We start from the raw sequence: 57,671 nt of genomic DNA, 5'->3' as shown, positions 1-57,671 counted from the left end.
ACCACGCACCTCACTGCGCTATTCTGGGTTGAACTGCGGATTCGCCAGCATAAAGCCGCCATCCACTATCAACGACTGCCCAGTGGTGTAATTTGCGCCCTCCGAACAAAGCCACACCACCAGGCTGGCAATCTCATGCGTTGCGCCAAAACGCCGCAAGGGAATCGAAGGCTCCGCGCCGGGCTTCACGTCGCCATCATCCATGCCGTTCATTGGCGTGGCGATCGCCCCAGGTGCAACCGCATTCACCAAAATCTTATGCCTGACCAGCTCCAGCGCCATCGCTTTGGTTAACCCGCCGAGCGCATGTTTAGCGGCTGTGTAGGCGCTGGCATCCGGCAACGGCGTATGTTCATGCACCGACGTAATGTTGATGATGCGACCACCCTGCCCTTGTTTCACCATCTGGCGGGCAGCAATTTGCGAGCATAAAAATGCACCATCGACATCAACGGTAAAAATCTTGCGCCACTCATCGAAAGCCATATCAAGAAACGGCGCTTTGGTCATTGCGCCCGCATTATTCACCAGCACATCAATACGCCCCAGCCGTTGAATGAGTTTCTCCAGCGCCAGTGCCCCTTCTGGTAGATTGCCGAGATCCAGCTGCACGATCTCCGCACGTACGCCGTGGCTAACTACCTCACGCGCGGTATCTTTTGCCCCTTCTTCATCTGAGTGCCAGGTAATGCCAATATCAAACCCCTGCTGCGCCAGTAATAACGCGCACTCTTTGCCGATCCCCGAATCGGAGGCGGTAATAATCGCGACCTGTGCCATCGAGTTCTCCACTTAACGCTGAATAAACGTTAAGTATAGAAGGCGCATATCATCAGCGTTTGTAACCCCCGCCCAACGCACCAGTGAGTTGAATGGAGGCATCCAGCCACTGCCCTTGCAATAACAGGCCATTGGCCCGCTCACGCAGCGCGGGGATTCTGGCTTCGCTGACGCGGGAACCCGCAATGATGCCCGCGTTAAAGCGCGCCTGCGCAAGACCTACTACACGCAAGGCATCGCGCTCAATTTGCGCCTGATGCTGGTTTTTCTCCGCCAGTGTCTGAACCTGACTGGCTGCCCGCGCCACGTCATTCACCGCTTCAACCACCGCTTTGTTGTAGCTGGCGATAGACAAGTTGCTTTCGGCTTTTGCGATATCGAGGTTGGCGTTAAGACGACCACTATCGAAAATGGGTAGCGTCAGGCCTGCCGTAACGCCCATTTGCTGCGCGGAATGACGGAACAGATCGCTTAAGTGCAACGCATCCTGTTGCAGGAAGGCCATCAGGTTGATGTCAGGATAAAATGCCGCTTTTGCCGCATCAATAGTGCTTAACGATGACTCAACGTACCAGTGCGCCGCCTGCAAATCTGCCCGCCGGGCCAGTAAGGAGTACCCCAGTTCATCAGGAAGCTGACTTGCCACTTTCGGCAACGCGACCGGATTAAGCTTCAATGCCTTTGTCTGGTGATTTGTAAGTGCGCTTAACCGTGCCTCAATAATTTTCATTTTCCCCGCGACATCGTTGAGCTGCTGCCGGGTTTTGCTGGCATTAATATCGGTTTCCACACCTTCAACTGAAGAAGTAATCCCGTTCTGATATAGCTGGCGATCGGTGGCGATAATGGTGTTCTGCTCTTTTTCGATTTGCTGTAAGACAGTGTTTAACGCCGCCTGGGTTTGCCACTCCCAGTACAGGCGGGCTACGCTGCCAGCCAGCAATTGGCGGGTTTGCTCGCGTTCCGCCGCTCGTGCTTTAACCGTACCCAGGCGAGCAGTTACCTCTGCCCGATTCTTTCCCCAGATATCGAGATGCCAGCCCGCCGTTAAGCCAAAAGTACCGTTGGTGTACCACGGACCGGTCGTACCTGCGGCAGGATCGTTCAGAGCAAACGGCCCCATTAACCCTTCTGCAGACATTTTTTGCCGCTCCATATCCGCAGAAAAGTCGATCTGCGGACCATCCTGAGTAGCAACTGCCTTCGCCTGGGCTTCAGCCAGTTGAATGCGCTGTTCAGCCACCTGCATATCCGGTGCGTTCTGTAGTGCATTGTTAATTAAGGAAGTGAGTTGATTATCGTGATACTCCAGCCACCATTGGCTGTCTGGCCAACCATTTTTCAGCGCCGTGGGTAATGCGGTGTCAACTTGTGCAGCGGGCGTTTGCTGGCTTAACGCCTGGCGGGTTTCATGCATAGGTGCACACCCGGCCAGCATCAGTAACAGCGGAAAACAGGCGATGGCGGGATAAAAGGAATCACGATTCATGGGGGAATAATCAGGTAAGAAAAGGTGCGCGGAGATTACCGTGTGTTGCGATATATTTTTTAGTTTCGCGTGGCAATACATCAGTAGCAATAAAACGACATATCCAGAAAAATATACACTAAGTGAATGATATCTTCCGATTTATCTTAATCGTTTATGGATAGCGGCAAAGGGCTTCGTTTTTTCCTATACTTATTCAGCACTCACAAATAAAGGAACGCCAATGAAAATTATACTCTGGGCTGTATTGATTATTTTCCTGATTGGGCTACTGGTGGTGACTGGCGTATTTAAGATGATATTTTAAAAATCAGATATGGCATATAAGTTGTCAGGTCAGGAACTAGATATTTTGTGTACTTGATTTGCAAACAGCTCCGGTGTTGGTGGCGTCAAAATCGCTGAAGCGTTCCCCGAAGGCCGGGGCAGCCCACATGGATGTGGGCTGAGGGCGCGTCTTACAAGGACGTTACCTCGCGCCCGACCCGGTAGCCGAAGGGGATAAGCTGAAGGTACCGCGCAGCGGCGATTTTGTTCGCCAGAGCCCGGGGGTGCAGGGGGAGGAGGCGATTGTCCTCCCCCTGCGCGCTCCTTGCGCCAGTGGCAATATGTGGCTTAGCTCATGAAAGGAGCGCAACAAGATGATGAAGCTGAATAAGCGATTCATTGTCTCAGATAAGCTGCGATTCCACTATTATCGCAGCTTATCGATATCAATGGCCTGAATAGCCCTTGCAATATCAGGGGAATTATTCAACACCCGAACATGCTGAAATAATTCCGTTGCTTCATCGTATTCTTTACGCAAATAACTCAACCACTGTTTAATCCGCGCAACGTGATATAACCCGGTATCGCCCTGCTTTTCCAGACGGGTATATTTTTGCAGCAAAGCAACCACCTCCGGCCACGGCATTCGCGGTTCGTTATATTTCACCACACGGCTCAGGTTGGGAATATTGAGCGCCCCGCGACCAATCATCACTGCGTCGCAGCCGCTGATCGCCATGCATTGTTGCGCACTCTGCCAGTCCCAGATTTCACCGTTGGCAATCACCGGAATATTAAGCCGCTGGCGAATCTCGCCAATCGCCTGCCAGTCAATATGTTCCGCGCGGTAACCCTGCTCTTTTGTCCGCCCATGTACTACCAGCTCCGTAGCACCAGCCTGTTGAACCGCATCGGCGATTTCAAATTTCTTCTCACCGCTGTCCCAGCCCAGACGCACTTTTACGCTGACAGGCAAATGCGCCGGTACAGCTTCGCGCATCGCTTTTGCACCCTGGTAGATGAGTTCAGGATCTTTCAGTAACGTTGCCCCACCACCGCTACCGTTAACCGTTTTCGACGGGCAGCCGCAGTTAAGATCCACGCCCCAGGAACCTAACTCCACCGCACGGGCGGCGTTCTCTGCCAGCCACTGTGGGAACTGCCCTAACAACTGCACGCGAACCAGCGTACCGGATGGTGTCCGGCTGGCATTTTGTAGCTCAGGGCAAATGCGATGAAAGACTTTTACTGGCAGCAGTTGATCCACCACGCGGACAAACTCGGTGATGCACAGATCGTAGTCGTTAACTTCGGTCAGTAATTCCCGCACCAGAGAGTCAAGTACACCCTCCATCGGAGCCAGTAACACACGCATATCATCACCCGCAAAAAAATGAGGCGCTATGTTAGCGCCTCCGGTCAACGGATTAAAGGTCTGCAAAGAGGGATTGCTGCAAACTGCAATCCCTCTCTATGCTTGATGTATGCCTGAGTTCGCTGCGCATTGCGTAATACCGGGGAGCGAAAAAATAAGCGCTGATTTCTTAATGTGATCGGTAGCACGTTTTACGAATTAATTGTATGATGAATCCATCTCATCTGGGGTGTTGATTATGAGTAAGACACTGAACATTATCTGGCAATATTTACGTGCTTTTGTCCTGATTTATGCCTGCCTGTATGCAGGCATTTTCATTGCTTCCCTGCTACCGGTAACCATTCCGGGCAGCATCATCGGGATGCTGATCCTGTTTGTCCTGCTGGCCTTGCAAATTCTTCCGGCGAAATGGGTCAATCCGGGGTGCTACGTACTGATTCGCTATATGGCGCTATTGTTTGTGCCGATTGGTGTAGGCGTCATGCAATATTTTGATTTGCTCCGCGCACAGTTTGGTCCGGTAGTGGTTTCCTGTGCAGTCAGTACGCTGGTGGTTTTTCTGGTGGTGAGCTGGAGTTCACAACTGGTGCATGGTGAACGTAAAGTCGTAGGTCAGAAAGGATCAGAAGAATGATGGCGAATATCTGGTGGTCATTACCGCTGACGTTGATTGTCTTTTTTGCCGCCCGCAAACTGGCGGCACGGTATAAGTTTCCCCTGCTTAACCCGTTGCTGGTAGCAATGGTGGTGATCATTCCTTTTTTAATGCTGACCGGCATCTCTTACGACAGCTACTTTAAAGGTAGCGAAGTGCTAAACGATCTGCTGCAACCGGCGGTCGTCGCACTGGCCTATCCTTTATATGAGCAGCTACACCAGATCCGCGCGCGCTGGAAATCGATCATCACCATCTGTTTTATCGGCAGCGTGGTTGCGATGGTGACGGGGACTTCTGTGGCATTGTTGATGGGCGCTTCACCGGAAATCGCCGCGTCAATCCTGCCGAAATCAGTCACCACGCCTATTGCAATGGCAGTTGGCGGCAGTATTGGCGGTATTCCGGCAATCAGCGCAGTTTGCGTGATTTTCGTCGGCATCCTCGGCGCTGTGTTTGGTCATACATTGCTTAATGCGATGCGTATTCGTACCAAAGCTGCGCGCGGTCTGGCAATGGGGACAGCCTCGCACGCCCTCGGTACGGCGCGCTGCGCCGAGCTGGATTATCAGGAAGGTGCATTTAGTTCGCTGGCGCTGGTGTTATGCGGGATTATTACTTCGCTGATCGCACCGTTCCTTTTCCCGATTATTCTGGCAGTAATGGGCTAAAATTTGCGATGCGTCGCGCATTTTTGATGTAAGTTTCACGCGTTGCATAATTAATGAGATTCAGATCACATATAAAGCCATAGCGGGTTCGTAAACTGTTATCCCATTACATGATTATGAGGCAACGCCATGCATCCACGTTTTCAAACCGCTTTTGCCCAACTTGCGGATAACTTGCAATCTGCACTGGAACCTATTCTGGCAGACAAGTACTTCCCCGCTTTGTTGACCGGGGAGCAAGTCTCATCGCTGAAGAGCGCAACGGGGCTGGACGAAGACGCGCTGGCATTCGCACTACTTCCGCTGGCGGCGGCCTGTGCGCGTACGCCATTGTCGAATTTTAATGTTGGCGCAATTGCGCGCGGTGTGAGCGGAACCTGGTATTTCGGTGCCAATATGGAATTTATTGGTGCGACAATGCAGCAAACCGTTCATGCCGAACAAAGCGCGATCAGCCACGCCTGGCTGAGTGGTGAAAAAGCGCTTGCAGCCATCACCGTTAACTACACGCCTTGTGGTCACTGCCGTCAGTTTATGAATGAACTGAACAGCGGTCTGGATCTGCGTATTCATCTTCCGGGACGCGAGGCACACGCGCTGCGTGACTATCTACCGGATGCCTTTGGGCCGAAAGATCTGGAGATTAAAACGCTGCTGATGGACGAGCAGGATCACGGCTATGCGCTGACTGGTGATGCGCTTTCTCAGGCGGCGATTGCGGCGGCAAACCGTTCGCACATGCCTTACAGTAAGTCGCCAAGCGGTGTCGCGCTGGAATGTAAAGACGGTCGTATTTTCAGCGGCAGCTACGCTGAAAACGCCGCATTCAACCCGACTCTGCCGCCGTTGCAGGGGGCGTTAATTCTGTTGAATCTCAAGGGTTATGATTACCCGGATATCCAGCGCGCGGTTCTGGCAGAAAAAGCCGATGCGCCGTTGATTCAGTGGGATGCCACCTCCGCAACGCTGAAAGCTCTCGGCTGTCACAATATCGACCGCGTGCTTCTCGCTTAAGCCTGGTGCCGGATGCGGCGTGAACGCCTTGTCCGGCTTGCCAGCCCTTTCCTGGTGTCGAAAATCCCGGCAAACAGTTTGCCGTTTCTTGCGCAAAACCAGCGGGTAAAGTAGCCTGATGGAAATTTTCCTTAGATCGAGTCTCCTGCATGTTAAAGCGCGTGTTCCTCAGCCTGTTAGTCCTGATCGGCTTGCTGCTGTTGACTGTGCTCGGCCTCGATCGCTGGATGAGCTGGAAAACCGCGCCTTATATCTACGACGAATTGCAGGATCTCCCCTACCGCCAGGTCGGTGTGGTGCTCGGCACAGCAAAATATTATCGGACTGGCGTAATTAATCAGTATTATCGCTACCGCATTCAAGGAGCGATTAATGCCTATAACAGCGGTAAGGTAAATTATCTATTACTGAGCGGCGATAACGCATTGCAAAGTTATAATGAGCCGATGACCATGCGCAAAGATTTAATCGCAGCCGGTGTCGACCCATCAGATATTGTTCTCGATTACGCAGGCTTTCGTACGCTGGATTCCATCGTACGTACACGCAAAGTTTTCGATACTAATGATTTCATTATTATCACCCAACGTTTCCACTGTGAGCGGGCATTATTTATTGCGCTGCATATGGGGATTCAGGCTCAGTGTTATGCCGTACCGTCACCGAAAGATATGCTGTCAGTACGTATTCGCGAATTTGCCGCCCGTTTCGGTGCGCTGGCTGACCTTTATATTTTTAAACGTGAACCGCGTTTTTTAGGGCCGCTGGTCCCTATTCCGGCAATGCATCAAGTGCCGGAAGATGCGCAGGGGTATCCCGCTGTCACACCCGAACAGTTACTTGAATTACAAAAGAAACAAGGAAAGTAGTTATGGATGTACAGCAGTTTTTTGTCGTTGCCGTTTTTTTCCTTATCCCGATATTTTGTTTCCGCGAAGCATGGAAAGGCTGGCGCACAGGCGCGATTGATAAACGGGTTAAAAATGCACCGGAACCGGTGTATGTCTGGCGAGCGAAAAATCCCGGACTCTTCTTCGCTTATATGGTGGCATATATCGGCTTCGGAATTTTATCTATCGGCATGATTGTTTATCTTATTTTCTATCGTTAATATTTTCTCTTTTCTGTTAATTATTGAGAATAATTATTACTTCACTCAATAAGCTGCGGATATAACATTCTGAACCGCAGCTATTTGTGAATCCTTTCACAGTTTAAATTTCCCCACGCGCATAGCCTTAATATCAGCACGCAATATTTATTTAGCGTTCGCCTTAATTACTCATAGCATTAAGGAAGATCACATGCCGCAACAAAATTATCTGGATGAACTCACTCCGGCTTTTACGCCTTTACTGGCGATTAAAGAAGCCTCTCGCTGTTTATTATGTCATGACGCTCCCTGTAGTCAGGCTTGCCCGGCACAGACCGATCCGGGGAAATTTATTCGCTCAATCTACTTTCGTAATTTTAAAGGCGCTGCCGAGACAATTCGCGAAAATAATGCCCTCGGTGCCGTTTGTGCCAGAGTGTGCCCGACGGAGAAATTATGCCAAAGCGGTTGTACACGTGCCGGTGTTGATGCTCCCATTGATATCGGTCGCTTACAGCGTTTTGTTACTGATTTTGAACAACAAACTGGGATGGAAATTTATCAGCCCGGTACTAAAACGCTCGGCAAAGTCGCCATTATTGGCGCAGGTCCTGCCGGATTGCAGGCCAGTGTGACGCTGACAAACCAGGGTTATGACGTCACGATCTATGAGAAAGAAGCACAACCCGGTGGCTGGTTGCGTAACGGCATTCCGCAATTCCGGTTACCGCAATCGGTGCTGGATGCAGAAATCGCCCGTATAGAAAAAATGGGCGTGACCATTAAGTGCAATAACGAAATCGGTAAAACACTCACCCTGGAGCAGCTGAAAGCGGAAAACCGCGCGGTACTGGTCACCGTAGGGTTATCGAGCGGTTCCGGGTTATCGCTGTTTGAGCATAGCGACGTTGAGATTGCCGTTGACTTCCTGCAACGTGCACGACAGGCGCAAGGCGATATCAGCATTCAACAAAGCGCATTAATTATCGGCGGCGGTGATGTCGCGATGGACGTAGCCAGCACGCTGAAAGTTCTCGGCTGTCAGGCGGTAACCTGCGTAGCGCGTGAAGAGTTAGATGAGTTTCCGGCAAGCGAAAAAGAGTTTACCAGCGCCAGAGAGCTGGGCGTTTCGATCATCGATGGATTTACACCAGTAGCCGTGGAAGGCAATAAAGTCACCTTTAAGCATGTTCGTTTACCGGGTGAACTAACGATAGCGGCGGACAAAATTATTCTCGCTGTAGGTCAACATGCCGAACTTGCTGCTTTTTCCGCACTGGAACCGCAACGTAACACCATCGAAACGCAACATTACCAGACCCGCGACCCGCAAGTCTTTGCTGCTGGCGATATTGTTGAGGGTGACAAAACCGTGGTCTATGCAGTGAAAACCGGGAAAGAAGCCGCCGGGGCGATTCATCACTATTTAGAGGGAGCTTGCTCATGTTAACGAAAGATCTTTCGATTACTTTTTGCGGCGTGAAGTTTCCCAACCCGTTCTGCCTTTCTTCTTCGCCGGTAGGCAACTGCTATGAGATGTGCGCCAAAGCCTACGACACAGGTTGGGGCGGCGTGGTGTTTAAAACGATCGGTTTTTTTATCGCCAACGAAGTCTCGCCGCGTTTTGATCATCTGGTGAAAGAAGATACCGGTTTTATCGGCTTCAAAAATATGGAGCAGATTGCTGAACATCCGTTGGAAGAGAATCTGGCCGCCCTGCGTCGGCTGAAAGAAGATTACCCGGACAAAGTATTGATCGCTTCAATCATGGGCGAAAATGAGCAGCAATGGGAAGAGCTGGCGCGTCTGGTGCAAGAAGCTGGCGCGGATATGATCGAGTGTAACTTCTCCTGTCCGCAAATGACTTCTCATGCGATGGGTAGCGATGTCGGGCAAAGCCCGGAGCTGGTAGAAAAATATTGTCGGGCAGTAAAACGTGGTTCCACGCTGCCAATGCTGGCGAAGATGACGCCGAATATTGGTGATATGTGCGAAGTGGCGCTGGCGGCGAAGCGCGGCGGCGCAGATGGCATTGCGGCGATTAACACCGTTAAATCCATCACCAATATCGATCTTAATCAGAAAATTGGTATGCCGATCGTTAACGGTAAATCGAGTATTTCCGGATATTCCGGTAAAGCGGTAAAACCGATCGCCCTACGCTTTATTCAGCAAATGCGCACCCATCCAGAACTGCGCGATTTCCCGATCAGCGGTATCGGCGGCATTGAAACCTGGGAAGATGCGGCGGAGTTTTTATTGCTCGGTTCAGCGACGTTGCAGGTGACCACCGGCATTATGCAGTACGGGTATCGGATAGTGGAAGATATGGCAAGCGGGTTGTCGCATTATCTCGCCGATCAAGGGTTTGATTCGTTGCAGGAGATGGTAGGTCTGGCGAATCACAATATTGTCCCGGCGGAAGATTTAGACCGCAGTTATATTGTCTATCCCCATATCAATCTTGATAAATGTGTTGGCTGTGGACGCTGTTATATTTCCTGTTACGACGGCGGTCACCAGGCGATGGAATGGAGCGAGAAAACCCGCACACCGCATTGTAATACCGAGAAATGCGTGGGTTGTCTGCTTTGTGGTCACGTCTGCCCGGTAGGTTGTATTGATCTTGGGGAAGTGAAGTTTAAGAAAGGCGAGAAAGAACACCCGGTAACGTTGTAAAACCAGCGACGCATCCGGCATTTAGTTCCTGTCGCCAGATGCGGCGTGAATGCCTTACCCGGCATACAAAACAATATAAATCAGTATGTTGTGCTCATTGTAGGCCGGATAAAACGCGCCAGCGTTGCATCCGGCATTTGGCTCCTGTCGCCGGATGCGGCGTAAACGCCTTATCCGGCCTACAAAACCACACAGATCATGATGTTATGTGCGTTTATGAACGAATGCGGACCACATTCACATCATTTCTTACGCGCGTATTTCAGTGAATCCAGCGCCACGGCAAAGATAATAATTGCCCCTTTGATGATGTACTGCCAGTACGGGTTTACGCCGATGTACGTCAGGCCATAGTTGATGACGGTAAAAATAATCACCCCGGTCACCACGCCAATCACCGTCCCTACACCGCCGCTGAACGATACGCCGCCTACCACGCACGCTGCGATAGCATCCAGCTCATACATGAAGCCGAGGTTGTTGGTGGCAGAGCCGATACGTCCGGCTTCTAACATCCCGCCGAAGGCATAGAACACACCAGACAACGCGTAGATCATCAGCAGGTTCAGGCCGACGTTGACACCAGATACTTTCGCCGCTTCCGGGTTACCGCCAATGGCAAAAATGTTCTTGCCGAAGCGGGTTTTGTTCCATAACACCCAGACAAACACCACCGCAATCAACGCATAGAAGGTGATGTAAGAGAGACGGAAACTCCCCAGCGCAATAAAGCCTTGGGCAAAAGTGGAGAAACCACTGTCAAAACCGGAAATTGGCGACGCCCCGACAAAGTCGTAATAGAGCGAGTTAATGCCGTAGACGATAATCATCGTACCGAGCGTGGTAATGAACGGCGTCACGTTGAGATAGGCGATAATCAAGCCGTTGATCAAACCGATCACCGCACCAATGGCACAGACAATCAGAATAACCAGCGCAATCGGCATCGTCGCCATTTCCGGGAACACTTTGTTGGCGTTATCCATGGACTGCAATAACGTCGCTGCTACTACTGCCGCCAGCCCCACCTGGCGACCTGCGGAAAGGTCAGTCCCCTGGGTGACAATTAACCCTGCCACACCAAGCGCGATAATAATACGCACCGATGACTGGGTGAGAATATTACTTAAGTTCAACAGACTTAAAAATGTTGGGTCCTGGAAAATAATAATCGCCAGCAAAACTAAAAGAACGACGTAAATACCGCCCTCTTTCAGGTAAGTAAGAAAACTTTTCTTATTTAACGCACTCATGGGAAGCCCCTAATCTTAAAGGTGCAAAGACGCAAGACGCAGAATTTCGCTTTGCGTTGTTGTTTTTGTATCGACAATTCCGGAAACGAGACCATTGCTCATGACCAGAATACGGTCTGTTATCCCTAACAACTCTGGCATTTCGGAGGAGATAATAATAATCCCCTTGCCTTTCTTCGCCAGTTCGGCAATTAACTGATAAATCTCAAACTTAGCCCCAACATCAATACCGCGCGTCGGTTCATCGAGCATTAATATTTCTGGTTGCGTTAACAGCCAGCGACCAATAATCACTTTTTGCTGATTACCACCGGAGAGCGAACCAATTTGCGTCCGATGCCCCGGTGTTTTTACCCGCATCGAATCAATCACCCACTGGGTATCGCTTTTCATCCGCGAGTTATCCAGTAAACCAACTTTATTTTTATAGTTGCGGATATTGGAAATTAACGAGTTAAAGCCAATATCCAGATAGGCATAAATTCCCGTTGAGCGGCGCTCTTCAGTTACCAGTGCAAATCCGTGGTTTATGGCTTCGTTGGCATTATGGTTATTGATCTTTTTGCCGTGCAACGTAATGGTGCCAGCCGATTTCTCGCGAATACCAAATAACGTCTCAACAATATCGGTACGTTTCGCTCCCACCAGACCGGCAATACCGAGGATCTCCCCTTTATGCAGATCAAACGAGACATCGCGAATCGACGGCTGGCGCAGCGACGTCAGGTTACGCACTTCCAGAATCACTTCGCCCGGCTTGTTTTCTTTGTCAGGGAAACGCTGGTTAAGAGAACGCCCAACCATCATGGCGATGATTTTGTCCATCGTCAGTCCTGCCAGCGGTTCGGTAGCGATCCACTGACCGTCGCGCAATACGGTAACTTCATCACATAACTGGAAGATTTCTTCCATTTTATGCGAGATATAAACAATACCGCAGCCGCGCTCTTTTAATTTACGAATAATAGTGAACAGATGATTGACCTCTTTTTCGGTTAACGAAGAAGTCGGTTCATCCATAATCACAATTTTCGCGTTATAGGAAAACGCTTTGGCGATTTCGATCATCTGCATTTGCGAAACAGATAATGTACCGACGCGCGCACGCGGATCGATATCAATATCCAGTTCATCAAAAATCGCTTTGGTTTCGCGGTACATTTTGTCCTGATCGACAAACATGCCTTTGGTGGGATATCGCCCCAGCCACATGTTGTCCATCACCGAACGTTGTAATACCAGGTTTAACTCCTGATGTACCATCGAAATACCATTTTCCAGTGCTTCTTTGGCGGAATGGAAATCGATCTCTTTACCCTGGAATAAAATGGTGCCGGAGTCTTTTTGATAAATACCAAACAGGCATTTTAATAATGTCGATTTTCCTGCACCGTTTTCCCCCATTAATGCATGGATAGAATGTGGCCGGACTTTTAAGTTAACGTTATCAAGTGCCTTAACACCAGGAAAAGACTTGTTGATACCGCTCATTTCCAACAAGTATTCACCTGATGACGGAGTCGTTGAGCTGACCATATAATTTTACCTTGTTGGTCATACAATAAGGGCGCAGTAAACGACTGCGCCCAATCAGTCTTATTTCTTGCTGAATTCAGCCAGGTTGTCTTTATCTACGCCAACATAAGGTACGCGGACCACTTTGTTGTCGATTTTCCAGTTGGTGCCATCAGCCGCACCTTTGCCATCGGCCAGGTTTTTCGCCAGATCAAAGGTCGCTTTCGCCTGGTTGTTAGCATCGTTCAGTACGGTGCCCGCCAGTGCACCGGATTTCACCAGCGCCAGCGCTTCTGGCAGCGCATCGACGCCAAACACCGGAATGCTGGACTTGTTGTGTGCTTTCAGTGCTTCTACCGCGCCCATTGCCATCGCGTCGTTGTTGGCGATAACCACCTCGATTTTGTTGGCGTTCGGGCCAGACAGCCAGGCGTCCATCTTATCTTTCGCCTGAGCGGTATCCCACATAGCGGTATCTAACTGTAACTGTTCAGTTTTAATGCCTTTGTCGTTCAATTCTTTAATCACGTAAGTGGTACGTGCTTCTGCATCCGGATGCCCCGGCTCACCTTTCAGCAGTACGAATTGAATCTGACCGTCTTTGTTCAGATCCCAACCCTGATTCGCCGCCCAGTGTTTAGCAATCAAATCGCCCTGAATAATGCCGGACTCTTTGGAGTCAGTGCCAACGTAGTAGGCTTTGTCGTAGCTATCCAGCGCCTTACGAGACGGTTCTTTGTTGAAGAAAACCACCGGCACGTTTTGCCCACGCGCTTTCTCAATCACCGTACCCGCAGCTGCCGGGTCAACCAGGTTGATTGCCAGTGCCTTCACCCCTTTCGCCAGCAATACGTCGATCTGATCGTTCTGCTTGGACTGGTCATTCTGAGAATCATTCATCAGCAGCTGAACATCTGGCGCGGCTTTCGCATCTTGCTCAATAGCCTTGCGCACTACAGACATAAAGTTATCGTCGTACTTATAGATTGTTACACCAATGCGAGTATCAGCAGCGTGTGCAGCGGCACCGAATAACATGCTGGCCATCACAGCAGACAGGGTTAACACCTTCTTATTCATGGTATCTCCGGTTTTTCTTATGCAGGGTAGTGCTTGAGATAAATGCTCGGCGGGGCAGTAGAGTTAATGAAGTGTTACTGAACGCCGAAGCTCACTTTTTAAAATTCGTTCTTCCATGCCCGGTAACGCTCCAGAAAACGGCTTTAATTGTTGTTATGACGCTATTACCTCGGTGAAAGTGATTATTCACTGTTACATATGGGTTACAACGTTAAAACGGTGCAATCATAGCCATCACATTGTTAAGATACTGTGAAATCACTCACAGATTGAAAGCGGTTACATCGCCTGATTTGTTGAGTTAGTGATCGCCGCCGCATTCTGGCGTGTTGCGACAGAATGGCGACGCACTAACGTCGGCATAAAACAGTGGCTGGCACGAGGATCAATATTGTCTGCTGCCCCCTGCAAGGCCAGTTCGGTAGCTAATTTAGCCATTGAAGCAATGGGATAACGCACGGTCGTTAATTGCGGGTCGGTGTAACGGGCGATGGGAATATCATCGAAACCGATGATTGAGAGATGTAGCGGAATCGCAATGCCATTATCTTTTAATGCTGTCAGTGCGCCAGCAGCCATATTGTCGTTATAAGCAAATACAGCGGTTAGTTGTAGATTGCGCCCCAGCAGTTCAACCATCGCCGCCTCACCGCCCGGCATGTCCGGCGTACCAGTGCCAATCCAGCTTTCCGGCGGAATAATATCCTGCTCTTTCAACGCACTCATCCAGCCTGCTTTACGCATGGCGTCATCTTCAATGCCGTGGCTGGAAGAAAGATAACCAATACGTTGATGACCGTTATTCAGCAACATGCGCGTCGCCATTCGGGCACCGCTGAGATTATCCAGGCAAACGCAACGATGGGCGTACCCCGGCACAACGCGGTTGATTAACACCATACCAGGAATGTTATCCATAAATTGTGCCAGTTCATCGTCACTCAATGCTTTTGAGTGAACAATCAACGCATTACAACGCTGGCGAATTAACACCTCAATGGCGTGACGCTCTTTTTCCGCTTCATGATAGCTATTGCCGATTAGCACGTATTTCTGATGCTGCTGGGCGACCAGATCCACCGCTTTTACCAGCGCGCCGAAAAAAGCATCAGAAACGTCCATCACCACCACGCCAATGGTGTCGCTAACCTGAGTTGCCAGCGCCTGGGCATTGGCGTTTGGCCGATAATCCAGCTCACTCACAGCTTTCATTACTGCTTCACGCGTGTCGGCACTGACCAGCGTGCTGTTATTGAGCACCCGGGAAACCGTTGCCACAGAGACGCCAGCCTGACGCGCTACATCACGAATGGTGATCATATTCACTACCTGTTATGAGATTGCAGTAAATGACTGCTTGCTGGCGGCTATTTTGTCAGCACTGAATACAGGACTTCGTGAATCGAGTCACAGCAATGGAAACGGTTACAGCCGTTTTGTTAACGAATGTGATCCAGATCGTTATCTTGATGTTTTAGATATTGTCGGTCCGGCAGCACGCAAAGTTAACTGACGCCAGAGCCATTCCACCGGCCCCTGGCGGAAGTAACGCAGCCAGATAACAGAGAAGAAGATATTCGCCAGCCATACCGGAATAACAAACGCCAGCAGCTCCAGACGGTCAAACTGCATAAACAAACTGAGGTGGTAAAAAAGCGTAGTACAAATCAGCGTTTGCAATAGATAGTTGGTCAGTGCCATCCGTCCGACACAGGCGATTGCCAGCACCAGCTTAAAGCGGCTTAATTGCGGCCAGAAGCCATAAAACAGCGACGCATAGCCAATCGCCTGAAACGGCGCACTCAGTTCCCGCGGCATTTGAAGTAAGAAGGCACACCAGCGATACGCCCAGTCCAGCTGCCATTGCAGGGCGATGGCAGGAAGGTTAATGATCACCCCAATCGCCACCAGCACAAAACCAGTACGACGATAGTGACGTAAGCTGAACTGCCCTTTCAGCCAGCCGCTGCGCATCAGCGCCGCACCAATGAGCATCATCCCTGCCAGTTGCCAGCCATACTGTGCGCCCAGTGCCAGTAAACTGTTGCCAACACCATCGGCACGATTATTGATCGCTTCAACACCACCGTGAAGCTTCCAGTATTTTTCATACAAAATAGCCGATGCATCCGGCGTCCAGGCGCGGCTGGTCTGGCTGTCGGAAATCAGCCCCAATAACAGCAAAACGCCAAGCCCCACCAGATAAAGCATGACGCCTGTATTAAACAGGCTTTTTACCGATGGCGCATCGCGCACCAGCCGCCAGCAGATTAAGCCCACCAGTCCGTAAGCCAGCAGAATATCGCCGTCCCAGAACAATAAACCGTGAATAAAGCCCAGCAAGACTAACAGCGTTAACCGCGACTGGATCCAGCGTCTGCCACGGGGCAGCAACATTTGCAGGCCCGCACCAAACAGCAGCGCAAAAAGCGTGAGGAATTTCACCTGGCCGATGAGATCGAGAAATGCCCAGGTCCATGCATCCTGCGGCGTAATAGCGCCGTACCAGGCGGGATTGAGATAAGCCGCCTTTGGTAGCCCAAAGGCGCTGATGTTTAATAGCAGGATCCCCAGAATGGCGACGCCGCGAACAAAATCGAGCGTGACGTTGCGCTCCATGGCTCCTGCCTTTTAATCAGTTGTGATGACGCACAGCGCGCAGAAACTCGTGGCGCGTATTCTGACTGGATTTGAACAATCCACCAAGAGAGGTCGTTGTTGTGGCACTGGTTGCGTCGCGGATGCCACGCGCTTTCACGCAGTAATGCACCGCGTCGATAGAGACAGCCACGTTATTGGTGCCCAGCAGCGTTTGTAGCGCAATGAGAATTTGCTGCGTCAGACGTTCCTGCACCTGCGGACGCTGGGCAAAGAACTGCACGATGCGGTTAATTTTTGACAGACCGATCACCGAATCTTTCGGGATATAAGCCACCGTCGCTTTGCCATCTATGGTAACAAAATGGTGTTCACAGGTGCTGGTCAGGGTGATATCGCGCACGGTGACCATTTCATCGACCTTCATTTTGTTTTCAATGAGGGTGATTTTCGGGAAATTGGCGTAATCCAGACCGGAGAAAATTTCATCGACATACATTTTAGCGATGCGATGCGGCGTTTCCATCAAACTGTCATCAGCCAGGTCGAGATTCAGCAGCTGCATGATTTCGGTCATATGACCAGCAATAAGGCTTTTGCGCGTTTCGTTATCCATTTCATGCACGGGCGGGCGCAGCGGTGTTTCCAGTCCTCGCGCAACTAACGCTTCATGAACCAGGGCCGCTTCTTTACTGAGTGATGGCATTTATGATTTCTCCTGCAGGTGTGACGCCTCCGCCCTGCGTGGGGGCAAAGTTATTAAGCTGATTTACAGCCTGATTATTGTGCGTGAGGCGGCGCACATAATCCAGTATTCACAGCGATAATTATTGTAATTGCCGCTGCCTTTCATCAGCAGATGTTAAAACATCGTTATGCAAATACGGAAGTGAAAGTTACTCACAGCACATTGAATAAACGGTATGATGAAGAAATTGCAAACAACACAACAAGGAGCCACGCATGGAAATGCTCGAAGAGCACCGCTGTTTTGAAGGCTGGCAGCAACGCTGGCGACACGACTCCAGTACCTTAAACTGCCCGATGACGTTCAGTATCTTTCTCCCACCACCTCGTGATCACACCCCGCCACCAGTGCTGTACTGGCTTTCCGGATTAACCTGCAATGACGAGAACTTCACCACCAAGGCGGGTGCCCAGCGCGTGGCGGCGGAACTGGGGATTGTACTGGTAATGCCAGACACCAGCCCGCGCGGCGAACAGGTTGCCAACGACGATGGCTACGATTTAGGCCAGGGCGCGGGGTTTTATCTTAACGCCACGCAACCACCGTGGGCGACGCATTACCAGATGTATGATTATCTGCGCGATGAATTACCGGCACTGATTCAGTCGCAATTTAATGTCAGCGACCGCTGCGCTATTAGCGGTCATTCCATGGGTGGTCACGGCGCGCTGATTATGGCGCTGAAAAATCCGGGTAAATACACCAGCGTTTCCGCCTTTGCGCCAATTGTGAATCCGTGCAGCGTCCCGTGGGGAATCAAAGCGTTTAGCACTTATTTAGGTGAGGACAAAAATGCATGGCTGGAATGGGACAGTTGCGCGTTGATGTATGCCAGTAACGCGCAGGATGCAATCCCGACGCTTATTGATCAGGGTGATAATGATCAGTTTCTTGCTGACCAACTGCAACCTGCAGTACTGGCAGAAGCCGCGCGCCAGAAAGCGTGGCCGATGACGCTGCGTATTCAGCCGGGATATGATCACAGTTACTACTTCATCGCCTCTTTTATAGAGGATCACCTGCGCTTCCATGCGCAGTATTTACTGAAGTGAAAGTCCGCCCGGTTCGCCGGGCATCTTCTCATCAGAAGCGATAATCCACTGCCATAAAGTAACGACGTCCGTCTTCGTTATAGCTGTAGTCGTCACGACTGAGATCCTTGTCGCCAAGGTTCAGCACGCCTGCACGCAGTTTGACGTCTTTAGTCACCTGCCAGGCCGCGCCGGTATTCCAGATGGTATAACCGCCCGGTGTTTTAGCCGTCGCGCTGTCGGCGCGTTTCTGCCCGGTATAGTGACCAGAAACATAGAATGACCAGTCTTCCAGCGCCAGCGGTTTCCAGTCCAGCGTACCGTTAGCAGTATGGAACGGCAGATCGGATAGCGGTTTGTTTTCGCCGTTGCTGACATCACGACCATCGTTGTAGGTGTAGTTGATCGACAGTTTCCATTCATCGTTGAACGGAATTTTCAGTTCGGTTTCCACGCCCTGAATACGTGCTTTGTTAACGTTGTAGTAGCTAAATACCGGTATGCGCCGTCCGTTAGCGCCCGTCTCAAAACCGACAAAGTTTTGGTAGCCCGGTGCAGCGTTGACGTCAGACGTACGGCTAATGCTGATACGATCTTTCACATCGTTACGGAAAACGGTAACGCTGGATTCAACCCCTTCCAGCCAGCCTTCTTCGCCCATGTAGTAAAGCCCCAGTTCCCAACTTTCGCTGGTTTCTGGTTTCAGATCCGGGCTACCCACAATCTTACATGCGCCACGGCAGGAATTGCTCGTCCAGTCAGGGCTAAGTTGCAACAGAGAAGGTGCTTTAAATGCCGTCGCCCAGCCCCCTTTCACCGTTACGGTGTCGGTGGCGTTATAAACCAGGTAGGCACGCGGACTCCAGTGTTCACCGTAGGTTTCGTGATCGTCCATACGCACGCCGGTCGTCAGCGCCAGCGGCTCGAAGATCCGCCATTCATCTTCCACAAACAGCGCGTACTGGCTGGCAGACGTTTTGGAGCTGGTTCCCCCGGTCAGGTTCACCGCATCGCTAAGTTTGTCGTGACGCCATTCACCGCCAACCGTGAGAAACTGATTAATCGCCGTCAGCGGCAACGTGTATTTGCCGTCGACCGTATTGCTTTCGGAAGTTATCGGGCTGCTGTTGCCAGGGTTTTTGTTCTCGACTTTCTCACCGTAGTATTTCAGTTCGCTGGTGCCGTAATCCCAACGCCCATTATGGCTGACGGAGTAGTTCTGGCGTTCCAGGCGGTTTTTGTCCAGCGAGTCGGAATCACGATCCTGACGGTCGAAACCGTATCCGGCAGTAAAATCGTGATTTTGATTCGGTGTCCAGGCAAATTCGACATTGCCGTCGCGGCTGGAGAATCCTTCAATACGCGGCGTTTCTCCGGTATCGGTGGTCGTTGAGTTTTGCGGGTCATCCTTTTCACGTTTTGCCAGGCTGCCGTAAGCTTTCATTCCCAGCACGCCGTCAATTAATGGTCCGCTGGTAAAGAACTGACCGTTATAGGTATCACCGCGATCGCGATGTTCCTGAACGGTGGTATCGACGGTAACGGTGCCCGACCATTTCTGACCGATTTTTTTGGTGATGATATTCACTACACCGCCGAGCGCATCGGAACCGTACAGCGACGACATCGGGCCACGGACCACTTCAATACGTTCGATGGAATCGACCGGGATCCAGTTCAGATCGAAATCATTGTGGCGGAAGACGGCATTGCGGGAGTTAACGCGTTTACCGTCGACAAGAATCAGGGTGTAGCTGCTGTCCAGACCACGAATACTTACGCCCTTACGGTTATCCCCTTCGTTCGTCAGTTGTACGCCAGGCACTTCTTTGAGGACATCCTTCAGATTCTGTACCGGTTTTCGCTGCAGGTCTTCCTGGGTAATGACGCTGATACTGGCGGGAGCATCTTTAAGGTTTTGTTCAACGGAAGATGCAGTGACAACCATCGTTTCGCCATCATCATCGACCGCTAACACAGGCCATGCACAAGAAATAGCGGACAAACACAGCCCGACCCGTACGAAAGGGTTCAACCTAAACATTCCATATCTCCATGAGGTAACTACGAAAATAAAATGGGTATCGCTCACATCTTCTTTACGTCCCCTTGCGTACGGCAGCATCGCGGTGGACTTATTTGTATGCAGGTGATCATCCCAGAAAGCCGGAACAGCCTCTGATTTGTCAGCCTTTTTTGATTGCGGCGTAACGATAATGCAAACGATAACAATTATCAATCCAAATGTTAAATTTTATATCCGCATGATTTGTCAGGGAAATGGAATTGAAAAAGCCCTCTCGGTTGAGAGGGCTTAGCAAGGAAGGGAGGAAACTTATTTCTTATCGTTCTGCGGGAACTTCATTTCGCTGTAGCGTACGAAGTGAGTTCCTTTAATCAGCTTATAGCCGAACCAAATAATCAGGAACAGCGGGATACCAATATACGTTGCCGCTACGCCGCCCCAGTCAATGGTATCTTTCAGGAACGCTTCGTAGTTCTGGCCCAAAGTGATAATCAGACACAGAATGAATGCGAAGATCGGCCCCAGTGGGAAGAAACCTGAACGGTACGGCAGATCGTTAATGTCGTGTCCCTGCAATACGTACCCGCGACGGAAACGATAGTGGCTAATGGCAATCCCCAGCCAGGCGATAAAACCCGTCATCCCGGAGGTGTTCAGCAGCCACAGGTATACCGTCTGGTTGCCAAACATGGAGGTCAGGAAGCACAAACCGGCAATCACCGTCGTCGCATACAGCGCATTACGCGGCACGCCACCACGCGACAGTTTAGCGAAAATGCGCGGCGCTTTACCGTCACACGCCAGGGTGTACAGCATACGAGTAGACGCATACATACCGGAGTTACCCGCTGACAGCACCGCCGTCAGAATAACTGCGTTCATCACCGCCGCCGCAGAGAGCAGACCCGCGTGCTGGAACACCAGGGTGAACGGACTGACGCTGATGTCTTTAACATCGTTACGCAGCAGGCTCGGATCGGTGTACGGAATAATCAGGCTGATAATCAGGATCGCGAACACATAGAACAACAGGATTCGCCAGAATACCTGACGTACCGCGCGTGGAATGTTTTTCGCCGGATCTTCGGACTCGCCTGCAGCAATACCGATCAGCTCGGTTCCCTGGAAAGAGAAGCCGACAATCATAGCTACGCCGATCATCGCCGCAAAACCACCAGCAAACGGCGCTTCGCCGATTGTCCAGTTGCTCCAGCCCGCAGGCTGCGCGCCTTTGAAGATACCGATAATCATCAGCACGCCAACGATGATAAAGACAATAACTGTCGTGACTTTGATCAGTGAGAACCAGTATTCCGCTTCACCAAAGCCGCGAACAGAGATGTAGTTCAACAGGAAGATAACGCCGAGGAACAACGCACTCCAGATCCAGCCCGGTGTATCCGGGAACCACCAGCTCATGACCAGCTGTGCTGCAACCAGGTCAACGGCAATAGTCACCGCCCAGTTGTACCAGTAGTTCCAGCCCAGCGCGAAGCCAAAGCCTTCTTCAACATAGTTCTGACCGTACGTGGCAAACGAACCGGAAACCGGCATATATGCAGCCAGTTCACCGAGACTGGTCATCAGGAAGTAAACCATCAGGCCAATCAGCATATACGAGAGCAATGCCCCGCCCGGACCTGCCTGAGAAATCGTTGCGCCAGAGGCAACAAAAAGACCTGTACCGATGGAACCGCCAATGGCAATCATCGTCAGGTGACGCGCCTTCAATTCACGGCGTAAGCCCGGCGCTTCTGTAGTTTTAGTTTCGGAACCCATACAAAAATGCTATCCATCTTAAAAATGAGGCGCGATTGTAGCAGACGATTGGCAATCCTTCCGGCAGAAATACACGGTTATAAGACACCTTCATGATCGCCCAGGGATTATAAGTAAAGCAGCCAATCTCTTTTCTGGCGAATGCATGCTGAGGGCGCTGCGTCACGAAATCGACACAGCACCAGCATGTTCTTGTACAGCACCTTAACGCGGTACATTCGCGGGATCGCAATAGTCCAGAAAGCGCCGTAGCGCGTTGGAAAGGTGTTTTTGCCGATGATGTATACGCCACAACGTACGCATCAGGCGCGGCAGAGGGACCGCAACTTCACTTAATGTGCCTGCCTGCAATTGATCTTCAATCACCCGTCGCGACAGGCAACTAATTCCCAACCCATGACGCACCGCATGTTTGATTGCCTCGGAGTTACCTAATTCCATCGCCATCTCAAACTTCGGTAAATGTGACAGCAACAGATAATCGACAATCTCCCGCGTGCCGGAACCGCGTTCACGCAGGATCCACGGCGCAGCGGCCAGCTGTTCTAAGGTGACCGGACCACGAGCCAACGGCGAAGTCGGCGCGGCGAAAACCACCAGCTCGTCTTCCAGCCACGGTTCAGAAATGATTTCAGTGCTGTGGCACGGTCCTTCAATAAAGCCAATATCAACGCGGAAATCCAGCACCGCTTGCATCACGTCCTGGCTATTCCCAACGCTAAGTTCAATCGGCAACTGCGGATAATCATGGCGATAACGGGCGATAACTGCAGGTAGAATGTAGTTACCGATGGTACTACTGGCATAGATACGAATCGCGCCGTTGTCTTCGCGAAACAGTTGTTCGATTTCAACCGCCTGTTCAAGCAGTGCCAACGCTCGCGGATAGAGCAGCCGCCCGTGTTCATTAACAACCAGTCTTTTCCCCACGCGATCAAACAGTTGAACGCCAAGCTGCCCTTCCAGGTCGGTCAAGGCTGCGCTCACTGCTGATTGCGACAACGCCAGCATCACCGACGCCTGGGTGGTTGATCCACTTTTCAATACTTCTGCAAAAACTTCCAACTGCCGGAGGGTGATGTGCATAGTCGCTTACCACTTATAAAGATTAATTATAAATATATAATCAATTTTATTTTTAAACCAGTTAGTCGTAACCTTATGCCCGGTTAAAGGAGAGGGTTATGACGAATATCACCTTACAGAAACAACATCGTACACTGTGGCATTTTATTCCGGGGTTAGCCCTGAGTGCAGTTATCACCGGGGTCGCCCTGTGGGGTGGTTCCATTCCCGCGGTTGCGGGTGCCGGGTTTAGTGCCCTCACCCTCGCAATCTTGTTGGGGATGGTTTTAGGCAACACCATTTACCCGCACATCTGGAAAAGCTGTGACGGTGGTGTGCTGTTTGCCAAGCAATATTTATTACGTCTGGGTATCATTCTTTATGGCTTCCGTCTGACGTTCTCGCAAATTGCCGATGTCGGTATCAGTGGGATCATCATTGACGTGTTGACGCTGTCCAGTACCTTCCTGCTGGCTTGCTTCCTGGGGCAGAAAGTGTTTGGTCTGGATAAGCACACCAGCTGGTTGATCGGTGCCGGTAGCAGTATCTGTGGTGCTGCCGCGGTACTGGCGACTGAGCCGGTAGTGAAAGCAGAAGCCAGTAAAGTAACCGTGGCTGTTGCAACCGTTGTTATCTTCGGGACCGTCGCGATTTTCCTCTACCCGGCGATATATCCGCTGATGTCTCAATGGTTTAGTCCGGAAACTTTCGGTATCTACATTGGTTCTACTGTGCACGAAGTGGCGCAGGTGGTGGCGGCAGGTCATGCCATCAGCCCGGATGCAGAAAACGCAGCAGTTATTTCCAAAATGCTGCGCGTGATGATGCTGGCTCCGTTCCTCATCCTGCTGGCGGCGCGTGTTAAACAGCTGTCTGGGACGAACAGCGGCGAGAAAAGCAAAATCACTATTCCGTGGTTTGCCATCTTGTTCATCGTCGTTGCCATCTTTAACTCGTTCCACCTGTTACCGCAGAGCGTGGTGAACATGCTGGTAACGCTGGATACCTTCCTGCTGGCAATGGCGATGGCGGCGCTGGGTCTGACCACTCACGTCAGCGCGCTGAAAAAAGCCGGGGCGAAACCTCTGCTGATGGCACTGGTACTGTTTGCCTGGCTGATTGTTGGTGGTGGTGCGATTAACTATGTGATTCAAAGCGTCATCGCATAAACCACTACATCTTGCTCCTGTTAACCCGCTATCATTACCGTTTTCCTCCAGCGGGTTTAACAGGAGTCCTCGCATGAAATACATTGGAGCGCACGTTAGTGCTGCTGGCGGTCTGGCAAATGCCGCAATTCGCGCCGCCGAAATCGACGCAACCGCGTTTGCCTTGTTCACCAAAAACCAACGTCAGTGGCGTGCCGCACCGCTCACGACGCAAACCATCGATGAATTCAAAGCCGCCTGTGAAAAATATCACTACACATCGGCGCAAATTCTTCCCCACGACAGTTATCTGATTAACCTCGGACATCCGGTTGCTGAAGCTCTGGAAAAATCGCGCGATGCCTTTATAGATGAAATGCAGCGTTGCGAACAGCTGGGGCTTTCTTTGCTCAACTTCCACCCTGGCAGCCATCTGATGCAGATTTCAGAAGAGGATTGCCTTGCGCGTATTGCCGAATCCATCAACATTGCGCTGGATAAAACTCAAGGTGTCACCGCGGTGATTGAAAACACCGCCGGTCAGGGCAGTAACTTAGGGTTTAAATTCGAACATCTCGCGGCGATTATCGACGGCGTGGAAGATAAATCCCGCGTCGGCGTCTGCATTGATACCTGCCATGCTTTCGCTGCCGGGTATGATTTGCGTACTCCTGCCGAATGCGAGAAAACGTTCGCTGATTTTGCCCGTATTGTAGGCTTTAAGTATCTGCGCGGGATGCACCTCAACGATGCGAAAAGCACCTTTGGCAGCCGCGTTGACCGTCATCATAGCCTCGGCGAAGGCAATATCGGTCATGATGCGTTCCGCTGGATCATGCAGGACGACCGTTTCGACGGCATTCCGCTGATCCTTGAAACCATCAACCCGGATATCTGGGCAGAAGAGATCGCCTGGCTGAAAGCGCAACAAACTGAAAAAGCGGTGGCCTGATCGATGAACGACAGGGAAAAACAGATTCTTAAAATTTTACGGCGTAACCCGCTGATTCAACAGAATGAAATCGCCGATATTCTGCAAATCAGCCGCTCACGTGTTGCCGCTCATATTATGGATTTGATGCGCAAGGGTTTGATTAAAGGCAAAGGATATATCCTTACCGAGCAGGATTACTGTGTGGTTGTGGGTGCAATCAATATGGATATTCGCGGAATGGCGGATATCCGTTACCCGCAAGCAGCCTCTCATCCAGGTTCTGTTCACTGTTCCGCAGGCGGCGTCGGACGTAATATCGCGCATAACCTGGCTCTGCTTGGTCGGGATGTGCATTTAATTTCAGCTATTGGCAACGATTTTTACGGCGAGACATTACTGGAAGAAACGCGCCGCGCGGGCGTGAACGTTTCAAACTGCATTCGTCTGCATGGACACAGCACTGCAACTTATCTCGCTATCGCTAATAAGCAGGAAGAAACTATCCTGGCAATCAATGACACACACATTCTGCAACAGCTAACGCCTCAACTGCTCAATACTTCACGGGACTTGATTCGCCATGCTGGTGTGGTGCTGGCTGATTGTAATCTCACACCTGAAGCCCTGGAGTGGGTCTTTACCATTGCTGATGAAATTCCGATGTTTGTCGATACCGTTTCCGAATTTAAAGCGAACAAAGTAAAAAACTGGTACAGCCGGATCCACACTCTGAAACCAACACAAAATGAACTGGAAATTTTGTGGGGGCAACCGATTAAAGACGACAACGATCGCATCAGAGCTGTAAATTCGCTGCATCAACAAGGTGTTAAACGCATTTTTGTTTATCTGAAAGATGAATCTGTATTTTGCAGCGATAAGGATGGAGAACAATTTTTGCTGACCGCACCAGCGCATACGACAGTAGACAGTTTTGGTGCTGACGATGGTTTTATGGCGGGCCTGGTATATAGCTTTCTTGAAGGATACAGTTTCCGCGACAGCGCCCGTTTTGCGATAGCCTGCGCGGCAATTTCGCGTGCCAGCGGCAGCTTAAACAACCCTACCCTGTCTGCCGATAACGCGCTTTCATTAGTGCCAATGGTGTAACAATGTTGCCGGATTCGACGCTTGACCGCATCTTATCCGGCTCATAAATTGCGCACTACGCTAAACCAATAAAGAATCCTGCAATAGTAGCACTCATCAGGTTACTGACAGCAAAAACGCAATAGCCAGCAATACCACCATTCCCAGAACACTTCTCATGACATCCATAGTTATTATCTCTTCATGTCATTTTGGGCGACGGCTCTCTGCCCATCATAAATAGCCGGGCCTGCATCTTGCGATACTGACCCGGCTTGTTATCAACACTTAATGGGTTTTGATGTAGCCGCGTACGCACTCTTCGACTAATCCCCAGAACCAGTCTGTATCAATAGTGATGCCGACTTTGGTATTGGCGGGCTTGCCAAGAACGCCCAACTCGTCGCAGACGGTACGCCCATAGCAAGGGCCACTGTTAACGTCCACTTCGACGTACATCTCCTGGGTTTTAATGCCATCAGGGTTAATCAAATAACCGATGCAGGTGGCGTCGTGCACCGGGCCGCCAGCCAGGCCGTAGTTTTCGAACTGCGTTTTGAGAGTGAAGTTCATGATGTCGCTGAACAGCTCTCCCGCAGGGCCGCCAGCCCTTTCCATCCGAGCAATCACGTCCGGGGTGCAAACGGTCTGGTTGGTAAGATCGAGGCCCATCATCACTAATGGAACGCCGGAGGTGAACACCACGCGTGCGGCTTCCGGGTCAGCAAAGATATTGAACTCAGCAGATGGGGTGAAGTTGCCAGTACCATAAGCGCCGCCCATCAGAACAATTTCACGGATTTTCGGCAGGATCGCGGGTTGCATACGCATTGCCACCGCGATGTTTGACAACGGACCAACCGGCACCAGAGTGATATCGCCATCGCTTGCCATAAGGGTATCGATGATATATTTCACCGCATGAGTGTTTTCTGCCTGGCGGGTCAGCGGCTCGAATACCGGGCCATCCAGTCCGGTTTCACCGTGAATATTATCGGCAACAATTTGTTGACGCATAATGGGCTGCGGCATCCCCGCATAAACCGGAACATTAATCTCCAGTTTCTGGCAAACATTCAGGCCATTAATTAATGTTTTATCGAGGGTTTGATTACCCGCTACAATGGTGATACCTAATAAATCAATCGCAGGATGTTTCGCCGCCATCATTATAGCAATAGCATCATCATGACCCGGATCACAATCCAGAATAATTTTTCTCTTTTCCATTGTTTATTTCCTCTGTTTCCAGTTGCGTTATTGTTTCTACAGCAAAGAAAATTCGACCTGGCCGATGATTGAATCTTAACAACAGCGTACGTATGCTAAATATGAGAAATCTCATAGCGGATAAACATCGTGAAAGAAATCCACAATAATGATCTTAAGCAGCAATTGATGAGTGAATCTGCGTTTAAGGATTGCTTTTCAACGGATGTTTCAGCCGATACGCGGCTGTTTCATTTTTTAGCGCGTGACTACATTGTGCAGGAAGGGCAACAGCCGTCCTGGCTGTTTTACCTGACGCGAGGCCGCGCCAGGCTTTACGTCACGCTTGCTAATAGTCGCGTGTCGCTGATCGATTTCTTTGCCGCGCCCTGTTTTATTGGCGAGATTGAGTTAATCGACAAAGACCATGAACCGCGTGCAGTGCAGGCTATTGAAGAGTGTTGGTGCCTTGCGCTCCCTATGAAGCATTACCGCCCGCTGTTATTAAACGACACGCTATTTTTACGAAAACTCTGCGTCACCTTAAGTCATAAAAATTATCGTAATATTGTTTCTTTAACTCAGAATCAATCATTTCCGTTAGTGAATCGCCTGGCAGCTTTTATATTACTCTCGCAGGAAGGTGATCTTTATCACGAAAAGCATACGCAAGCGGCAGAGTATTTAGGCGTTTCTTATCGACATCTTTTATATGTTCTCGCGCAATTCATTAATGACGGTTTATTAATTAAAAGCAAGAAAGGGTATCTCATTAAAAACAGAAAGCAGTTGTCAGGACTGGCGCTGGAGATGGACCCGGAGAATAAATTCTCCGGGATGATGCAGTAAAAATTATTGGCAATAGTGCGATTGCCGGATGCAACGCTTAATAAGGCGTACATCCGGCAATGAAACTCAAGCTAAACCAATAAAGAACCCGGCAATGGTCGCGCTCATCAGGTTGGAAAGCGTCGCCGCCGCCAGCGCCCGTAAACCAAGCTGGGCGATTTCCGGCGCGCGTTTTGGCGAAATAGCCGAAAACGCTCCAACGACAACACCGATAGAACCAAAGTTAGCAAACCCACAGAGGGCGAACGAGATAATGGCAATGGTCTTGACATCCAGCGTGCCGCTCGTTTGCAGATAGGGCGAGAAATTGAGATAAGCAACAAACTCATTAATCGCCAATTTCTGCCCAATCAAACTTCCGGCAAGATTTGCATCACTCCAGTCCACCCCCATAATCCATGCCAACGGGGCCAGCACATAGCCGAAAATGCTTTCCAGAGAGACATTGGCAAAACCAAACCAGCCGCCAACTCCACCAATAATGCCGTTGATCAGCGCAATGATCGCCACAAATGCCATTACCACCGTCGCCACACCGGCGGCGATTTTCAGCCCGGTCATTGCACCGTTCGCCGCAGCTTCAATAATGCTTTTTGGCGGTGTTTCGCTAAACGACAGATTTTCAAACGTAACTTGCGAAGGTTCCGTCGCCGGACTAAGAATACGTGCAAACAGGATACCGCCAGGAATAGCCATCAGCGAAGCGGCTAACAAATAGTCAATCGGCACGCCCATTCCGGCATAGCCAATCATCATCGAACCCGCAATAGACGCCATGCCGCTACAAATAGCCGTAAATAGCTCGTTGCGATTCATGCGATCAATAAAAGGTTTAACGATCGCCGGGATCTCATTTTGCCCGAGGAAGATAGTGGTGACTGCGACAAAAGATTCGATTTTGCTGATGTTGAGGGCTTTCTGAAAAATACTGCCAAGAATACGAATCAGCAGCCCCATTACGCCAATGTAGTACAGCAAGCTGATAAGCGCGGTAACGAAAATAATCGCCGGGAGTACGCGAAAGGCGAAGATAAAGCCCGCACCGTCAAACAGAACATCCATTTTGGGACCGACCAGCGAACCAAAAATAAAGGCACTTCCTGCGTCACTGTAGGACATCACTTTATGGACGCCTAATGCCGCCTGCTCTACTGCCCATTTTCCCGGGGGAAAATAGAGCATGATGCCACCAATGGCAATTTGCAGCAGCAGCGCAGCCCCAACCGTGCGCAAGCTGATGCTCTTTTTATTTACCGACAACACAAAGGCAATTGCCAGCAATACCACCATCCCCACAACACTTCTCATTATATCCATAATGATTTTCCCTTCATGCCAGTAAACCCGGCGTCAGCGCCAGGTTTTGGTATGTTTGATGAGTACGGGCGACGGCTTTCTGCCCACCAGAAATTAACCCACGAGACGCTGATATTCTTTGGCAATTTCGCTCGCCAGAATGGCGTTATTAAAGACCAGTTGAATATTGGATTTCAGGCTATCACCGCCGGTTAGCTCCGCAACACGCGCCAGCAGGAACGGTGTACTCTCTTTCCCAATAACACCCTGTTCTTCGGCTTCAGCAACGGCTTGATCAATTGCTGCATTGATGGTTTCTTCTGGCATCGCAAACTGTTCCGGGATCGGGTTCGCTACCACCAGGCCGCCGTTCAAACCGGTTTGCCACTTCACTGCCATCGCGCGAGCAATTTCGCGGGCACTGTCGAGACGAATGCTGACATCAAATGGGCTGGTTCGGCAGAAAAACGCAGGCAGCGCTTTTGTCTGATAACCAATTAACGGTACACCGAAGGTTTCTAAATATTCTGTTGTTAATCCTAAATCGAGAATAGATTTTGCCCCCGCACAAACAACAGTGACATTGGTATTTGCCAGTTCCTGTAAATCGGCAGAAATATCGAAGGTATGTTCCGCTCCGCGATGCACACCACCAATACCTCCGGTTGCAAAAACTTTAATCCCAGCCAGTGCTGCAATAATCATGGTTGATGCAACGGTAGTCGCGCCATTTTTCCCTGCAGCAACGACAAAAGGTAAATCACGACGACTAACTTTCGTCACGTTATGTCCTTCACGGCCCAGCAATTCGATTTCTTCTTTACTTAAGCCCACTTTCATCACACCGCCAATAATGGCGATAGTGGCTGGTACTGCGCCCTGTTTACGAATTGTTTCTTCTACTTCAATTGCGGTTTGGGCATTTTGTGGGAATGGCATTCCGTGAGAAATTATGGTCGATTCCAGCGCAACAACCGGTTTTTTATTTTTTAAAGCATCCTGTACTTCAGCGGATATTTGTAATAATTCAGGGGACAGAGTTAATTCAGACATTCTGTGTTCTCCACTAACGATGTAACATTGGCAATTGATAATTCAGGGTTGTTGGTATATTCACAGGCAAGTGCCATTGACGAACATCCCTGCGCAAATCGAACAGAATCGATAAACGGCATACCGTCTACCCAACAGGAGGCCAGCCCCGCCATCATGGCGTCGCCTGCCCCAGTAACATTGATGACATTCGTTTTAATAGGGGCCGACCACCCACTTTCACCGTTGATATCACTGTAGTAAACGCCATCCCCTCCCATGCTCAGCACCAGGCGGTTCAGGCCGTGTTGATGAAACCAGGCGGCGACCTTTGCGACATCTTCACGTCCGGAAAGTGCAATTCCGCTCAACGTTTCGGCTTCAAGACGGTTAGGTTTTAACGTATGGATTTTGCTCAGATGATCGCGGATTTTGACGCATTTCCATGCCGATACCGGATCAATAAATACAGGCGTTTCCCCGCTATTTTCCAGAACCCAGACCAGCGCCTCTTCACTAAGGTTGCAATCCGCGACAATAACCTTTGCACCGCGAATAAACTCCTGATGCTGGGCAAGAAATTCTGCAGAAATACAGTCACTAATACTCATATCATTTATCGCGACAAGCATTTCTCCTGTATTATCGAGCAGTGATAAATAGCTGGATGTATTCTCACCCGGAACAATTAAGCATTTATCGACATAAACACCGGATTGATTAGTTTGCGCCAGTAATGATTGCCCATAAAAATCACCACCTACTGCACTTAAAAGCCAGGCATTTTTCCCCAGTAACGCCAGATTATGAGCGATATTCCTTCCCACGCCACCTGGGGTAAATTTAATTTTTCCGGGATTCGAATCCGCATAATTCAATGGATGATGTGAATACCCAGCCACATCAATATTCGCCGAGCCAATAATTACTATGTAGTCCTTTTCGCGCATAGCACGCCCCCTGGCAATAAATTGCCAACGAAGAAATTGGGTAAAATAGTCATTACAGTCAATAAGACTATTAGAGCATGTGTTCAGATTTAAACACATGTTCATAATAAGCATGTTTAACGTAATGTAAATCGATCAGAAAAAACGAAATCGGCCAGATATGAAGGCGGTCACAAAATTTGTCTATTTATGCAGCAACAAAAGAGAAAGTTGTGATGTGTAACACACAATATGGCAGGCAAGAAAAAGGGCAGAGATGTTTCTGCCCTCAGATTGTTGACAATGCGCGCTTTGTTCATGCTGGATGTGGCGTAAACGCCTTATCCGACCTACAAAAGCGCAAAAATTCAATATATTGCAGGGTTCATGTAGGTCTGATAAGCATAGCGCATCAGGCAATTTTGCGTTTGTCATCATCGGGGCAGAGATGTCTCATCCCCGATGATGAAGAGAAATTATGCGTTTTTTTCTACTATTTGTGTTTCCGGGCGTTTGAGGAAGGCATAGGCCAAACCCGCCACCAGCGTACCGGCAATAATTGCTACCAGGTAACCCAATACCGGCGTAATAGCGCCAGGGATCAGCAGAACAAACAGACCACCGTGCGGAGCCATCAGTTTCGCACCAATCGCCATTGAGATTGCGCCAGTCAGCGCCCCACCAACGATACAGCACGGTAGCACACGCATCGGATCACGAGCAGCAAACGGAATTGCACCTTCCGAAATAAAGCACAGACCAAGTACCAGAGCGGCTTTGCCACCTTCCTGCTGCGCTTTATCGAATTTACGACGCGCCACCATTGTTGCCAGACCCATTGCCAGCGGTGGCACCATACCTGCCGCCATAATCGCCGCCATCGGGCCATAGGTTTGAGTACTCAGCAGACCCACACCGAATGCGTACGCTGCTTTGTTTACCGGACCGCCCATGTCAGTACACATCATGCCACCGAGGATCGCCCCCAGCAGAACCGCATTCGCAGTCCCCATGGTCTGCAGCCAGTGAGTCAACCCATCGAGAATGCCAGCAACCGGTTTACCGATTAGGTAGATCATCGCCAGACCGACCACCAGACTGGAAATTAGCGGAATGATCAGGATCGGTTTCAGTGCCTCCATACTCTGTGGCAGTTTCAGTTGCGTACTGATTAACTTCGCAATGTAACCCGCCAGGAAGCCCGCAATAATACCGCCAATGAAGCCAGAACCGGTGCTAACCGCCAGCATACCGCCAATCAGACCCGGCGTGAGACCCGGACGATCGGCAATGGAGAAGGCAATATAACCTGCCAGTACCGGCACCATCAGCGCAAAGGCTGAACCACCACCAATCTGCATCAGCGCCGCTGCCAACGTACCCGGCTCTTTAAACGCTTCGATACCAAAAGCAAAAGAAAGCGCGATACACAGACCACCTGCAACAACCATCGGCAGCATGTAAGAGACGCCCGTCAGCAAGTGACGGTAAGCGCCTGCACTCTCTTTCTTACCTTCAGTGGTCGCTGTTTGAGCTTTGCCCGCTGGTTCATACGGCGTTGCTTCAGCAACCGCTTTATCCAGTTCCTGCGCAGTTTTCTTCAGCGCCAGACCGGTAGAGGTGCGATACATCGGTTTACCAGCAAATTTCGCCAGATCCACTTCGATATCTGCCGCCACAATCACCAGATCCGCTGCTGCGACTTCTTCAGGTGTGATTGCATTACCCGCGCCAACAGAACCACGGGTTTCAACTTTCACCCACCAGCCACGTTTTTTCGCTTCGGTTTCAATGGCTTCAGCCGCCATAAAGGTGTGTGCTACACCAGTCGGGCAAGCAGTCACCGCAACTACGCGTTTCGGACCGCTAGCAGCAACCGGTGCTGTCGCAGCGACCGGCGCAGTGTAAGGTTTCGCATGGCCTTTGGCTTCACTCAGGAACAGCTCAGGGTGCGCAACTGCCCGGGAAATATCGCCCAGCCAGACATTTTTACCGTTCAGCGCGCTGTCATTCGGGATGAAATCACCGAGAACAATCGCCATTTCTGCGTCGTTCGGATTGTCGATGATTTCCAGTTTTGCTTTTCGCGCCGCCGCGCCCAGCAGGGTCTTCGCCATATAGGCGCGTGCCTGACCGAGATTAGCGTCAATAATCAGCAGCGTTTTCATTATGCCTCTCCTGCTGTCAGTTAAAAGGTTGTAAGTCGACGCGCGCCATCATTGCGGCCAACTGCGGACGATCGGTAATACCCACATTGCTTTGACTTACCGCCAGGGCTGCAACAGCTGTCGCCAGACGCAGTGTGTGTTCACTGGATTCACGCATCAGCAAGCCATAAATCAGGCCACCAACCATAGAATCCCCTGCGCCAACGGTGCTTACGACATCGACTGACGGTGGTTTGGCGATCCATTCGCCGGAGGCATTAACCCAAAGCGCGCCTTCGGCACCCAGTGAAATAACAACATGCGCAATACCTTGTTCACGTAGCGCATGTGCAGCTTCAATCACATCTTTCATTTCAGGCAGTTTACGGCCTGCCCAGATTTCCAGCTCGCGGCGGTTAGGTTTCACCAGCCACGGTGCCGCTTTCAAACCTGCTACTAACGCTTCACGGCTACTATCAAAGATAATGCAAGGACACTGACTACGCAGGCGAGTCATCCAGTCGGTGAACGCTTCCGGGCTGACGCCTGACGGTAAGCTTCCGCTGACACAGACCATATCGAACTGACCGAGCCAGCTCAGAGAATCAGTCACAAAGCGTTCCCAGTCGGCGGGGGTAACTTCAAAACCCGAGAAGTTGAAGTCGGTCACTTCGCCGTCTTTTTCCGTCAGCTTAACGTTAATTCGGGTGCGCCCCTGTACAACCTGGAAACGGTTGGCAATGCCCAGCTCGCTGAACAGTTGCTGAAAACCATCCTGATTGTCTTTACCCAGGAAGCCGCCAACGGTGACATCAATTCCCAGGTCTTTTAATACTTTGGCCACGTTGATGCCTTTACCCGCCGCATGCAGACCGGTGGTTTTCACCAGGTTCACTTCGCCGCGTTCAATTTCCGGGCAGAAACCAACAAGGTCATAAGCCGGATTAAGGGTGATCGTAGCAACACGTCTGCTCATTATGCGCCCTCCCCAAGACCAGCAGCGATAGCGTCGCCAATGGCTTTCAGCGCCTGTTCAGCATCTGCACCCTGGGCGGTAAAGCGTAGGCGATGACCTTTCTTAACGCCAAGTGCCACAACTTTCATCAGACTACGTCCGTTTGCCGGTTTGCCGGTGCCATCAAGGTTTGTCACGGTAATATCACTGTTAAATTGTTTAATGGTATTGACCAGCATGGTACCTGGACGAGCATGCAGGCCGTGTTCATTGCGCACCACAAACTCCGCGCTTAACACGTCGTCGGTCGGCGCATCATCGCTGGTCAGCAGCGCCAGCAACGTTGCCGCATCCGCTTTCAGCAAGCGGTCAGCTTTATTATCGAGCAACAAATCAGCGAGACGCTTAAGAACCGCGATGGGCTGATCGTCATTCATTGCCACACTCACCAGCATGGCTGCCGTTTCGCCGTCCACATCAAAAGCATTTGCCGCACGGCTTACCGCAATCGCGCTACGCAGATTGCCTTCGGCGCTATCGCTCAGCCAGATACCCTGTCCGAGGTTCAGCGGTTGTTCATTGATGGCTTTGGTGACGAAAGTGGCGTCAACTGCCCCCGCTTCTTTCAGACGCGCAGCGTTCAGCGCCTGAAGAGTCAGCAGATCGCTGGCGACGATATCCAGCGTCAGCATTTCGTTGTCGAGCTTCAGCTGCTCACTCTGCTTTTCGCCCATCAGCAATGCGCGAAGTTCTTCTGCTGTTGTTGCTGACTTCAGTTGTTCAGCAACGGAATCATCGCTCAGTACGTGGGTCAGCTGGCGTAGCAGGCCCAGATGTTCATCCGAGCTGGCAGCAATACCGATCGCCACGTACGCTACCTGGCCGTCCCCCCAGGTGACGCCTTCCGGGAACTGAAATACCTGAACGCCGGTTTTCAGCACCTGATCGCGGGTGTCGGTAGTGCCGTGTGGAATAGCAATACCATTGCCGAGGAACGTTGAGGTTTGCTGTTCGCGCGCCAGCATGCCATTGACGTAGCCTTCAGCTACATTACCGGCCTGCACCAGCGCCGCAGCGACCTGGCGAATCGCCTCTTCTTTGTCTCCGGCCTTTTCGCCCGGATGGATGTCCTGTACAGATAACTGGAACATAGTTCTCCTCTCTTGCTGAATTGAAACGATTCAGCTTCTATGAGAAAAAAAGCGCCAACCTGGCTTAGGGTTAAAGACAAGATCGCGCTGAAACGTTTCAAGGAAGCATAATACTTCTGTTTCAGCGCGCAAGGAAAGCCGTAAAGTTATGAGCAAAAGTTTGATGTGCTGCACAATTTTTTGTCATTTTTCCTAATTGCTGATGGGAAAATCCGTTATCAGCAATTTCATTTCAGCAGTGTCAGCAGCCAATCAGCAACAGTGAAATGGCATTTTGATTATTCGTGGCGCTTTTGATTTCGCTGTCTGTTTATTTTCTGACAAGCAGCGTAAACTCCGCGTCTTCCTCTTCCAGTGATCGACCAGCATGCATAACTCCCCCACAGTCACCAGCGCGAAATCGTTTGACCTGACCTCGACGGCGTTTTTAATCGTTGCCTTTCTCACCGGTATTGCGGGCGCTCTGCAAACCCCGACACTCAGTATTTTTCTTACTGATGAAGTACATGCCCGTCCGGCGATGGTGGGATTCTTCTTTACCGGCAGCGCTGTCATTGGGATTCTGGTGAGTCAGTTTCTCGCCGGGCGCTCTGATAAGCGCGGCGATCGCAAATCGCTGATTGTCTTTTGCTGCCTGTTAGGCGTGCTGGCCTGCACCCTTTTTGCCTGGAATCGCAACTACTTTGTTTTGCTATTCGTTGGCGTCTTTCTTAGCAGCTTTGGCTCGACCGCTAACCCGCAAATGTTTGCCCTTGCCCGTGAACATGCTGACAAAACCGGACGTGAGGCGGTGATGTTCAGCTCTTTTTTACGCGCTCAGGTTTCACTGGCATGGGTCATTGGCCCACCGCTGGCTTATGCCTTAGCGATGGGTTTCAGCTTTACGGTAATGTATCTGAGCGCAGCGGTAGCGTTTATTGTTTGCGGCGTGATGGTGTGGCTGTTTTTGCCGTCGATGCAAAAAGAGCTTCCGCTGGCGACCGGCACGGTTGAAGCGCCGCGCCGTAACCGTCGCGATACGTTGCTGCTGTTTGTCATTTGTACATTGATGTGGGGCTCGAACAGCCTGTACATCATCAACATGCCGCTATTTATTATCAACGAACTGCATCTTCCCGAGAAACTGGCCGGTGTGATGATGGGGACCGCCGCCGGGCTGGAAATCCCGACCATGTTGATCGCCGGATATTTTGCCAAACGTCTGGGTAAGCGCTTCTTAATGCGCGTTGCTGCCGTGGGTGGCGTCTGTTTTTACGCAGGAATGCTGATGGCGCATTCACCTGTCATTCTGTTGGGCTTGCAGCTGCTAAATGCTATTTTTATTGGCATTCTTGGCGGCATCGGGATGCTCTATTTTCAGGATTTGATGCCCGGTCAGGCAGGTTCAGCCACCACGCTCTATACCAACACTTCGCGCGTGGGCTGGATCATCGCAGGATCAGTGGCGGGCATCGTCGCCGAGATCTGGAATTATCACGCTGTGTTCTGGTTTGCGATGGTGATGATTATCGCCACTCTGTTTTGCTTACTGCGAATTAAAGATGTTTAAGGCGCGGTCAACATTTCCAGATCGATAAGCCAGATCATGGCCTGCTGACGCGAGTTACCGCACATTTCAGCGCTGGCTTGTAAGCCTGCACAGACTTTCGGTCGCAGTGGCGAGGTGAAAATTTTACAGCGTTGCTGTTCATCAAGCTGAATGCAGGGAGTATTGGCGGGCTTGCCATCTGGCATACCGGGAATAGGGCTGGAAATTGAAGGGGCAGTGCAACACGCCCCGCAACCCGGACGGCATTCCATACGTTGTTCTCTTAAGGTTAACCACCGGATTGATGAGCGCGCACAGTACCACCTTTTTTGCACCAGCAAAAGTGCGAATACCACTTGCCCGAAAGGCCCGTCGCGAGTACTTTGTCGCGATATTTTTGACATTTTTGACTACAGGAATTTTTCGATGCCAAGAGCGAACGAAATTAAAAAAGGTATGGTACTGAATTACAACGGCAAACTGCTGCTGGTTAAGGACATTGATATTCAGTCGCCCACTGCCCGCGGTGCCGCTACGCTGTACAAAATGCGTTTTTCTGATGTCCGTACCGGGCTGAAAGTAGAAGAGCGTTTCAAAGGTGATGATATCGTTGACACCGTGACGCTGACCCGCCGTTACGTTGACTTCTCCTATGTCGATGGCAACGAATATGTCTTTATGGATAAAGAAGACTATACCCCGTATACCTTCACCAAAGATCAGATTGAAGAAGAGTTGCTGTTTATGCCTGAGGGCGGCATGCCGGACATGCAGGTGCTGACCTGGGACGGTCAGTTGCTGGCGCTTGAGCTGCCGCAGACCGTTGATCTGGAAATCGTTGAAACTGCACCAGGTATCAAAGGGGCATCTGCCAGCGCCCGTAACAAACCGGCGACATTGAGCACTGGTCTGGTGATTCAGGTACCAGAATACTTAAGCCCGGGCGAAAAAATTCGTATCCATATCGAAGAACGCCGTTATATGGGTCGTGCTGACTAACTTCAGCCGCATGCAGAAAAGGGATAGCTCAGGCTGTCCCTTTTTTAATTTATTATACCAATCTTCTATTTTGCGCTTCCTGAACACCTTACGCCCGCAATTTTCACTCGTTGATTGATCGCCCTCACACTTCATCGCATTAACAATCCAGACCAATTTCAATTGCTGTCATATAACTTTACACTGTCATTGTTAATTAATCGTTACTAAGACGTGACTCCTATGAATACAATCGCCTCCGTTACGCTCCCGCATCATGTACACGCTCCACGCTACGATCGACAGCAGTTGCAATCACGTATCGTTCATTTTGGCTTTGGAGCCTTTCACCGCGCACATCAGGCATTACTGACCGATCGTGTGCTGAATGCCCAGGGCGGCGACTGGGGGATCTGTGAAATCAGCTTGTTCAGCGGCGATCAACTGATGAGCCAGCTCCGCGCACAGAACCATTTATATACCGTGCTGGAGAAAGGTGCGGACGGCAATCAGGCGATAATTGTCGGTGCCGTTCACGAATGTCTGAATGCAAAACTGGATTCCTTAGCGGCAATTATTGAGAAATTTTGCGAGCCACAGGTGGCAATTGTTTCCCTGACAATTACCGAAAAAGGCTATTGTATTGACCCGGCCACCGGTGCACTCGACACCAGCAATCCGCGTATTATTCACGATCTACAAAACCCTGAAGAACCTCACTCCGCGCCAGGTATTCTCGTCGAAGCACTGAAACGCCGCCGTGAGCGCGGCCATACACCGTTTACCGTGCTCTCCTGCGACAATATTCCCGACAATGGCCATGTGGTGAAAAACGCGGTGCTGGGAATGGCAGAAAAACGTTCGCCAGAACTCGCCGGGTGGATAAAAGAACACGTCAGTTTTCCGGGAACCATGGTCGACCGCATTGTTCCGGCTGCAACAAACGAATCACTGGCGGAAATAAGCCAGCATCTGGGGGTGAATGATCCCTGCGCGATTAGCTGCGAACCGTTTATCCAGTGGGTGGTTGAAGATAACTTCGTCGCTGGGCGTCCTGCCTGGGAAGTCGCAGGTGTACAAATGGTGAATGATGTCCTGCCATGGGAAGAGATGAAACTGCGGATGCTTAATGGCAGCCACTCTTTTCTCGCTTATCTGGGTTACCTCTCAGGATTCGCCCATATCAGTGATTGCATGCAGGATCGCGCATTTCGCCATGCCGCCAGAACATTAATGCTGGATGAGCAAGCGCCGACACTGCGGATTAAAGATGTCGATTTAACACAATATGCGGATAAGTTAATTGCACGTTTTGCTAATCCGGCACTGAAACATAAGACCTGGCAAATCGCGATGGATGGCAGCCAGAAATTACCGCAACGCATGTTGGCAGGTATTCGCATACATCTGGGGCGCGAAACGGACTGGTCGTTGCTGGCATTAGGCGTTGCAGGCTGGATGCGTTACGTCAGCGGCGTTGATGATGCCGGAAATGCCATTGATGTTCGCGATCCGCTTAGCGATAAAATTCGTGAACTTGTTGCAGGCAGCAGCAGTGAACAACGCGTAACCGCCCTGCTTTCCCTGCGTGAAATTTTCGGTGATGATCTGCCAGATAACCCGCATTTTGTGCAGGTCATCGAACAAGCCTGGCAACAAATCGCACAATTCGGCGCGCATCAGGCGCTATTAAACACCCTCAAAATTTAACGATTTCTGCGGTTAAAGCGGATGAAGCTCGCCTTCGTCCGCTCTCCCCTTCTCTTTTCTGCCTTTTTTAGCCAGGATTAACGCTCAGTTAACTTACCAGAGTATTGCGGAGCCGTTGTGACCAGAACCAACCTCATCACCGGTTTTCTCGGCAGCGGGAAAACTACGTCGATTCTTCATCTGTTAGCCCATAAAGATCCCAACGAAAAATGGGCGGTACTGGTTAATGAATTTGGGGAAGTCGGAATTGATGGTGCTTTGCTCGCCGATAGCGGCGCACTGCTGAAAGAGATCCCCGGCGGTTGCATGTGCTGCGTTAATGGTTTACCCATGCAGGTAGGGTTGAATACCTTACTGCGTCAGGGAAAACCAGACCGCTTGTTGATAGAGCCGACCGGGCTGGGCCATCCGAAACAGATCCTCGATCTCTTAACCGCGCCAGTCTATGAACCGTGGATAGATCTGCGCGCCACGTTGTGCATTCTCGATCCACGCCTGCTGCTGGACGAAAAAAGCGCCAGCAATGAAAACTTCCGTGACCAGCTGGCTGCCGCAGACATTATTGTCGCCAATAAATCCGACCGTGCGACGCCCGAAAGTGAGCAAGCGCTAGAGCGCTGGTGGCAGCAAAATGGTGGCGATCGGCAATTAATTCACAGCGAGCATGGAAAAATTGACGGTCATCTTCTGGATTTGCCGCGTCGCAATTTAGCCGAGTTGCCCGCCAGCGCCGCGCATTCTCATCAGCATAGCGTGAAAAAAGGGTTAGCAGCGTTAAGCCTGCCAGAGCATCAACGCTGGCGTCGCAGTCTGAACAGCGGACAAGGGCATCAGGCCTGTGGCTGGATATTCGACGCTGATACGGTATTCGACACCATTGGTATTCTGGAATGGGCGCGACTTGCACCGGTGGAACGCGTCAAAGGCGTGCTGCGTATTCCCGAAGGGCTGGTGCGAATCAACCGTCAGGGCGATGACCTGCACATTGAAACGCAAAACGTTGCGCCACCGGACAGTCGTATTGAGCTGATTTCCAGCAGCGAAGCTGACTGGAATGCCTTGCAGAGCGCGCTGTTGAAGCTTCGTTTAGCGACTACCGCGTAAGGTTGCCTGCGTTTTTCAGTAAGATAATTAGAGAAAATATGATTAAAAATTTGCCGCAAATAGTGTTGTTGAATATTGTCGGCCTCGCGCTGTTTCTTTCCTGGTATATTCCCATTAATCATGGATTCTGGTTGCCGATTGATGCGGATATTTTTTATTTCTTTAATCAGAAACTGGTCGAAAGTAAGGCCTTTTTGTGGCTGGTTGCATTGACCAACAATCGCGCTTTCGACGGTTGTTCACTGCTGGCGATGGGAATGTTGATGCTGAGTTTCTGGCTGAAAGAAAACGCCCCAGGCAGACGACGTATCGTGATTATTGGTCTGGTCATGCTATTAACTGCAGTGGTATTAAACCAGCTGGGTCAGGCATTAATTCCTGTAAAACGGGCCAGTCCAACGTTGACTTTTACCAATATTAACCGCGTCAGCGAACTGCTCTCTGTTCCCACGAAAGATGCCTCACGAGATAGCTTTCCCGGCGATCACGGTATGATGCTGCTTATTTTTTCGGCATTCATGTGGCGTTATTTCGGCAAAGTTGCTGGCCTTATCGCCCTTATTATTTTTGTGGTTTTTGCGTTTCCCAGAGTAATGATTGGCGCACACTGGTTTACTGACATCATCGTCGGTTCCATGACCGTGATATTGATCGGTTTGCCCTGGGTGTTGCTGACGCCATTAAGTGATCGATTAATCACCTTTTTTGACAAATCACTACCTGGAAAAAACAAACATTTCCAAAACAAATAACTCACAGTAATTAACATCATCAGGTTTATTTTTATAGTGAGGATAATCCTGATGATGCGCCTCCTGCTTTCATCCATCGAGCGCAAAAATCATTCTCTAAGTAAATGAATGGATTGCATGCGTTTCACTCAATCGTACTTTAATTGACCAATCCCGCTGATTAACTTTCTGTATCACTTTTTCTTATAAAAAATCATGTAAAACCGCTCGCCAAGACCGCACCAATCGGGTAATCTCGAACTCGTTTTGCCTCGGCGGTAGATTATCCTCACAGCATATAATTTTGTGCGTTAGTCCACAGATTTGGCCTTAAGGAATTGTTTCAACATGCCCAGGTAATTAGTCTCGTGTCGCTTGGCATTTTTTTATAACGATATTTGTCGTTAAGGACTTCAAGGGAAAACAAACAACATGGTCAAATCTCAACCGATTTTGAGATATATCTTGCGCGGGATCCCCGCGATTGCAGTAGCGGTTCTGCTTTCTGCATGTAGTGCAAATAACACCGCAAAGAATATGCATCCTGAGACACGTGCAGTGGGTAGTGAAACATCATCACTGCAAGCTTCTCAGGATGAATTTGAAAACCTGGTTCGTAATGTCGACGTAAAATCGCGAATTATGGATCAGTATGCTGACTGGAAAGGCGTACGCTATCGTCTGGGCGGCAGCACTAAAAAAGGTATCGATTGTTCTGGTTTCGTACAGCGTACATTCCGTGAGCAATTTGGCTTAGAACTTCCGCGTTCGACTTATGAACAGCAGGAAATGGGTAAATCTGTTTCCCGCAGTAATTTGCGTACGGGTGATTTAGTTCTGTTCCGTGCCGGTTCAACGGGACGCCATGTCGGTATTTATATCGGCAACAACCAGTTTGTCCATGCTTCCACCAGCAGTGGTGTTATTATTTCCAGCATGAATGAACCATACTGGAAGAAGCGTTACAACGAAGCACGCCGGGTTCTCAGCCGCAGCTAATAAACCGTTTGGATGCAATCCCTTGGCTATCCTGACGAGTTAACTGAAAGCACTGCTTAGGCAGTGCTTTTTTGTTTTCATTCATCAGAGAAAATGATGTTTCCGCGTCTTGATCCAGGCTATAGTCCGGTCATTGTTATCTTTTAAATGTTGTCGTAATTTCAGGAAATTAACGGAATCATGTTTATACGCGCTCCCAATTCTGGACGTAAGCTCCTGCTTACCTGCATTGTTGCAGGCGTGATGATTGCGATACTGGTGAGCTGCCTTCAGTTTTTAGTGGCCTGGCATAAGCACGAAGTCAAATACGACACACTGATTACCGACGTACAAAAGTATCTCGATACCTATTTTGCCGACCTTAAATCCACTACTGACCGGCTCCAGCCGCTGACCTTAGATACCTGCCAGCAGGCTAACCCCGAACTGACCGCCCGCGCGGCGTTTAGCATGAATGTTCGTACGTTTGTGCTGGTAAAAGATAAAAAAACATTCTGTTCATCTGCAACTGGTGAGATGGACATTCCACTCAATGAATTGATTCCGGCGCTCGACATTAATAAAAACGTCGATATGGCGATCTTACCCGGCACGCCGATGGTGCCGAACAAACCCGCAATCGTCATCTGGTATCGCAACCCTTTGCTGAAAAATAGCGGCGTGTTTGCCGCTCTGAATCTCAACCTGACGCCTTCACTCTTTTATAGTTCACGGCAGGAAGATTACGATGGCCTCGCCCTCATTATTGGTAATACTGCGCTATCTACCTTTTCTTCACGTTTGATGAACGTTAATGAATTAACCGACATGCCGGTCCGTGAAACTAAAATTGCGGGCATTCCTCTGACCGTTCGGCTTTATGCAGATGACTGGACATGGAACGATGTGTGGTACGCATTTTTACTGGGTGGCATGAGTGGAACTTTCGTTGGACTTCTCTGCTATTACCTGATGAGTGTGCGTATGCGCCCAGGCAGAGAAATCATGACCGCCATCAAGCGCGAACAATTTTACGTGGTATATCAACCGGTGGTTGATACACAAGCTTTGCGGGTAACGGGCCTGGAAGTACTGCTACGCTGGCGGCATCCTGTAGCAGGAGAAATACCCCCGGATGCCTTCATTAACTTTGCCGAAGCGCAAAAGATGATTGTGCCACTGACTCAGCACCTGTTTGAGTTGATTGCCCGCGATGCCGCAGAATTAGAAAAAGTACTGCCGGTAGGCGTCAAATTTGGCATTAACATTGCGCCGGCCCACTTGCACAGCGAAAGCTTTAAAGCGGATATCCAGAAACTGCTCACTTCCCTGCCCGCACACCATTTCCAGATTGTGCTGGAAATTACCGAGCGCGATATGCTGAAAGAGCGAGAAGCCACACAACTCTTCGCCTGGCTGCATTCGGTCGGCGTAGAAATCGCTATTGATGACTTCGGCACCGGGCACAGCGCGCTTATCTATCTTGAGCGTTTTACGCTCGATTATCTGAAAATTGATCGTGGATTTATCAACGCCATCGGTACGGAAACGATCACTTCACCCGTACTTGACGCGGTGCTGACGCTGGCGAAACGTCTCAATATGCTGACAGTTGCTGAAGGGGTCGAAACGCCAGAACAGGCACGATGGCTAAGCGAACGCGGCGTTAATTTCATGCAAGGCTACTGGATTAGTCGCCCGTTACCGCTGGACGATTTTGTTCGCTGGCTGAAGAAACCGTATACGCCGCAGTGGTAAGGTGTGCTTACGTCCCTTATTATTCATAGTGAAAGCATGCCGGATTGCGGCTAATGATGAGTAAAAGGAAATCCGTTGCAGATGATTGTGCGCATACTGCTGCTGTTTATCGCTCTGTTCACCTTTGGTGCGCAGGCGCAGGCTATCAAGGAAAGCTATGCCTTTGCAGTACTGGGCGAACCCCGGTACGCATTTAATTTCAACCATTTTGATTATGTGAACCCCGCCGCGCCAAAAGGTGGGCAAATAACGTTGTCTGCCCTCGGCACCTTCGATAATTTCAACCGCTATGCACTGCGCGGCAATCCGGGCGCACGCACCGAGCAGCTGTACGACACGCTATTTACGACTTCCGATGACGAACCAGGCAGTTATTACCCGCTGATTGCTGAAAGCGCACGCTATGCTGACGATTATTCCTGGGTGGAGGTCGCTATTAATCCACGCGCCCGTTTTCATGATGGTTCGCCCATTACTGCCCGCGATGTAGAGTTTACTTTTCAAAAATTTATGACCGAAGGCGTGCCGCAATTTCGTCTGGTCTACAAAGGCACCACCGTCAAAGCCATTGCGCCGTTAACCGTGCGCATTGAGTTAGCTAAACCCGGCAAAGAAGATATGCTGAGTCTGTTTTCGCTGCCGGTATTTCCAGAAAAGTACTGGAAAGATCACAAACTTAGCGACCCGCTCGCCACGCCTCCGCTTGCCAGTGGTCCGTACCGCATTACGTCCTGGAAAATGGGGCAAAATATTGTCTATTCCCGCGTGAAAGATTACTGGGCAGCAAACTTACCGGTAAACCGTGGACGCTGGAATTTCGACACCATTCGCTACGATTATTACCTCGATGATAATGTCGCCTTTGAAGCGTTTAAAGCAGGAGCCTTTGATTTGCGTATGGAAAACGACGCCAAAAACTGGGCCACGCGCTATACCGGTAAAAATTTCGATAAAAAATACATCATCAAAGATGAGCAAAAGAACGAATCAGCCCAGGATACGCGCTGGCTGGCGTTTAATATCCAACGTCCGGTATTCAGCGATCGCCGGGTGCGGGAAGCGATCACTCTCGCCTTTGACTTTGAATGGATGAACAAGGCGTTGTTTTACAATACCTGGAGTCGCACGAACAGTTATTTTCAGAATACCGAATATGCGGCCAGAAATTACCCCGACGCCGCGGAACTGGTGCTTCTGGCACCAATGAAAAAAGATCTACCGCCAGAAGTCTTCACGCAAATCTACCAGCCGCCGGTATCCAAAGGCGATGGCTACGATCGTGACAACCTGTTAAAAGCCGACAAACTTCTCAACGAAGCAGGCTGGGTGCTGAAGGGTCAGCAACGCGTTAATGCCACAACAGGTCAGCCACTCAGCTTTGAATTATTGCTTCCCGCAAGCAGCAATAGTCAGTGGGTATTGCCGTTCCAGCACAGCCTGCAACGGCTGGGTATCAACATGGACATTCGCAAGGTGGATAACTCGCAAATCACCAACCGCATGCGCAGTCGCGACTATGACATGATGCCGCGCGTATGGCGGGCGATGCCGTGGCCCAGTTCCGATTTACAGATTTCCTGGTCATCGGAATATATCAATTCCACTTATAATGCCCCCGGCGTGCAAAGCCCGGTTATCGACTCGCTGATCAACCAAATTATTGCCGCGCAGGGAAATAAAGAAAAATTACTGCCGTTGGGACGAGCACTGGATCGCGTATTAACGTGGAATTATTACATGCTGCCAATGTGGTACATGGCGGAAGACCGTCTCGCCTGGTGGGATAAATTCTCCCAACCCGCTGTACGCCCAGTTTACAGCCTGGGTATTGATACCTGGTGGTATGACGTTAATAAAGCGACGAAACTGCCGTCAGCCAGACAACAGGGAGAGTAGATGGGCGCTTATCTGATCCGCCGTCTGTTGCTGGTGATCCCAACGCTATGGGCGATTATCACTATCAACTTTTTCATCGTGCAAATTGCGCCTGGCGGTCCGGTCGACCAGGCCATCGCCGCCATTGAGTTTGGCAATGCCGGAGTATTACCCGGCGCAGGCGGTGAAGGTGTTCGCGCCAGCCATGCGCAAACGGGCGTCGGCAATATCAGCGACAGTAATTACCGTGGCGGACGCGGATTAGATCCAGAAGTGATCGCCGAGATCACTCATCGCTACGGTTTCGATAAGCCGATCCACGAACGTTACTTCAAAATGCTCTGGGACTACATCCGTTTTGATTTTGGCGACAGCCTTTTTCGCAGCGCCTCGGTGCTGACGCTGATTAAAGACAGTCTGCCGGTCTCCATCACCCTCGGATTGTGGAGCACGCTGATTATCTATCTGGTGTCGATTCCGTTAGGCATTCGCAAAGCTGTTTATAATGGGAGCCGTTTTGACGTCTGGAGTAGTGCATTTATCATCATCGGCTACGCCATTCCGGCCTTTTTGTTTGCCATCCTGCTGATTGTCTTCTTCGCGGGCGGCAGCTATTTCGATCTGTTCCCTCTGCGCGGCCTGGTTTCCGCTAACTTTGATTCGCTGCCGTGGTATCAGAAAATCACCGATTATCTGTGGCATATCACGCTGCCGGTGCTGGCGACAGTGATTGGCGGCTTTGCGGCTCTGACCATGCTGACAAAAAACTCATTCCTTGATGAAGTGCGTAAGCAATACGTGGTGACGGCACGTGCGAAAGGGGTAAGTGAAAAAAATATTCTCTGGAAACATGTGTTCCGCAACGCCATGCTGCTGGTGATTGCCGGTTTTCCGGCGACGTTTATCAGCATGTTTTTTACCGGCTCGCTGCTGATTGAGGTGATGTTTTCACTCAATGGTCTTGGCTTACTGGGCTACGAAGCGACCGTCTCGCGCGATTATCCTGTAATGTTTGGTACCTTGTATATTTTCACCCTGATTGGCCTGCTGCTGAATATTGTCAGTGATATCAGCTATACGCTGGTCGATCCGCGTATAGACTTTGAGGGACGTTAATGTCGCGACTCAGCCCCGTCAATCAGGCCCGTTGGGCGCGTTTTCGCCATAACCGTCGCGGCTACTGGTCGTTATGGATTTTCCTCCTCTTGTTTGGTTTGAGTTTGTGTTCTGAACTTATCGCCAACGATAAACCGTTGCTGGTGCGTTATGACGGCAGTTGGTATTTCCCGTTGTTGAAAAACTACAGCGAAAGCGATTTTGGCGGCCCGCTGGCAAGTCAGGCTGATTATCAGGACCCGTGGCTGAAACAACGACTGGAAAATAACGGCTGGGTACTGTGGGCACCGATTCGCTTTGGTGCTACCAGTATCAACTTTGCTACCGATAAGCCCTTCCCTTCTCCACCCTCCCGGCAAAACTGGCTGGGAACGGATGCCAATGGCGGCGATGTGCTGGCGCGCATTCTCTATGGCACGCGGATCTCAGTTCTGTTTGGCCTGATGCTGACCCTCTGCTCCAGCGTGATGGGTGTGCTGGCGGGGGCGCTACAAGGCTATTACGGTGGTAAAGTCGATCTCTGGGGGCAACGTTTTATTGAAGTATGGTCGGGGATGCCGACGCTGTTTTTGATTATTTTACTTTCCAGCGTCGTACAGCCTAACTTCTGGTGGCTGCTGGCAATTACTGTCTTGTTTGGCTGGATGAGTCTGGTCGGCGTGGTGCGGGCGGAGTTTTTACGTACCCGTAATTTCGACTACATCCGCGCGGCGCAGGCGCTTGGCGTCAGCGATCGCAGTATCATCCTGCGTCATATGTTGCCAAATGCCATGGTCGCTACCCTCACTTTTTTACCGTTTATTTTATGTAGTTCGATAACCACCCTGACCTCACTCGATTTCCTCGGCTTCGGTCTGCCGCTCGGTTCACCGTCACTCGGCGAACTCCTGTTACAAGGGAAAAATAACCTTCAGGCCCCGTGGCTTGGGATCACCGCCTTCTTATCGGTGGCGATATTGTTGTCTTTGCTGATCTTTATTGGTGAAGCCGTCCGCGACGCATTTGATCCTAATAAGGCGGTGTAGCATGACGCAAACTCTGTTAGCGATTGAAAATTTGTCGGTGGGTTTTCGCCATCAGCAAACTGTTCGTACCGTAGTGAATGATGTGTCACTACACATTGAGGCTGGCGAAACGCTGGCGCTGGTAGGTGAGTCTGGTTCAGGTAAGAGCGTTACCGCGCTGTCAATTTTACGCCTGCTCCCTTGCCCGCCGGTTGAATATCTCTCCGGCGATATTCGTTTTCATGGCGAATCGCTGCTTCATGCCAGCGATCAAACGTTGCGCGGTGTACGCGGTAATAAGATCGCCATGATTTTTCAGGAGCCGATGGTGTCGTTAAATCCATTACATACCCTGGAAAAACAGCTTTATGAAGTGCTTTCACTCCACCGCGGGATGCGTCGGGAAGCGGCTCGTGGCGAAATTCTTAACTGCCTTGATCGCGTCGGTATCCGCCAGGCGGCAAAACGGCTGACAGATTATCCGCATCAGCTCTCCGGCGGCGAACGCCAGCGGGTGATGATTGCGATGGCGCTGTTAACGCGACCGGAATTATTAATTGCCGATGAACCAACCACCGCGCTGGACGTCTCTGTCCAGGCGCAGATTTTACAGCTGTTGCGCGAACTGCAAGGCGAGCTGAATATGGGTATGCTGTTTATTACTCATAACCTCAGCATTGTTAGAAAACTGGCCCACCGCGTGGCGGTAATGCAAAACGGTCGCTGTGTCGAGAAAAATAACGCCGCTACGCTATTTGCCTCACCCACTCATCCTTACACACAAAAGCTACTCAACAGTGAACCATCTGGCGACCCGGTGCCATTGCCAGAACCTGCCTCAACGTTGCTGGATGTTGAACAACTTCAGGTTGCCTTCCCCATTCGCAAAGGGATTTTGAAGCGCATTGTGGATCATAATGTGGTGGTGAAAAACATCAGTTTTACGCTACGGGCGGGTGAAACACTGGGTTTAGTGGGCGAGTCCGGTTCCGGGAAAAGCACGACGGGACTGGCGCTGCTGCGACTGATTAACTCTCATGGCAGCATCGTCTTTGACGGTCAGCCACTGCAAAATTTAAATCGCCGCCAGCTGTTACCTATTCGTCATCGCATTCAGGTGGTATTTCAGGATCCAAACTCCTCACTCAACCCACGACTCAACGTTTTGCAAATTATTGAGGAAGGCTTACGGGTTCACCAGCCGACGCTTTCTGCCGCACAACGCGAACAACAAGTGATAGCCGTGATGCATGAAGTGGGATTAGATCCTGAAACACGCCACCGTTATCCGGCGGAGTTCTCTGGTGGTCAGCGGCAACGTATTGCGATTGCCAGGGCGTTAATTCTTAAGCCCTCGCTGATCATTCTTGATGAACCAACATCATCACTCGACAAAACGGTGCAGGCGCAAATATTGACGCTATTGAAATCATTGCAACAAAAGCATCAACTGGCCTATTTGTTTATCAGCCACGATTTGCACGTTGTCCGCGCGTTATGTCATCAGGTTATCGTACTGCGACAAGGGGAAGTAGTGGAACAAGGACCGTGCGCGCGCGTGTTTGCCGCACCGCAGCAGGAGTATACGCGTCAGCTACTGGCGTTGAGCTGACGCTTAAAAAGGATTGTAGTTTGAAAAGGGTTCGGCAATTGCCACACCAAAATTTTTCAATCGGCATGTTGCAGCAAATTCGTCCTGGCGATTTACAAACAGGCACGGCTCACCTTCACACTCCAGCACCGAACATGGAACTTCGATGTCGCTTAACGCCTGGCTTAGTTTGTACATCACCGACCATGCATTATCACCATCCGGGCTAAGCAATTTAAGCGCCACCAGGCTGTTGTCACCGCACGGTCCATTTTGCGGAATCGGTTCAACCTTCGAACCTGCGAAACCAGCAGACCAGCGATAGTTCTGCGGCAGTCGATGGACGATTGAGAGTTGTAATGAAGTCACTTATTTTCCCCGGAAGTACATTTTACTTCACAATTTATTTACATCAATTTTAACACATCATCAACAATCCGTCTTTATACAGATCGTAAAGATTGATGCCTCGCCTGCGTGGCCTATATGGCTCTGATTTAAATAATATCTGCGGGCGTGGTCACGTTTGCGGGGCTATATGTACCCGTTTCTGCGATCTAACTCAACCTTTTTAACTACAATGATGTGACTTTTTACATAAATTGATTTTACATAAAATAAACATATATCGGGGGAATGATAGATTTGTGGTTGACATGCATCAACAAAGGAAGCCTTTTAGCTTCCTCGTTGTGCAATAGATCACCGTTTTTTCGGCCGACTGGCGTACAGACAGAAGAGAATGGAGCTGGTTGCACAGAATGCAATTGACCAAATCATCGGCCATGCAGAGTTAAAGGTCGCAAGAGAAAGTAATGCGCCAACAATTGCCCCTATGCCGAAACGGAAGGTTCCTGCCAGCGAAGATGCCGTTCCCGCCATATGGGGAAACTCATCAAGAATGACCGCCATCGCATTGGATGACACCATCGACACGCAGCCCACAAACGCCGCAACGCCAACCACCAGCGACCAGAATCCCAGCCCCAGCAGTGCACTGATGACCATCCACGCTGCCATAATAAACTGTATCCACAACCCCGAGCGGAACATATTTAACGCGCCAATACGGCGGACGAAGCGGCTGTTAAAGATGGTCATCACGAACAGAAAAAGAATGTTTAGCGCAAAGTAATAACCAAAGTTTTCCGGCGCGACGTGGTTGATTTCAATGTAGACAAACGGTCCGGCGCTTAAGAATGAGAACATCCCGGCAAAGCTGAAACCGCTGGCCAGCATATAACTCAGGACACGCTTATGACGGAACAGCGCCGCAAAGTTACCAATAGTGGTACGAATGTGAAAAGGCTGGCGACGCTCCGGTGGTAAGGTTTCTTTGATCAGAAAGAAGATCATTGCCGAAGCCAGAATCGCCGCCACGGCGAGGATCCAGAAGATGTAATGCCAGCTCAGCCACACCAGCACCCAGCCGCCAACTATCGGTGCCATCAGCGGTGCAATGGTCGTCACCAGCATGACAAACGACATCATCCGTGAGAACTCTTCTTTCGGGTAGATATCACGCATCAAAGCGTTGATAACCACGCTGGCCGCAGCCGCAGCCAGCCCGTGGAAGAAACGCATCACAATCAGCTGATCGATGGTTTGTGCCAACGCACACGCCACCGCGGCGGCGGCAAACACCAGCGTACCGCCAAGAACCACCGGCTTACGCCCGAAGCTGTCTGCCATCGGCCCGTAGATTAACTGCCCCAACGCAAAGCCCAGAATATAAGTACTGAGGGTCATCTGCGTACTGCCCGCCGGTACACCAAACTGCGCTGAAATTACCGGTAGCGCAGGCAGATACATATCAATCGACAGCGGCATCAACATGGCCAGCAGGCCAAGGATAAAAACAATAGCAAACGACGAATGCTGTCGGGTGGTCACAACGGGCTCCTGAAAGTCATTGAAAAGTTAGACGACGCTGGCAATTTCTTCTTCAGTTAACGGACGATATTCACCGGGGGCTAAATCAGCATCCAGCGTAATACCGCCAATACGTTCACGATGCAGCTCAACCACATGGTTACCCACGGCGGCGAACATACGTTTCACCTGATGATAACGCCCTTCGCTGATGGTCAAACGAACCTGCGTTGGGGTAATCACTTCCAGCACCGCCGGCTTAGTGAGATCTTTTTCGTTATGCAGCTGCACGCCTTTAGCAAATTGCTCTGCCGTATCGTCAGCTACGGGTGATTCCAGCGTCACCAGATAGGTCTTCTCGCAATGATGGCGCGGGGAAGTAATGCGGTGCGACCACTGACCATCATCTGTCATTAGTACCAGACCGGTGGTATCGATATCCAGACGCCCTGCAGCGTGCAGTTTCCACGCTACCGGTTCATCAAGAAAATAGAGCACCGTTGGGTGATCCGGGTCGTCCGTGGAGCAAACATAGCCCTGAGGCTTATTGAGCATGAAGTAACGTGGACCGTGTTGCTGCGCCAGCGGGTTGCCATCGTAAGCGACATCATGTTCAGGGAGCAGTTTGAACGCTGCATTACGGACGATTTCGCCATCGACGGTGACACGATTGCCGCGGATTTCACGCCCGGCAATAGCACGGCTAACGCCGAGTTGCTGTGCGATAAATTTATCAAGTCGCATGTGTGTGATTTTGCCTGTAAAAAACGGAGGTCGGGTAATGACCCGAAAATCTGAACTGTTGTCTGCCCAGTATAGCGGTCTAATAACTTCCCTCAAGGGAAAAAGATCCGTGGCATACTATTAGCAGAATAATCTACCTACGCGAGACCATGATTTTTACACTCCGCCCATATCAGCAAGAAGCCGTGGATGCCACGCTCAACCATTTTCGTCGTCATAAAACCCCTGCCGTAATCGTGCTGCCCACCGGTGCAGGTAAAAGCCTGGTGATAGCGGAACTGGCGCGGCTGGCGCGTGGTCGCGTGCTGGTGCTGGCACACGTTAAAGAACTGGTGGCACAAAACCATGCAAAATATCAGGCGCTGGGGCTGGAAGCCGATATTTTTGCCGCCGGGCTAAAGCGCAAAGAGAGCCACGGTAAAGTGGTATTTGGCAGCGTGCAGTCGGTCGCCCGTAATCTTGATGCCTTTCAGGGTGAATTTTCGCTGTTGATTGTCGATGAATGCCACCGTATTGGTGACGATGAAGAGAGCCAATATCAGCAAATCCTCACTCACCTGACCAAAGTGAATCCCCACTTACGCCTGCTGGGGCTGACTGCCACGCCTTTTCGACTGGGCAAAGGCTGGATCTACCAGTTCCATTATCACGGCATGGTACGCGGCGATGAGAAAGCCCTTTTCCGTGACTGCATTTATGAGCTGCCGCTGCGTTATATGATTAAACACGGCTATCTGACGCCGCCAGAACGGCTGGATATGCCAGTAGTGCAATACGATTTCAGCCGCTTGCAGGCACAGAGTAACGGACTGTTCAGCGAAGCCGATCTCAACCGCGAGCTGAAAAAACAGCAACGCATTACGCCACACATCATCAGCCAAATCATGGAGTTTGCTGCAACGCGCAAAGGGGTGATGATTTTCGCCGCGACGGTCGAACACGCAAAAGAGATAGTGGGATTACTGCCTGCCGAAGATGCAGCACTGATTACTGGCGACACACCCGGCTCTGAGCGCGATGTGTTAATTGATGATTTTAAAGCCCAGCGTTTTCGCTATCTGGTCAACGTCGCGGTACTGACCACCGGATTTGACGCCCCGCACGTCGATCTTATCGCCATTCTGCGCCCTACCGAATCGGTGAGTCTTTACCAACAAATTGTCGGGCGCGGTCTGCGCCTGGCCCCCGGCAAGACTGATTGCTTAATTCTTGATTATGCGGGTAACCCTCACGATCTCTACGCGCCGGAAGTTGGTACACCGAAAGGCAAAAGTGACAACGTTCCGGTACAGGTTTTCTGCCCTGCCTGCGGTTTTGCCAACACCTTTTGGGGGAAAACGACCGCCGACGGGACATTGATTGAACACTTTGGTCGTCGCTGTCAGGGATGGTTTGAAGATGACGACGGACATCGCGAACAGTGTGACTTCCGTTTCCGTTTTAAAAATTGCCCGCAATGTAACGCTGAAAATGATATTGCCGCCCGCCGTTGCCGCGAGTGTGACACCATTCTGGTTGACCCGGATGATATGTTAAAAGCGGCGCTACGACTGAAAGACGCGCTGGTATTACGCTGTAGCGGCATGTCTTTGCAGCATGGGCACGACGAAAAAGGCGAATGGTTGAAAATCACCTATTACGATGAAGACGGCGCGGATGTGAGTGAGCGTTTCCGTCTGCAAACGCCCGCCCAGCGAACTGCCTTCGAGCAGCTTTTTATCCGCCCGCATACGCGCACACCGGGCATCCCGCTGCGCTGGATCACCGCCGCCGATGTCCTCGCCCAGCAAGCCTTATTGCGACACCCGGATTTTGTCGTCGCCCGCATGAAAGGCCAGTACTGGCAAGTGCGTGAAAAAGTGTTCGATTACGAAGGTCGTTTTCGTCGGGCGCACGAATTACGCGGTTAATGGTAGTTTTGATTGATGTATAAGGCGATTGAGTATAGAATCTCGCCCGCTTTTGCATACGCAAAGCAGATCACTTACCTGTTGCTGGGTCGCCTGTAGCAGGATTAATTTAAGAGAGAAAGAAATGTTTACTATCAACGCAGAAGTACGTAAAGAGCAGGGTAAGGGTGCGAGCCGCCGCCTGCGTGCCGCTAACAAGTTCCCGGCAATCATCTACGGTGGCAAAGAAGCGCCGCTGGCTGTCGAACTGGATCACGACAAAGTCATGAACATGCAAGTTAAAGCTGAATTCTACAGCGAAGTTCTGACCATCGTTGTTGACGGTAAAGAAATCAAAGTTAAAGCTCAGGACGTACAGCGTCACCCGTACAAACCGAAGCTGCTGCACATCGACTTCGTTCGCGCTTAATTGCTGAATAAGTTGTAAAAAACCCCGCTCCGGCGGGGTTTTTTGTCTCTGCAAATTATGCCTGATTACGGTATTGCTATTTTTTGCAGGCCAGATAAGGCGTTCACGCCGCATCTGGCATTCAGAACACAAAACCGATTAATTGCCGCCAGACGTCCGGCGCTGCAATTGATCGCGCAAGTTCGGCGGCGTGCCTTTAATGGTCAGGGTATCGGTTGCTGGATCCCAGAAGATGCGTTCACCTAACAGCATCGCATCAAAGTTAATAGTCAAGCCACCGCCGCTACCGGCAAACTTCGTCAACTGACGCAGTGTGCTACGGTCTGCCGGGAAGCTCTCTTCCAGTTCGTAGCCTTTTTCAGCCGCAAACTCCGTGAAGCTCACTTCGCTGACGCCTGCCAGCTCTTTCGACAGCGATTCCAGTTCAATCTCTTCACCTGCCTGTAGCTGCTCATTACAGTAGCTATAAACCTGCTGGCGCACGTTCTGTCGCTCTGCTTTATCCAGTTGTGCTTCGGCAGTGAAATCATCGACCGCTTGCAACAGCCCACGGTTTTGCGCTTTCGCGTTTAACCCTTCGCTGGCACCGAGGAAATCCATAAAGAAATCCGCCACTTTGCGCCCTACTCGCCCTTTCAGGAAAGTGAGATAGCGGGTCGACTCTGGATTGGTTTCCCACTCGGTTAAATCGATACGCGCAACAATATCCGCATGATTGATATCAAGATAATGGGTTGGGTTGATGTCGAGATTTTCGTTAACACGCATACTGCTCAGGTTGCTCAGAACTGCCACCAGCAGATACTCCACCGCCAGATAGCGATAGTGGCAAAACAGCACGAATCCACCGTCAGCAAAAGGATATTTCGCTAATTCGTCACGCAGGCGACCGGTTGCCGCGCGGCTAAATGCCAGAAAGTCCTCTTCGCCCTGACGCTGTAAGCGCAGCGTCTGCGCCAGTTCACTCTCTTCGCTAAACAAGCCGTAAGCTTTATTTTTGGCGCTATAGACCCGATGCAGTTCTGCCACCATCTCAACGACGGTTTCCGTCGGTTCCAGCAATGAATCGCGCAACACCAGCTCAAGGTTCTGCTCATCACGCTTGATAAGCTGGTGCAGAGCAATCTGGTTGATATCCAGACTCATGATAAACTCTCCTTTAAGACCGGGCGGTATTCAACCACCGCCGGTTAAGCGACGCAATAAAAGATGGCGGTCATTTTACAGAAGGCGGCGTAACGAGAATGATTTAACGCATAAAAAAGCAGAAAAAAAACCGTTGCTACGGTAATATGTTGCCCTTTCATCAACTAACTGATTTCGATTTATGCCACAAATTTCCCGCTACAGTGATGAACAGGTTGAACAATTGCTCGCAGAGCTGCTCAACATACTGGAAAAACATAAGGCTCCGACCGACCTTTCCCTGATGGTGTTAGGCAACATGGTCACTAACCTTATCAACACCAGCATTGCCCCGGCCCAACGCCAGGCAATTGCCAACTCTTTTGCCCGCGCCTTACAGTCCTCTATCAACGAAGACAAAGCGCACTAAGGGAAACAGATAACAGGTTATGGTAACTCATCGTCAGCGCTACCGTGAAAAAGTCTCCCAGATGGTCAGTTGGGGGCACTGGTTTGCACTGTTCAATATTCTGCTTTCGCTCGTCATTGGCAGCCGTTACCTGTTTATCGCCGACTGGCCGACAACGCTTGCTGGTCGCATTTATTCCTACGTAAGCATTATCGGTCATTTCAGCTTCCTGGTGTTCGCCACCTACTTGCTGATCCTCTTCCCGCTAACCTTTATCGTCGGCTCCCAGAGGCTGATGAGGTTTTTGTCCGTCATTCTGGCAACGGCGGGAATGACGCTATTACTGATCGACAGCGAAGTCTTTACTCGTTTCCATCTCCATCTTAATCCCATCGTCTGGCAGCTGGTTATCAACCCAGACGAAAATGAGATGGCGCGCGACTGGCAGCTGATGTTCATCAGCGTGCCGGTTATTTTATTGCTTGAACTGGTGTTTGCGACGTGGAGCTGGCAAAAGCTGCGCAGCCTGACGCGTCGTCGGCGCTTCGCGCGCCCGCTGGCCGCATTCTTATTTATCGCCTTTATCGCCTCGCATGTGGTTTATATCTGGGCCGATGCCAACTTCTATCGCCCGATCACCATGCAGCGCGCTAACCTGCCGCTTTCGTACCCGATGACGGCACGACGTTTTCTTGAGAAGCATGGCCTGCTTGATGCGCAAGAGTATCAACGCCGTCTTATTGAGCAAGGCAATCCAGACGCCGTTTCCGTTCAGTATCCGTTAAGCGAACTGCGCTATCGCGATATGGGCACCGGGCAGAATGTGCTGTTGATTACTGTCGATGGCCTGAACTACTCACGCTTCGAGAAGCAGATGCCTGCGCTGGCAGGTTTTGCTGAGCAAAATATTTCGTTCACGCGTCATATGAGCTCCGGCAACACTACAGACAACGGCATCTTTGGCCT

At 50.6% G+C, this 57,671-nt stretch carries 52 protein-coding genes and 1 pseudogene (1 of these 53 running past the window's edge); 28 read left to right on the top strand and 25 right to left on the bottom strand.

Going from position 1 to position 57,671, the window contains the following annotated elements:
- Positions 1–18: 18 nt before the first annotated feature.
- On the bottom strand, positions 19–780 hold the full coding sequence (locus ACJHX4_RS05840) for an SDR family oxidoreductase (protein WP_000079537.1): 762 nt from the start codon (positions 778–780) through the stop codon (positions 19–21).
- Positions 781–832: 52 nt separating this feature from the next.
- Positions 833–2,269, bottom strand: a complete 1,437-nt coding sequence (gene mdtQ, locus ACJHX4_RS05835; protein WP_001078132.1) for a multidrug resistance outer membrane protein MdtQ — start codon at positions 2,267–2,269, stop codon at positions 833–835.
- A 223-nt stretch (positions 2,270–2,492) separates the two neighbouring features.
- On the opposite strand from mdtQ, the gene yohP reads away from it, so the two are divergent.
- The gene (gene yohP / locus ACJHX4_RS05830; RefSeq protein WP_000691708.1) at positions 2,493–2,576 is read left to right on the top strand and encodes a small membrane protein YohP; all 84 of its coding nucleotides are present in this window, start codon (positions 2,493–2,495) and stop codon (positions 2,574–2,576) included.
- Between the two features lie 387 nt (positions 2,577–2,963).
- On the opposite strand, the gene dusC is transcribed toward yohP, so the two are convergent.
- On the bottom strand, positions 2,964–3,914 hold the full coding sequence (dusC, locus tag ACJHX4_RS05825) for a tRNA dihydrouridine(16) synthase DusC (RefSeq protein WP_001264872.1): 951 nt from the start codon (positions 3,912–3,914) through the stop codon (positions 2,964–2,966).
- A 238-nt stretch (positions 3,915–4,152) separates the two neighbouring features.
- Between dusC and ACJHX4_RS05820 the strand changes: the two genes are divergently transcribed.
- From ACJHX4_RS05820 to preA, 7 genes are all read left to right on the top strand, one after another.
- Positions 4,153–4,551, top strand: coding sequence for a CidA/LrgA family protein (locus ACJHX4_RS05820; RefSeq protein ID WP_001295452.1), 399 nt, complete (start codon positions 4,153–4,155; stop codon positions 4,549–4,551).
- Entirely contained in the window at positions 4,548–5,243 is a 696-nt protein-coding gene (locus tag ACJHX4_RS05815; RefSeq protein WP_000968208.1) for a CidB/LrgB family autolysis modulator, read from the top strand. The genes ACJHX4_RS05820 and ACJHX4_RS05815 overlap by 4 nt, the downstream gene beginning before the upstream one ends.
- Before the next feature lie 129 nt (positions 5,244–5,372).
- The gene (cdd, locus tag ACJHX4_RS05810; RefSeq protein ID WP_000553553.1) at positions 5,373–6,257 is read left to right on the top strand and encodes a cytidine deaminase; all 885 of its coding nucleotides are present in this window, start codon (positions 5,373–5,375) and stop codon (positions 6,255–6,257) included.
- Between the two features lie 149 nt (positions 6,258–6,406).
- On the top strand, positions 6,407–7,126 hold the full coding sequence (sanA, locus tag ACJHX4_RS05805) for an outer membrane permeability protein SanA (RefSeq protein WP_000920064.1): 720 nt from the start codon (positions 6,407–6,409) through the stop codon (positions 7,124–7,126).
- 2 nt (positions 7,127–7,128) lie between these two features.
- A complete protein-coding gene (locus ACJHX4_RS05800) occupies positions 7,129–7,368 on the top strand; it encodes a DUF2542 family protein (RefSeq protein WP_096986567.1) in 240 nt (79 codons plus the stop codon).
- A gap of 193 nt (positions 7,369–7,561) precedes the next feature.
- Entirely contained in the window at positions 7,562–8,800 is a 1,239-nt protein-coding gene (preT, locus tag ACJHX4_RS05795) for an NAD-dependent dihydropyrimidine dehydrogenase subunit PreT (protein ID WP_001136339.1), read from the top strand.
- Positions 8,794–10,029: an NAD-dependent dihydropyrimidine dehydrogenase subunit PreA gene (gene preA, locus ACJHX4_RS05790; protein WP_000956074.1), complete on the top strand. Its 1,236-nt coding sequence runs from the start codon at positions 8,794–8,796 to the stop codon at positions 10,027–10,029. The genes preT and preA overlap by 7 nt, the downstream gene beginning before the upstream one ends.
- A gap of 242 nt (positions 10,030–10,271) precedes the next feature.
- Here the strand turns inward: preA and mglC are convergent, their stop codons facing one another.
- The 6 genes from mglC to folE all read right to left on the bottom strand — a co-directional run bounded on the left by mglC (position 10,272) and on the right by folE (position 17,181).
- Entirely contained in the window at positions 10,272–11,282 is a 1,011-nt protein-coding gene (gene mglC / locus ACJHX4_RS05785) for a galactose/methyl galactoside ABC transporter permease MglC (protein ID WP_001275112.1), read from the bottom strand.
- 15 nt (positions 11,283–11,297) lie between these two features.
- Positions 11,298–12,818, bottom strand: coding sequence for a galactose/methyl galactoside ABC transporter ATP-binding protein MglA (gene mglA / locus ACJHX4_RS05780; RefSeq protein ID WP_000255034.1), 1,521 nt, complete (start codon positions 12,816–12,818; stop codon positions 11,298–11,300).
- A gap of 60 nt (positions 12,819–12,878) precedes the next feature.
- Positions 12,879–13,877 (bottom strand): galactose/glucose ABC transporter substrate-binding protein MglB, encoded by a 999-nt coding sequence (gene mglB, locus ACJHX4_RS05775; RefSeq protein WP_001036964.1) that lies wholly within the window; start codon positions 13,875–13,877, stop codon positions 12,879–12,881.
- Between the two features lie 279 nt (positions 13,878–14,156).
- Complete coding sequence (gene galS, locus ACJHX4_RS05770) at positions 14,157–15,197, bottom strand: HTH-type transcriptional regulator GalS (protein ID WP_000628655.1); 1,041 nt, start codon at positions 15,195–15,197, stop codon at positions 14,157–14,159.
- 141 nt (positions 15,198–15,338) lie between these two features.
- Complete coding sequence (gene yeiB / locus ACJHX4_RS05765; RefSeq protein WP_000440900.1) at positions 15,339–16,496, bottom strand: DUF418 domain-containing protein YeiB; 1,158 nt, start codon at positions 16,494–16,496, stop codon at positions 15,339–15,341.
- A gap of 16 nt (positions 16,497–16,512) precedes the next feature.
- The gene (gene folE, locus ACJHX4_RS05760) at positions 16,513–17,181 is read right to left on the bottom strand and encodes a GTP cyclohydrolase I FolE (RefSeq protein ID WP_001139613.1); all 669 of its coding nucleotides are present in this window, start codon (positions 17,179–17,181) and stop codon (positions 16,513–16,515) included.
- Between the two features lie 257 nt (positions 17,182–17,438).
- Here folE and yeiG point away from each other — a divergent pair, with 257 nt between their 5' ends.
- Positions 17,439–18,275, top strand: coding sequence for an S-formylglutathione hydrolase (gene yeiG / locus ACJHX4_RS05755; protein WP_000425450.1), 837 nt, complete (start codon positions 17,439–17,441; stop codon positions 18,273–18,275).
- Positions 18,276–18,306: 31 nt separating this feature from the next.
- Here yeiG and cirA read toward each other — a convergent pair whose 3' ends face one another.
- The 3 genes from cirA to yieE all read right to left on the bottom strand — a co-directional run bounded on the left by cirA (position 18,307) and on the right by yieE (position 23,145).
- On the bottom strand, positions 18,307–20,298 hold the full coding sequence (gene cirA / locus ACJHX4_RS05750) for a catecholate siderophore receptor CirA (RefSeq protein ID WP_000489277.1): 1,992 nt from the start codon (positions 20,296–20,298) through the stop codon (positions 18,307–18,309).
- A 291-nt stretch (positions 20,299–20,589) separates the two neighbouring features.
- Positions 20,590–22,059, bottom strand: coding sequence for a lysine-specific permease (gene lysP, locus ACJHX4_RS05745; protein ID WP_000534384.1), 1,470 nt, complete (start codon positions 22,057–22,059; stop codon positions 20,590–20,592).
- 204 nt (positions 22,060–22,263) lie between these two features.
- Complete coding sequence (yieE, locus tag ACJHX4_RS05740; RefSeq protein ID WP_000548294.1) at positions 22,264–23,145, bottom strand: DNA-binding transcriptional regulator YeiE; 882 nt, start codon at positions 23,143–23,145, stop codon at positions 22,264–22,266.
- Positions 23,146–23,243: 98 nt separating this feature from the next.
- Between yieE and ACJHX4_RS05735 the strand changes: the two genes are divergently transcribed.
- The 3 genes from ACJHX4_RS05735 to ACJHX4_RS05725 all read left to right on the top strand — a co-directional run bounded on the left by ACJHX4_RS05735 (position 23,244) and on the right by ACJHX4_RS05725 (position 26,316).
- A complete protein-coding gene (locus tag ACJHX4_RS05735; protein ID WP_000182056.1) occupies positions 23,244–24,293 on the top strand; it encodes a YeiH family protein in 1,050 nt (349 codons plus the stop codon).
- Between the two features lie 73 nt (positions 24,294–24,366).
- A complete protein-coding gene (gene nfo / locus ACJHX4_RS05730; protein WP_000873880.1) occupies positions 24,367–25,224 on the top strand; it encodes a deoxyribonuclease IV in 858 nt (285 codons plus the stop codon).
- 3 nt (positions 25,225–25,227) lie between these two features.
- Positions 25,228–26,316, top strand: a complete 1,089-nt coding sequence (locus ACJHX4_RS05725; protein ID WP_000999817.1) for a sugar kinase — start codon at positions 25,228–25,230, stop codon at positions 26,314–26,316.
- A gap of 102 nt (positions 26,317–26,418) precedes the next feature.
- On the opposite strand, the pseudogene ACJHX4_RS05720 reads toward ACJHX4_RS05725, so the two are convergent.
- A pseudogene (locus ACJHX4_RS05720) lies at positions 26,419–26,484 on the bottom strand (hypothetical protein); the annotation flags it as partial.
- 99 nt (positions 26,485–26,583) lie between these two features.
- The gene (gene rihB, locus ACJHX4_RS05715; protein WP_000415422.1) at positions 26,584–27,525 is read right to left on the bottom strand and encodes a ribosylpyrimidine nucleosidase; all 942 of its coding nucleotides are present in this window, start codon (positions 27,523–27,525) and stop codon (positions 26,584–26,586) included.
- Between the two features lie 129 nt (positions 27,526–27,654).
- Here rihB and ACJHX4_RS05710 point away from each other — a divergent pair, with 129 nt between their 5' ends.
- A complete protein-coding gene (locus ACJHX4_RS05710) occupies positions 27,655–28,353 on the top strand; it encodes a transcriptional regulator YeiL (RefSeq protein ID WP_021533505.1) in 699 nt (232 codons plus the stop codon).
- Between the two features lie 66 nt (positions 28,354–28,419).
- Here ACJHX4_RS05710 and ACJHX4_RS05705 read toward each other — a convergent pair whose 3' ends face one another.
- The 6 genes from ACJHX4_RS05705 to fruB all read right to left on the bottom strand — a co-directional run bounded on the left by ACJHX4_RS05705 (position 28,420) and on the right by fruB (position 35,863).
- Positions 28,420–29,670: a NupC/NupG family nucleoside CNT transporter gene (locus tag ACJHX4_RS05705; protein WP_000353897.1), complete on the bottom strand. Its 1,251-nt coding sequence runs from the start codon at positions 29,668–29,670 to the stop codon at positions 28,420–28,422.
- Positions 29,671–29,763: 93 nt separating this feature from the next.
- Complete coding sequence (gene psuG, locus ACJHX4_RS05700) at positions 29,764–30,702, bottom strand: pseudouridine-5'-phosphate glycosidase (protein ID WP_001293146.1); 939 nt, start codon at positions 30,700–30,702, stop codon at positions 29,764–29,766.
- Complete coding sequence (locus ACJHX4_RS05695; protein ID WP_001207098.1) at positions 30,690–31,631, bottom strand: pseudouridine kinase; 942 nt, start codon at positions 31,629–31,631, stop codon at positions 30,690–30,692. The genes psuG and ACJHX4_RS05695 overlap by 13 nt, the downstream gene beginning before the upstream one ends.
- Before the next feature lie 455 nt (positions 31,632–32,086).
- Positions 32,087–33,778, bottom strand: a complete 1,692-nt coding sequence (gene fruA / locus ACJHX4_RS05690) for a PTS fructose transporter subunit IIBC (protein WP_000854422.1) — start codon at positions 33,776–33,778, stop codon at positions 32,087–32,089.
- A gap of 16 nt (positions 33,779–33,794) precedes the next feature.
- Complete coding sequence (gene fruK / locus ACJHX4_RS05685; protein WP_000091263.1) at positions 33,795–34,733, bottom strand: 1-phosphofructokinase; 939 nt, start codon at positions 34,731–34,733, stop codon at positions 33,795–33,797.
- Positions 34,733–35,863, bottom strand: a complete 1,131-nt coding sequence (gene fruB, locus ACJHX4_RS05680; protein ID WP_000487246.1) for a fused PTS fructose transporter subunit IIA/HPr protein — start codon at positions 35,861–35,863, stop codon at positions 34,733–34,735. Before fruB ends, fruK begins: the two co-directional genes overlap by 1 nt.
- Before the next feature lie 367 nt (positions 35,864–36,230).
- Between fruB and setB the strand changes: the two genes are divergently transcribed.
- The gene (gene setB / locus ACJHX4_RS05675; RefSeq protein WP_000552003.1) at positions 36,231–37,412 is read left to right on the top strand and encodes a sugar efflux transporter SetB; all 1,182 of its coding nucleotides are present in this window, start codon (positions 36,231–36,233) and stop codon (positions 37,410–37,412) included.
- Here the strand turns inward: setB and ACJHX4_RS05670 are convergent.
- A complete protein-coding gene (locus ACJHX4_RS05670) occupies positions 37,409–37,663 on the bottom strand; it encodes a YkgJ family cysteine cluster protein (protein ID WP_001296237.1) in 255 nt (84 codons plus the stop codon). The two genes, setB and ACJHX4_RS05670, sit on opposite strands and share 4 nt — an antisense overlap.
- 154 nt (positions 37,664–37,817) lie before the next feature.
- Between ACJHX4_RS05670 and yeiP the strand changes: the two genes are divergently transcribed.
- The 10 genes from yeiP to yejF all read left to right on the top strand — a co-directional run bounded on the left by yeiP (position 37,818) and on the right by yejF (position 50,257).
- Positions 37,818–38,390 carry an elongation factor P-like protein YeiP gene (gene yeiP / locus ACJHX4_RS05665; protein ID WP_001136827.1) on the top strand — a complete coding sequence of 191 codons (573 nt, stop codon included), beginning with the start codon at positions 37,818–37,820 and terminating at the stop codon, positions 38,388–38,390.
- A 222-nt stretch (positions 38,391–38,612) separates the two neighbouring features.
- Entirely contained in the window at positions 38,613–40,079 is a 1,467-nt protein-coding gene (locus ACJHX4_RS05660) for a mannitol dehydrogenase family protein (protein WP_001296238.1), read from the top strand.
- 117 nt (positions 40,080–40,196) lie between these two features.
- Entirely contained in the window at positions 40,197–41,183 is a 987-nt protein-coding gene (gene yeiR, locus ACJHX4_RS05655) for a zinc-binding GTPase YeiR (protein ID WP_000198798.1), read from the top strand.
- A gap of 38 nt (positions 41,184–41,221) precedes the next feature.
- Positions 41,222–41,935: a Kdo(2)-lipid A phosphotransferase gene (gene lpxT, locus ACJHX4_RS05650; protein WP_001296239.1), complete on the top strand. Its 714-nt coding sequence runs from the start codon at positions 41,222–41,224 to the stop codon at positions 41,933–41,935.
- A 411-nt stretch (positions 41,936–42,346) separates the two neighbouring features.
- The gene (mepS, locus tag ACJHX4_RS05645; protein ID WP_000241011.1) at positions 42,347–42,913 is read left to right on the top strand and encodes a bifunctional murein DD-endopeptidase/murein LD-carboxypeptidase; all 567 of its coding nucleotides are present in this window, start codon (positions 42,347–42,349) and stop codon (positions 42,911–42,913) included.
- A gap of 180 nt (positions 42,914–43,093) precedes the next feature.
- On the top strand, positions 43,094–44,650 hold the full coding sequence (locus ACJHX4_RS05640) for a cyclic di-GMP phosphodiesterase (protein ID WP_000470587.1): 1,557 nt from the start codon (positions 43,094–43,096) through the stop codon (positions 44,648–44,650).
- An 81-nt stretch (positions 44,651–44,731) separates the two neighbouring features.
- Complete coding sequence (locus ACJHX4_RS05635) at positions 44,732–46,546, top strand: extracellular solute-binding protein (protein WP_001531831.1); 1,815 nt, start codon at positions 44,732–44,734, stop codon at positions 46,544–46,546.
- Positions 46,547–47,641 (top strand): microcin C ABC transporter permease YejB, encoded by a 1,095-nt coding sequence (locus ACJHX4_RS05630; RefSeq protein WP_000501604.1) that lies wholly within the window; start codon positions 46,547–46,549, stop codon positions 47,639–47,641.
- Positions 47,641–48,666, top strand: a complete 1,026-nt coding sequence (locus tag ACJHX4_RS05625) for an ABC transporter permease (protein ID WP_000088892.1) — start codon at positions 47,641–47,643, stop codon at positions 48,664–48,666. Before ACJHX4_RS05630 ends, ACJHX4_RS05625 begins: the two co-directional genes overlap by 1 nt.
- A gap of 1 nt (position 48,667) precedes the next feature.
- The gene (gene yejF, locus ACJHX4_RS05620) at positions 48,668–50,257 is read left to right on the top strand and encodes a microcin C ABC transporter ATP-binding protein YejF (RefSeq protein ID WP_000194884.1); all 1,590 of its coding nucleotides are present in this window, start codon (positions 48,668–48,670) and stop codon (positions 50,255–50,257) included.
- A 3-nt stretch (positions 50,258–50,260) separates the two neighbouring features.
- Here yejF and ACJHX4_RS05615 read toward each other — a convergent pair whose 3' ends face one another.
- From ACJHX4_RS05615 to rsuA, 3 genes are all read right to left on the bottom strand, one after another.
- Positions 50,261–50,605, bottom strand: coding sequence for a YejG family protein (locus ACJHX4_RS05615; RefSeq protein ID WP_000202798.1), 345 nt, complete (start codon positions 50,603–50,605; stop codon positions 50,261–50,263).
- A gap of 333 nt (positions 50,606–50,938) precedes the next feature.
- Positions 50,939–52,129 carry a multidrug efflux MFS transporter Bcr gene (gene bcr / locus ACJHX4_RS05610; protein ID WP_000213379.1) on the bottom strand — a complete coding sequence of 397 codons (1,191 nt, stop codon included), beginning with the start codon at positions 52,127–52,129 and terminating at the stop codon, positions 50,939–50,941.
- Positions 52,130–52,156: 27 nt separating this feature from the next.
- Positions 52,157–52,852: a 16S rRNA pseudouridine(516) synthase RsuA gene (gene rsuA, locus ACJHX4_RS05605; RefSeq protein WP_001234850.1), complete on the bottom strand. Its 696-nt coding sequence runs from the start codon at positions 52,850–52,852 to the stop codon at positions 52,157–52,159.
- Positions 52,853–53,001: 149 nt separating this feature from the next.
- On the opposite strand from rsuA, the gene ACJHX4_RS05600 reads away from it, so the two are divergent.
- Positions 53,002–54,762 carry a DEAD/DEAH box helicase gene (locus ACJHX4_RS05600; protein WP_000578064.1) on the top strand — a complete coding sequence of 587 codons (1,761 nt, stop codon included), beginning with the start codon at positions 53,002–53,004 and terminating at the stop codon, positions 54,760–54,762.
- Positions 54,763–54,886: 124 nt separating this feature from the next.
- The gene (gene rplY / locus ACJHX4_RS05595) at positions 54,887–55,171 is read left to right on the top strand and encodes a 50S ribosomal protein L25 (protein WP_000494186.1); all 285 of its coding nucleotides are present in this window, start codon (positions 54,887–54,889) and stop codon (positions 55,169–55,171) included.
- Positions 55,172–55,309: 138 nt separating this feature from the next.
- Here rplY and yejK read toward each other — a convergent pair whose 3' ends face one another.
- Entirely contained in the window at positions 55,310–56,317 is a 1,008-nt protein-coding gene (gene yejK, locus ACJHX4_RS05590) for a nucleoid-associated protein YejK (RefSeq protein ID WP_000050789.1), read from the bottom strand.
- A gap of 181 nt (positions 56,318–56,498) precedes the next feature.
- Here yejK and ACJHX4_RS05585 point away from each other — a divergent pair, with 181 nt between their 5' ends.
- Complete coding sequence (locus tag ACJHX4_RS05585) at positions 56,499–56,726, top strand: YejL family protein (RefSeq protein WP_001135664.1); 228 nt, start codon at positions 56,499–56,501, stop codon at positions 56,724–56,726.
- 19 nt (positions 56,727–56,745) lie between these two features.
- On the top strand, positions 56,746–57,671 hold the 5' portion of the coding sequence (gene yejM / locus ACJHX4_RS05580; protein ID WP_000256203.1) for an LPS biosynthesis-modulating metalloenzyme YejM. It continues 835 nt past the right edge of the window; 926 of the gene's 1,761 nt are visible here — the first part of the coding sequence; it begins with the start codon at positions 56,746–56,748; its stop codon lies off the right edge, out of view.

The organism is Escherichia sp. WS2035, from assembly GCF_046487065.1.
Lineage (GTDB): Bacteria > Pseudomonadota > Gammaproteobacteria > Enterobacterales > Enterobacteriaceae > Escherichia > Escherichia coli.
Note: the sequence above shows the minus strand (reverse complement) of the source record. Positions and strands in the feature narration are given on the sequence as shown.

Excerpts from the sequence above, each read along its gene's own strand:
- ACJHX4_RS05735 (WP_000182056.1), top strand. The coding sequence starts at position 23,244 with ATGACGAATATCACCTTACAGAAACAACATCGTACACTGTGGCATTTT.
- mglA (WP_000255034.1), bottom strand. The coding sequence starts at position 12,818 with ATGGTCAGCTCAACGACTCCGTCATCAGGTGAATACTTGTTGGAAATG.
- fruK (WP_000091263.1), bottom strand. The coding sequence starts at position 34,733 with ATGAGCAGACGTGTTGCTACGATCACCCTTAATCCGGCTTATGACCTT.
- folE (WP_001139613.1), bottom strand. The coding sequence starts at position 17,181 with ATGCCATCACTCAGTAAAGAAGCGGCCCTGGTTCATGAAGCGTTAGTT.
- mdtQ (WP_001078132.1), bottom strand. The coding sequence starts at position 2,269 with ATGAATCGTGATTCCTTTTATCCCGCCATCGCCTGTTTTCCGCTGTTA.
- ACJHX4_RS05670 (WP_001296237.1), bottom strand. The coding sequence starts at position 37,663 with ATGGAATGCCGTCCGGGTTGCGGGGCGTGTTGCACTGCCCCTTCAATT.
- ACJHX4_RS05640 (WP_000470587.1), top strand. The coding sequence starts at position 43,094 with ATGTTTATACGCGCTCCCAATTCTGGACGTAAGCTCCTGCTTACCTGC.
- rihB (WP_000415422.1), bottom strand. The coding sequence starts at position 27,525 with ATGGAAAAGAGAAAAATTATTCTGGATTGTGATCCGGGTCATGATGAT.
- yejF (WP_000194884.1), top strand. The coding sequence starts at position 48,668 with ATGACGCAAACTCTGTTAGCGATTGAAAATTTGTCGGTGGGTTTTCGC.
- dusC (WP_001264872.1), bottom strand. The coding sequence starts at position 3,914 with ATGCGTGTGTTACTGGCTCCGATGGAGGGTGTACTTGACTCTCTGGTG.
- fruA (WP_000854422.1), bottom strand. The coding sequence starts at position 33,778 with ATGAAAACGCTGCTGATTATTGACGCTAATCTCGGTCAGGCACGCGCC.
- yeiG (WP_000425450.1), top strand. The coding sequence starts at position 17,439 with ATGGAAATGCTCGAAGAGCACCGCTGTTTTGAAGGCTGGCAGCAACGC.
- ACJHX4_RS05600 (WP_000578064.1), top strand. The coding sequence starts at position 53,002 with ATGATTTTTACACTCCGCCCATATCAGCAAGAAGCCGTGGATGCCACG.
- yohP (WP_000691708.1), top strand. The coding sequence starts at position 2,493 with ATGAAAATTATACTCTGGGCTGTATTGATTATTTTCCTGATTGGGCTA.
- setB (WP_000552003.1), top strand. The coding sequence starts at position 36,231 with ATGCATAACTCCCCCACAGTCACCAGCGCGAAATCGTTTGACCTGACC.
- ACJHX4_RS05660 (WP_001296238.1), top strand. The coding sequence starts at position 38,613 with ATGAATACAATCGCCTCCGTTACGCTCCCGCATCATGTACACGCTCCA.
- yeiP (WP_001136827.1), top strand. The coding sequence starts at position 37,818 with ATGCCAAGAGCGAACGAAATTAAAAAAGGTATGGTACTGAATTACAAC.
- rsuA (WP_001234850.1), bottom strand. The coding sequence starts at position 52,852 with ATGCGACTTGATAAATTTATCGCACAGCAACTCGGCGTTAGCCGTGCT.
- ACJHX4_RS05630 (WP_000501604.1), top strand. The coding sequence starts at position 46,547 with ATGGGCGCTTATCTGATCCGCCGTCTGTTGCTGGTGATCCCAACGCTA.
- lysP (WP_000534384.1), bottom strand. The coding sequence starts at position 22,059 with ATGGGTTCCGAAACTAAAACTACAGAAGCGCCGGGCTTACGCCGTGAA.
- ACJHX4_RS05695 (WP_001207098.1), bottom strand. The coding sequence starts at position 31,631 with ATGCGCGAAAAGGACTACATAGTAATTATTGGCTCGGCGAATATTGAT.
- psuG (WP_001293146.1), bottom strand. The coding sequence starts at position 30,702 with ATGTCTGAATTAACTCTGTCCCCTGAATTATTACAAATATCCGCTGAA.
- cirA (WP_000489277.1), bottom strand. The coding sequence starts at position 20,298 with ATGTTTAGGTTGAACCCTTTCGTACGGGTCGGGCTGTGTTTGTCCGCT.
- yejK (WP_000050789.1), bottom strand. The coding sequence starts at position 56,317 with ATGAGTCTGGATATCAACCAGATTGCTCTGCACCAGCTTATCAAGCGT.
- ACJHX4_RS05635 (WP_001531831.1), top strand. The coding sequence starts at position 44,732 with ATGATTGTGCGCATACTGCTGCTGTTTATCGCTCTGTTCACCTTTGGT.
- ACJHX4_RS05800 (WP_096986567.1), top strand. The coding sequence starts at position 7,129 with ATGGATGTACAGCAGTTTTTTGTCGTTGCCGTTTTTTTCCTTATCCCG.
- rplY (WP_000494186.1), top strand. The coding sequence starts at position 54,887 with ATGTTTACTATCAACGCAGAAGTACGTAAAGAGCAGGGTAAGGGTGCG.
- ACJHX4_RS05815 (WP_000968208.1), top strand. The coding sequence starts at position 4,548 with ATGATGGCGAATATCTGGTGGTCATTACCGCTGACGTTGATTGTCTTT.
- yieE (WP_000548294.1), bottom strand. The coding sequence starts at position 23,145 with ATGCACATCACCCTCCGGCAGTTGGAAGTTTTTGCAGAAGTATTGAAA.
- ACJHX4_RS05585 (WP_001135664.1), top strand. The coding sequence starts at position 56,499 with ATGCCACAAATTTCCCGCTACAGTGATGAACAGGTTGAACAATTGCTC.
- preT (WP_001136339.1), top strand. The coding sequence starts at position 7,562 with ATGCCGCAACAAAATTATCTGGATGAACTCACTCCGGCTTTTACGCCT.
- mepS (WP_000241011.1), top strand. The coding sequence starts at position 42,347 with ATGGTCAAATCTCAACCGATTTTGAGATATATCTTGCGCGGGATCCCC.
- ACJHX4_RS05705 (WP_000353897.1), bottom strand. The coding sequence starts at position 29,670 with ATGGATATAATGAGAAGTGTTGTGGGGATGGTGGTATTGCTGGCAATT.
- lpxT (WP_001296239.1), top strand. The coding sequence starts at position 41,222 with ATGATTAAAAATTTGCCGCAAATAGTGTTGTTGAATATTGTCGGCCTC.
- cdd (WP_000553553.1), top strand. The coding sequence starts at position 5,373 with ATGCATCCACGTTTTCAAACCGCTTTTGCCCAACTTGCGGATAACTTG.
- nfo (WP_000873880.1), top strand. The coding sequence starts at position 24,367 with ATGAAATACATTGGAGCGCACGTTAGTGCTGCTGGCGGTCTGGCAAAT.
- sanA (WP_000920064.1), top strand. The coding sequence starts at position 6,407 with ATGTTAAAGCGCGTGTTCCTCAGCCTGTTAGTCCTGATCGGCTTGCTG.
- fruB (WP_000487246.1), bottom strand. The coding sequence starts at position 35,863 with ATGTTCCAGTTATCTGTACAGGACATCCATCCGGGCGAAAAGGCCGGA.
- ACJHX4_RS05840 (WP_000079537.1), bottom strand. The coding sequence starts at position 780 with ATGGCACAGGTCGCGATTATTACCGCCTCCGATTCGGGGATCGGCAAA.
- ACJHX4_RS05820 (WP_001295452.1), top strand. The coding sequence starts at position 4,153 with ATGAGTAAGACACTGAACATTATCTGGCAATATTTACGTGCTTTTGTC.
- ACJHX4_RS05725 (WP_000999817.1), top strand. The coding sequence starts at position 25,228 with ATGAACGACAGGGAAAAACAGATTCTTAAAATTTTACGGCGTAACCCG.
- mglC (WP_001275112.1), bottom strand. The coding sequence starts at position 11,282 with ATGAGTGCGTTAAATAAGAAAAGTTTTCTTACTTACCTGAAAGAGGGC.
- galS (WP_000628655.1), bottom strand. The coding sequence starts at position 15,197 with ATGATCACCATTCGTGATGTAGCGCGTCAGGCTGGCGTCTCTGTGGCA.
- preA (WP_000956074.1), top strand. The coding sequence starts at position 8,794 with ATGTTAACGAAAGATCTTTCGATTACTTTTTGCGGCGTGAAGTTTCCC.
- ACJHX4_RS05625 (WP_000088892.1), top strand. The coding sequence starts at position 47,641 with ATGTCGCGACTCAGCCCCGTCAATCAGGCCCGTTGGGCGCGTTTTCGC.
- yeiB (WP_000440900.1), bottom strand. The coding sequence starts at position 16,496 with ATGGAGCGCAACGTCACGCTCGATTTTGTTCGCGGCGTCGCCATTCTG.
- mglB (WP_001036964.1), bottom strand. The coding sequence starts at position 13,877 with ATGAATAAGAAGGTGTTAACCCTGTCTGCTGTGATGGCCAGCATGTTA.